Below are 57,671 nucleotides of genomic sequence, written 5' to 3' on the forward strand. Positions count from 1 at the left end.
GACAATCTTGCCCGCCGTCAGGCAGAAACTCCACTTACCGCCCTGTCCAGATTTCCGGAGCCAGCTCTGTTGACCGATCCATTCACGCGCAAGTAACCCGCCCGAGAGACGGTTCGGCCGCCGGCCTTTTTGATGACGGTGGCAATTTGCGAGCCCAGCTTGGCCTTTTGCTCGGCCCACAGCGGACGCGACTCAAGGAATTCATAGTTTCGCTTGGGAGTGTAGCCGATTAGCCGGTACACGTTCATCATACTGCCGAAGTGAGTTTGATAGGTGGAGGCGCAGGGAAGGCCTACCGTGCTGGCGATGATAGCAGAGCTCAGACGTCCTTCCTTGACCAGCGTTTTGCGTAGTCGGGCAAGCATCTCCTCTTCATTGAGGTCGACACGCCGCTCCTCAATGATGTTCTTTGCTTTTAGGAAGGTGTCGCGTTCAATGATCGGCTCGATACATCCCTCGCTGGTGATCCAAAGCTCGGGAGGATTGCAGGTGGACTTCCGCCGTAGCTTACGTGATCGACGGTTAAACGTCATGTTCCCAATGTAGTTCTCGTTTCTAAGCACCGTGTTAACAGCTGCACGCGTCCACCGACGTCTTGTGCTCGTGAGTATCTCCTTCCGGTTTAGCTCCCGCGCGATAATCGCTTCCGACTTTACTTGCAGAAATCGCTCGAAGATCCACTTCACCACGGCTACTTCGGCGGGGATGCCAGGTCGCAGTCGGACGTGATCAGTCGCGAGGTACTTCTGATCGCCGTTCTTCAGCACGCCGCGAGACTGCTGACTCTGGTCGACAAGCTCTCGCAGAAGAGCATAACCAGGGCGACCTCCGAGCTTGAAGCCAAGTCGAGCGAACCGGCATTGCGCGGCGTGAACCTTTGTCGAAAGCTCACGACTGTACTCCGCTGCCATTACGCGCTTGATGTTCTTGATGATGCTGGAGAGCAGGCTGCCATCATTATCAAATTGCTCAGCACAATACACGATATTGATGCCTGCCTGTTTGCAGACGAATTCGTAGTACGCGCTCTCGTCAACGTCCTGAAAGCGGCCCCAGCGGCTCACGTCATAAACCAGAATATGACCAAAATCGACTTCCCCTGTTTGAACGTCCTTGATGAGCTGGATAAGGCCGGCCCTGTTCTTGATGAGAAGGCCGCTCTCTCCCTCGTCGCGGTAGGTCCGTACAATCGTCAGGCTATGGGCGTGAGCGTATGCTGCAATCACAGCAGCCTGATTCTGAATCGAGTATTGCTGCCGTTGTGTCGACATGCGAACGTATTGTGCCGCTCTCTGATCGAGCTGTGATCGTGCCGGACGAGCCTTATAAATGTCGAGGGCGTTCGCCATTATTCTCGCTCCCCCAAGGTTACACAGCTGCAAATCAAACATCTCTCGGATCTTTTCAGCAAGAATTAATTCGATTCAAAACGAGGGTGCTCTGGCCGTCGATTCACTTGTGCGACCGCCTCTCTTCGTAGTGCGCGTCCCAAGGAGCGTGTTCGAAACCCTCTACAATGCCGAAGGATGGTGACCGCGCGAGGGGCAAAAGTAGCTTGCCTTCGGCGTTGCGTGCCTTGGGGTGTTTTGCGATGCTGCCGAAGCTTTGCGGAAGGGCAAGGCCATCGAAGGATCGGGGCAGTCGAAAGGCCGCTTTCGGCGTCGTGAAGAGCAGAGGATGGCAGCCTTAAACGTCATTGGCCATCACCATCCCGACTATTTGTCCGACTATTTCACCCGCGTTCGTTGCATTTCCATCAGGTTGTTTCTTGTGCAAAACTGGTTCGCTTAGAGGGAGCTGAATTGACCACGTTCTGCAAGTAGAACGCTCATGAGGACAGCGGTCGAGGGCGCGGCGCCATTTCCGAGTCGAGGATTAGTCGACCATCGAGACGCCCGTCCAGCCGCTTTACGTATTCTGAAGCTTCCTCCATATGCGCCTTCATGAGCGCGCGCACGCGCTCGCTGCTGACGCCTGCCGAAGTAGCCACAAGTTCCATGAAGTGCGCCGATTCGCCGACGACGTGACGGTGTTGCGTCGAGGCGCGTCGGCCCCGTCGCCGATTTGACTGATGACGCTCTGGCAGAAGCTATGATCGGAGAGCCCGTCAGCAAGATGGTGCAGCACGCGCCGAAATCACCGCCGAAGTCCGATATTATCCTCGCCATCAGCGACCTCCGCGTGAACGGCGACAATGGTCTTCCCTCTCGCTCGAGGTGCGGGCAGGCGAGATTGTCGGGATTGCCGGGGTATCCGGAAATGGTCAGTTGGAGTGGTCGAGGCCCTGATGGGGCAGCGGGATCGCAGCGGTAAAATGACCGTCTCCGGCTCGCCGTTCAACGGAACGCGACAGGAAATCGCCCGCCTCGGCGTCTATGGACTGCCGCAAGAGCCCCTGAAGAACGCCTGCATCGATCGCATGTCGCTGGCCGAGAACCTTGCCCTGCGCAATTTCGATCGGGTGCCGCTCTGCCGTGGTATCGCAATGAACTACGGCGCGCTCGCAGAGCAGGCCGAGAGGCTGGTCGCACAATTTCGTGTCAAGGCTCCTGGCCTGAACGCAAGCATGAGCGCGCTATCCGGTGGCAATGTTCAACGCGCCGTGCTGGCGCGAGAGCTCACCCAGGACGTTCGATTGCTGGTCGCGTCAAATCCGACGTTCGGCCTTGATTCGCAGCGTGCGAAGAAACGTACCGCCGGATCGTCGAGGCACGGAACGGCGGAGCCGCAGTGCTGCTCATCTCGGAGGATCTGGACGAGTTGCTTGGCTTGGTCGACAGGGTCCTCGTCATGAGCGCGGGTCGCATCGTCCATGAAGTGTCAGCCGAGGGCGCCGACAAGCGCGTGATCGGCAAATACATGGCGGGAATGAAAGCGGCCTGACTCGAGGTGCGCGTCGGATCAGAATCTAGAAGGAGACGTTCGTGGTCACGCAGATCAATCATTTCATCGATGGCAAGCAGGTCCCGGGTAGCACCGAACGAAGCTCGCCAGTCTTCAACCCGGCAACGGGCGAGCAGACGGGCCGTGTTGTGGCCGCCAACGCGGCCGTGGTGGCGGACGCGGTATCTGCCGCGAACAGGGCGGCACAGGGTTGGGCCGACACGACGCCTTTACGGCGTGCACGCGTCCTCAATCGCTTTCTGCGGATCCTCGAGGATCGCGCAGGTCAGCTTGCCGACGTGATCGTCGCCGAGCACGGCAAGGTTCACTCCGACGCTCTGGGCGAAGTTCAGCGCGGAATGGAGGTGGTCGAGTTTGCCACGGCCGCTCCGCAGCTCCTCAAGGGCGAACTTACGGAGAATGTAGGTACCCGCGTCGACAGCTATTCTACTCGACAGCCGCTCGGTGTCGTCGCCGGAATCACGCCCTTCAATTTCCCGGTCATGGTTCCGATGTGGATGTTCCCGGTCGCTCTCGCCTGCGGCAATGCGTTCATTTTGAAGCCATCTGAGCGCGACCCGTCGGCGTCGCTCATCATGGCGGAGTGGCTGAAGGAAGCCGATCTGCCGGACGGTGTGTTCAACGTGGTGCAAGGCGACAAGGAAGCTGTCGATGCGCTGTTGCATCACCCGGATGTTTCGGCGATCAGCTTCGTGGGCTCCACACCGATCGCGCAGTACATTTATTCGACCGCCGCGAACACCGGGAAGCGCTGCCAGGCGCGCGGTGGAGCCAAGAACCACATGATCGTGATGCCCGATGCCGACATGGATCAGGCGGTCGACGCGTTGATGGGAGATGCCTACGGCTCCGCCGGCGAACGCTGCATGGCGATCTCGGTTGCTGGTCGGGGAGGGCACCGCGGACAAGCTGATTTCCGCGCTCGAACCCAAGGTCCGAGGCCCGAAGCTGGCCGGGTACCGACCGCAAAGCGGAGATGGGGCCCCTTGTCACGAAGCAGCACCTGGAGAAGGTCCGGAGCTACATCGATGCCGGCGTCGCAGAGGGCGCAAGATTGTTGGTCGACGGACGTAAGTTCTGGATGCAGGGTTATGAGAATGGTTTCTTCGTGGGTGGAACCCTGTTCGATCATGTGAAACCGGAGATGAAGATCTACAAGGAAGAGATCTTCGGACCCGTGCTGTCAGTCGTACGAGCACCGGACTACGCGACGGCGGCGCGCCTGATCAATGAACACGAATTCGGCGATGGCGCCTCGATCTTCACACGTGATGGCGATGCCGCGCGCGAATTCGCCCATCAGATCAAAGTCGGAATGGTCGGCATCAACGTTCCAATTCCGGTGCCGATGGCCTTTCACTCGTTCGGTGGATGGAAGGCCTCGATTTTCGGCGACCACCACATGCACGGTCCGGAGGGCATTCGCTTCAATACGCGAATGAAGACGGTCACCAGCCGCTGGCCAACCGGAATACGAGCCGGTGCCGAATTCGTCATGCCGACAATGTCGTAGGAGAAATGCCATCGAGTCTTTGGATTGCCGCTTCCTCCCTGACTACGAGGGCCTCTCTGGCCCTCGCTTCTTTTCAGGCAATTAGATCCGATGCAGCCTTGGTAGCACATTCCTGCCACTAAGAGCCGGATGGATGGAGCAGGCTCTGGACTTGTTTGGGTATGGTATTGCGACAGAGCTGCGCTCACCGCGAGGAGCGAACGTCTCCACCACCGAGTTGTGCCACAACCCAATCTGCAAAAGCTCGTACCGCCGATCTTTGCCGGCCTGCGCGCGGGTAGATTAGGCGGTGGCCGACGTAGCTGATATCGTTTGCGCGCCCCGCCAATGGAGCCACCAATCGCCCGCTCGCCAACTCGCGTTCCGCTAGAAGCGTCGATTCCAGCGCTACTCCCAAACCCTCCGCGGCTGTCGCGATCGCGAGAAAGCTACGATCGAACCTCATGCCGTGGAGCGCAGGGGCTTCCAATCCGTTCGCCGTGAACCATTGGTGCCATTGAACCTGCTTGACATCCGAGCGGATGAGCGTCTGCTCCATGAGATCGGCCGGTCTTCTTATCGACTTCGCGAGAGCTGGGGAGCAGAGGGGGGTGACCGTCTCCTCCGGCAGAGGAATAATCTCGACACCTTCAGCGCGCGGCGGACCGTAGACGATGTCGATGTCAAAGTCGTCATTGCTGAAACGCGCGTAGTCCGTGTTTGCAGCCAGGCGGACTTCGAGCTTCGGATAAGCGGCAAGAAACTGTGCAAGCCGGGGTGCCAACCATTGCGCGGCAAAGCTCGGGGCTGAGTGGACGCGCACCAATTGCGGTCCGCGCGCGGCAACTTCTTCAAGGCCGCGGCGGAGCTGATCGAATGCCGCTCCCGTGTGGCGCATCAGATTCTCGCCGGCTGGCGTGAGCCGCACGGATCGCGCACTGCGCTCGAAGAGAACCGTGCGAAGCGTGCCCTCCAGCTTGCGGATGGCATGACTGACCGCACTCGGCGTCAGGTGAAGCTCATTCGCCGCATCGCGAAACGATCCAGTGCGGGCAGCAGCTTCAAAAGCGCGAATTGCCGATATCGGAACATTGGACAGCATCCTATAAGTGAACCAGATTCATCGATCCGTGACAACTGTGCGCTTGTCCGTTGCGCGTCCGCGGTTCATTCCTTGCCGTGCAAAGGAAAAACAATTCGCGGGAGGAACTGATGCTGCTCAGCGGCAAGACTGCCATCATTTCGGGCGCGGCCTCGCCGCGCGGCATCGGGCTTGCCACGGCACGGCGGTTCGCTGCCGAGGGAGCTCGGGTCGCCATTCTGGACATCGATGCGGACGCTGCTGTGGATGCTGCAGCATCGCTTGGAAGATCCCACATCGGCCTTGGGTCCGACGTCGCCGACAAGTCGTCCTGCGAGCAGGCTGTTGCCCGGGTGATCGAATCCTTCGGCAGCATCGATATTCTGATCAACAATGCTGGTATCACTCAACCGGTGAAGCTCCTGGAAATTACGGCGGCCGACTGGGATCGCATTCAGGATGTCAATCTGAAAGGTGTTCTTTTCCTCTCCCAGGCCGTGATCCCGCACATGCGTGCGCGCAAGTCCGGATCGATCGCCTGCATGTCCTCGGTTTCGGCCCAGCGCGGCGGCGGAATCTTTGGCGGCCCGCATTATTCGGCGGCCAAGGCTGGCGTGCTCGGTCTCGCAAAGGCGATGGCCCGTGAGTTCGGCCCGGACGGCATCCGCGTCAATTGCGTGACGCCGGGCCTGATCGGCACCGATATCACCGCGGGCAAGCTGACCGACGAGATGAGGGCGAAGATCCTGGAAGGCATTCCGCTCAATCGCCTCGGCACGGCAGACGACGTCGCCGGCATTTACACTTTCCTGGCCTCGGATCTCTCCGCCTACGTGACTGGTGCCGTGATCGACGTCAACGGCGGCATGCTCATCCACTGAGCGCAAGACAAGGTCCAGATCGATGGAAACGCTGACCAACACGCCCAAGCTGGCGGATCGCGCCTACAACATTCGCCGCAATGCGCTGCGCATGGGCGAGGTCCAGGGCCAGGGCTATATCGCACAGGCGCTGGACATCTCGGACGTCCTCGCCGTGGCCTATTTCCACGCCATGCGCTACCGGCCGGAAGATCCCTCCTGGGAAGACCGCGACCGCTTCCTACTCTCAAACGGGCACTACGCCATCGCCCTCTATGCGGCTTTGATCGAGGCGGGTATCGTCCCCGAGGAAGAACTCGAAACCTATGGTAGCGACGAGAGCCGCCTGCCGATGTCAGGCATGGCCTCCTACACGCCCGGAATGGAAATGTCGGGCGGCTCGCTCGGGCTTGGGCTCAGCATCGCCGTCGGCATGAGCCTGGGGCTCAAGCGCAAGAAATCCGAGGCGAGGGTTTATACGCTGTTCTCGGACGGCGAGCTGGACGAAGGCTCGGTCTGGGAAGCCATCCAGTCGGCGGGCCACTACAAGCTCGACAATCTGATCGGCATCGTCGACGTCAACAATCAGCAGGCCGACGGTCCTTCGACGCAGGTGATGGCGTTCGAGCCGCTGGTCGAGAAGCTTCAGGCCTTCGGCTGGTTCGTACAGCGCGTCGATGGCAACGATCTCGATGCCGTGGTTGCTGCGTTCGATGTCGCCAAGTCTCATCCCGCGCCCAAGCCGCGGATCATCATCGCCGACACGCTGATGGGCAAGGGCGTTCCTTTCCTGGAGCAGCGCGAGAAGAACCATTTCATCCGCGTCGAGCAGCACGAATGGCAGCTCGCGTTGGCCGCGCTGGAAGCCGGGAGGCAAGCATGAAGAGCGTCAGATCAGCACCCCAGCCGGGCAAGCCGCGCCTGACGACCTCGGCCATGATCGCCTCGATCGCGTCCGAGGGACAGAAAACGAAACCGGCGCCGTTTGGACACGCGCTCGTCGAGCTCGCGCGCAGCCGTCCCGATGTGGTCGGCATGACGGCCGATCTCGGCAAATACACCGACCTGCACATCTTCGCGAAGGAATTTCCGGACCGCTATTATCAGATGGGCATGGCCGAGCAGCTTCTGTTCGGCGCCGCTTCGGGCCTCGCCGCGGAAGGCTTCATGCCGTTCGCGACCACCTATGCCGTGTTCGCCTCACGGCGCGCCTACGACTTCATTCACCAGACGATCGCGGAGGAAGACCGCAACGTGAAGATCGTCTGCGCACTGCCCGGCCTGACTTCGGGCTATGGCCCGAGCCACCAGGCCGCGGAGGATCTCGCATTATTTCGTGCGATGCCGAACATGACAGTCATCGATCCCTGCGATGCTCATGAAATCGAGCAGCTGGTGCCCGCCATCGCGGCGCATCAGGGGCCGGTTTACATGCGCCTGCTGCGTGGTCAGGTGCCCGTCGTGCTGGACGAATATGACTACAAGTTCGAGCTCGGCAGGGCTAAGCTGATCCGTGACGGGAAGGACGTGCTGATCATCTCATCCGGCATCATGACCATGCGTGCGCTCGAGGCCGTGCAAACTCTGAAGAACGATCGCGTCGATGCTGCGGTGCTCCACGTTCCGACCATTAAGCCGCTCGACGGCGAGACTATACTGCGTGAAGCCGGCAAATCAGGCCGCCTGGTCGTCGTCGCCGAAAACCACACCACAATCGGCGGACTTGGCGAGGCGATTGCCGCACTCCTGATGCGTTCAGGCGTTCATCCGCCCTTCCGCCAGATTGCATTGCCGGACGAGTTTCTTGACGCTGGCGCATTACCGACACTGCACGACCGGTACGGCATTTCCACCGCTAAGGTCGCAAGGCAGATCAAGCTGTGGCTCTAGCGCACCGGCGCTAAGCGCCAATCAGGCCAAGCCCGAGTGAAGAGTTGCGTCCGCTGCATGATGCGGCGGGCGAGCGATGGCTCTTGCCCGAATGCGGCTGTCGAAGAGCCCGGAAAGCTGAAAACCAGCGCAGGCTGATGCAGCCGGCACAACGTCAATACAGGATCAGGAGGAAAACATGACTGTCTCGAAGTCCGGACGCATCAGCCGCCGTTCGCTGTTGCTGGCGGCCAGTACCGTACCTCTCTGCGGGATTCTGACCCGCCCGGTATCTGCCGCCGAATTCGTCTACAAGTTCGCGACCGGACAGGATCCGACCCATCCGGTGAATATCCGGGCGCAAGAGGCGATCGACCGTATCCGCGAAGCGACCAGCGGCCGGCTGGAGATCAGGCTGTTTCCGGCCAATCAGCTCGGCTCCGACACCGAGCTTCTGACCCAGGTTCGCAGCGGTGGCGTCGAGTTCTTCAATCAGTCGTCCTCGATCCTTGCCACCCTGGTACCTAGCGCGGGCATCGTGAATACCGGCTTCGCGTTTGCCGACTACGACAGCGTATGGAAGGCCATGGATGGCGATCTCGGCACCTATATCCGGGCGCAGATTGCCAAGACACCGATCATGGCGGTGTCGAAAGCCTGGGACAACGGCTTCCGCCAGGTGACCTCGTCCGGCCGCGAGGTGCGCACGCCGGATGATCTGAAGAATTTCCAGATCCGTGTTCCGCCCGCGCCGCTGCTGACCTCGCTGTTCAAGGCCCTCGGCGCCGGACCGACGCCGATCAACTTCAATGAGGTCTATTCCGCGTTGCAGACCAAGGTCGTCGACGGCCAGGAGAACCCGCTACCAATCATTGCGACCGCGCGTCTTTATGAAGTCCAGAGCACGTGCAGCCTGACGGGGCACGTCTGGGACGGCTACTGGATCCTCGGCAACAAGCGCGCCTTCGAGCGCCTGCCCAAGGACGTGCAGGGGATCGTGGCACGCGAGCTTGACCGCTCCGCCATCGATCAGCGCGCCGACATCGCAAAGCTCAGCCAGTCCCTGCGCACTGACCTCTCGGCCAAGGGTCTCAAATTCATCGACGTCGATCGCGCCGCCTTCCGTCAGGCCTTGTCTAAAACCAGCTTCTACGCCGACTGGAAAGCCAAGTTTGGCGAGGAGGCATGGTCCCAGCTCGAAAAAGCGGCGGGCCAGCTATCATGACCAGCATGAGCCATACGCCCCATGTCGATGCCGGTATGGCGGCCGGCGCGTCGCAGGCAGGCCGGCTCAGTTGGGTGATAACGGCGAACACGGCGCTTGGTCATGTCGTCGCGGTCCCGGCAGCACTGCTCGTGCTGGCGGAGATTGCGGTGCTGTCAGCCGGCATCGTGGGTCGATACGTGTTCCGCTCGCCGATCATCTGGTCCGACGAACTCGCGGGCATTCTCTTCCTCTGGCTCGCCATGTTCGGTTCCGTGATTGCGTTCCAGCGCGGCGAGCACATGCGGATGACCGCCATCGTCGGTGTTCTCGGTGTTCAGGTTCGTGCATTTCTGGACGTCGTCGCGGCTGCGGCGTCACTTGCATTTCTCGTCCTCGTCGTCTGGCCCGCCTATGAATTCGCCGCAGACGAGGCATTCGTCACCACGCCGGCGCTCGAGATCGTCAATAGCTGGCGTGCGGCCGCTTTGCCGATCGGGATCGGATTGATGCTGATCGCAGCGGTCCTCCGGCTCATCCGCATCGCGAGCCTGCGCAGCCTGCTGGCGTCCTTGGCGATCGTTGCGGGCATCATCGCGACGTTCGTTCTGCTGGCGCCGGTCTTGAATCCGCTCGGCAATCTAAATCTTCTGATTTTCTTCGTTGTCGTGGTTGGCGCCATGGTCTTCGCGGCCGTGCCGATCGCGTTCGCGTTCGGCCTGGCCACGGTCGGCTATCTCACCCTGACAACCAGCACCCCCGACGTGGTGATGATCGGACGAATGGATGAGGGCATGAGCCACCTGATCCTGCTTGCGGTGCCTCTCTTCGTCTTTCTCGGCCTTCTGATCGAGATGACGGGCATGGCGCGCGCCATGGTCAGCTTTCTGGCGAGCCTCTTAGGCCACGTACGCGGTGGATTGCACTACGTGCTGGTAGGGGCGATGTATCTGGTCTCTGGCATTTCCGGCTCCAAGGCGGCGGACATGGCTGCGGTAGCTCCGGTGTTGTTTCCCGAGATGCGGCAGCGGGGAGCCAAGCCAGGCGATCTGGTTGCGCTTCTCGCAGCAACCGGCGCGCAGACCGAGACGATTCCACCGTCACTGGTTCTAATCACGATCGGCTCGGTCACCGGCGTTTCGATCTCGGCCCTGTTCACCGGCGGCTTGCTTCCCGGCGTGGTGCTTGCCGTCATGCTCGCGGCCGTGGTGTGGTGGCGATACCGCCGCGAGGACCTGTCTCACGTCAAGCGGGCGACGGGACGGCAGATCGGCCGCGCGTTTGTCATCGCGATTCCGGCCATCGCGCTGCCATTCGTGATCCGGACCGCCGTCGTCGAAGGCGTCGCAACGGCAACGGAGGTCTCGACCATCGGCATCCTGTACTCAGCCTGTGCGGGTCTCTTCATCTATCGCCAGTTCGACTGGCGGCGCATCTATCCGATGCTGGTTGAGACGGCATCGCTGTCCGGGGCGATCCTGCTCATCATTGGCGCGGCGACGGGCATGGCCTGGGCGCTGACCCAGTCGGGATTTTCTGCCTCTCTTGCCAAGTTCATGACCAACCTTCCCGGCGGCGTGCCTGTGTTTCTCGCCGTCACAATCGTCACTTTCGTGATCCTGGGCAGCGTGCTGGAAGGGATTCCTGCCATCGTCTTGTTCGGTCCGCTTCTGTTCCCGATCGCGCGGCAGGTCGGGGTGCATGATGTTCACTACGCGATGGTCGTCGTCCTCGCCATGGGCATCGGCCTATTCGCGCCGCCGTTCGGCGTCGGCTACTACGCGGCTTGCGCAATCAGCCGCATCAATCCGGACGAGGGCATGAAGCCGATCGTGGGCTATATGATCGCGCTCCTGATCGGCACGCTGATCGTTGCCGCCTTGCCCTGGCTATCGATCGGCTTCCTTTGATAACGGGCGAGGCGCCCTCGCGGGAAACATCGCCAGGGCATCTCGTCAGGCGAATTTCGGCAGATGCAGCGGCAGGCCATCGCAGGCCATGTCAATCTCCTCGACCTGGCCCTTGCCGACCTCAGTGACGCGTAGCTTTCTGCCTTCGAGCGCAAACGCACAATTCGTCGGCTGCGGTCCGTCCAGGATCAGGCGACCGGCGACCTCACCCCGTCGGTCCAGCACCGTGACGTTCTTCTGGTTGTAGACCGTGCAATAGAGCCGGCCGTCGGTGCCGAAGGCCATCCCGTCCGGCCCTTTGAAATCGGGATTGGCGTCCGGTTGGAGGACGTTACTGAAAACCTCGCGCCTCGGCGATGACTCGCCGAGCACGTCATATCGATAGATTTCGCCGGTGAAGGACGCGTTGGCATAAAGGTGATTGTCGGGACCGAAAGCAATGCCGTTGGTAAAGCGAATCTTGCGATCGAGAACGCGCAGCACCTTCATCGCCGCCGGATCGATCTCATACACGCGGCCGTCCCAATCGAGGTCCATATAGCGAGCGACGAAGGCCTGGCCGTCGATAAAATCCTCGGCGGCCATGCCGGAATCGGTCATGTAGAGCAATCCGTTCGGGCCGAAGCAGAGGTCGTTCGGAAACAGAAAGCGCTCCGCGCCCTCGCCCTGCATGCGCCGGACCTCGTTTCCGTATTCGTCGATGCAGATCAGCGCCCGGAGGCCGGCTTCCGCGATCCAGATCCGGCCGTGGCCATCGGTCGTCAGTCCATTCGGACGGCCACCTGTCGTAAGGATCACGCGGCGATTGCCGCGGGGATCGAGCCGCGTGACGCAAAGGGTCGACGCGGACATCTCCGTGACATACATCGAACCGTCCGGCAGGCACACTGGACCCTCCGGCGCGCCAATTCCGGTTGCAAATAGTCTCGACGCCATTCATCCCTCCCGTTCTCGAATGTTACTCTCGTTAAGCGATGACCACACCGCTGACTGGATCGATCAGCACCACGCGATTGAGGTCGATGGCGAGATCGATCCGCTCGCCATGGCTGCTGACGTCATGGGCCTGCAGCTCGGCAACCGCATCCACGCCGCCGATCTTGATCGTGGTGAAGGTTCGGGTCCCTGTCGGCTGAATGAGATCGGCGACGGCCGAATAAGAAACCACCCCATTGCGGAGAGGTCCTCCGCCGACCCGACTGAAATGCTGGGGCCGAATGCCTACGAGAATCTCTCGCCCATGCGCTCCGGCCAGTGACATGGCCTTTGCGCTCGGAAGCTTCAGTTCACCGCCGGACTGAAACACCACGGCTGCGACGGGGCCGTCTGTCTTGAGGGTCGCCGGAATGAGATTGATCGAGGGAGAGCCGAGGAAGCCTGCCACGAACCCCGTACGGGGCTGCTCGAACAGCTCGAGAGGAGCCCCCTGCTGCTCGATCTTTCCGTCGCGCAGCAGCACGATGCGGTCGGCGAGCGTCATCGCCTCGATCTGGTCGTGGGTGACGTAGATCATCGTCGTCGTGATCTCGTGATGCAGGCGCTTGATCTCGGCCCGCATCTCGTCGCGCAGCTGAGCGTCGAGATTCGAGAGCGGCTCGTCGAACAGGAACAGGTCGGCCTTACGGACGATGGCGCGGCCGATGGCGACGCGCTGACGCTGTCCACCAGAGAGCTGCCGTGGATAGCGCTGGAGGAGATTGCCGATGCCGAGCATCTCGGCGGCTTCACTGACCCGCTTCCTGATTTCGATCTCTGGAGTCTTGCGGGCGCGCAGACCGAATGCGATGTTCTCGTTGACGGTCAAATAGGGATAGAGCGCATAATTTTGAAACACCATTGCGATGTTGCGCTCGCGCGGGCGCAGATCGTTGACCACTGCGCCGCCGATCGCGATCGCTCCGCTGTCGGGATCTTCAAGGCCGGCGATCGTCCGCAAGAGAGTACTCTTGCCACAGCCGGATGGCCCCACGAGCACGGCAAATTCGCCATCGGTGATGGTAAGATCCACCCCTCGAACCGCGTGCACGTTGCAGTAATATTTGTGCACGCCGGACAGCTTGACGTCAGCCACTCCAATCCCCCTAACCCTTGACAGCGCCCAGGGAGATGCCGCGCACGAGATAGCGCTGCATTATCGAGACGGCGACGAAGATCGGCAATGTGCCCAAGACCGACATCGCTGCGATCTTCGCCCAGAAATTCGATTGTCCGCCGAAATAGTGCGTCAGCATAACCGGAAACGTGATGACCTCAGTGCGTGTGAGCACGAGTGCGAACAGAAGATCGTTCCACGCAAAGACAAAGGTGAAGACCGACGTTGCCATGAGCCCCGGGCGCACCATCGGGAAGACGACTTTCCAAATCACTTCCCATCGATTGAGGCCGTCGACGAGCGCGCTTTCCTCGAGCTCCAGCGGAACGTCGACGATGTAGCCGCGCATCATCCAGATCACGTAAGGGAGATTGAATGCCGTGTAGAGCAGGATCAGCCCGAAATAGCTGTCTACAAGGCCGAAATAGACGTAGATCAGGAAGATCGGGAAGACGACCGCGATCGGTGGGATCATGCGCTGGGAGATGATCCACATCGCGAGGTTCTCGCCACCCGTGCCGAACCGGGCGAGGCTGTAGGCGCAGAGCGTCCCGAGAACGATTGCGATGCCGGAGCTGACGCCGGCGACGATCAGGCTGTTCAGGATCGCCAGGACATCGCCATCTCTAAACAGGACGTAATAGTTTGAGAACTGGATCTGCCCGGGAATCCACAAGGGCGGGACGTGATAGATCTCGTCCGGTGTCTTGAACGAAATCATGAACAACCAATAGACGGGAAACAGGAACAGCAGGGTCACGATGCCGGCGCCGAGATAGCGAAGCGCCAGGATGCGGGCTTTTCTCGCCGGAAGCTTGCTGACCCTCATCGCGCAAGCTCCATGCGCTTGAGGACGAGGGTGGTGATGACCGTGAGCAGCGCGATCACCAGGAAGGAGATCGCGGCCGTGTAGCTGGTCTCGAATTGCGAGAAACCCTGCACATAGGTGTAGAGCGAGATGGTCTCGGTCATCGACCCCGGCCCGCCTTCGGTTAGGGTCCAGATGATGTCAAAGATGCGAACAAGGTCCAGGCCTCGTATCAGGCAGGCGACGGCTATCACGGGCGCGATCGCCGGCAGAACGATCGCGCGAAGCACGCGCAGGTATGATGCGCCATCGATCTCCGCGGCCTCGAGCTGCGACGGATCTACATTCGACAGCGCAGCGAGCAGCAACAGGAACATGAACGGAGACCACTGCCAGACCTCGCAGATGATGATCGCGGGATAGACGTAGGCGGGATTGACCGTCCACAGAATCCGGACCGGTTCACCGGCGATGAAGCTCAGAATCTGACCAATCGGACCGAAGCGGACGTCGAACATCAAACGCCACGTCGCTCCCGCGACGATCGGAGATATCACCGTTGGGAGCACCAGCAGCGCGAGGAAGATCTGTCGACCGGGCATGCGGTCGATGAAAAGCTGCGCCATCAGGAAGCCGATCAACAGCTCCAAGGGGAGGGCGATCGCGGTGATGATGGCAGTATGACCAAGCGAGGCCCAGAGGCGGGTATCCCTGAACAGCTCCGCATAGTTCAAGAGCCCAACGAAGGTGGTGTCGTTCTCGGTCATCGTGATGCGCTGGAAGCTCACGATCAGCGAGCAGATCAGCGGAAACAGGCCGACCAGGAGAAGGATCAGAATGGCCGGCGCAACGATGAGATAGGGCAGGCGGTCCTCGAGCATGCGCCCGAGCCGGCTCGGGCGGCGTTGCTCGGCACCATTGAGACTTGCGGAAAGCGTCATTGTCAGTCCAGGAAAAGGTGTCGCACGGGAGGGTGATGCTTCCCGTGCTGTACCCAGGGCAGCTATCGCGGATAGGCGCCGGGCTTGGCTGCCCAGACCTTGTAGACGGCCTTTTGATTGTCGACGCCGACCTTCTCGGTGATGGCATCGAATTGCTGCGCCATGCGGTCGAGAATGGCCTTTGGGTCTTCGCCCGCCCAGAGGCTCGAGATCGCCTTGGTCATCGCCTCGTCGTACTTGTCCTGTTGCAGCAAGGAGAGATCGAGCAGGCCCTTCTCGCCCGACGTCTTGATGGTGTCGAGATAGGCTGGAGCATCGGGCCAGAGCGCACGGTATTTCTCGCTCGCGTAGTGCGAGAGGCGGAACGGATCGCGCAGCGTATAGGGCAGCTGGACGCGCTCGAGGCTGGTCTTCTTGCTGTTCAGCCACTGGATGAAGAGATAGGCAGCCTCCTTGTTCTTGCTGGTGGCCGAGACCGACAAGTCGAAGCCGACGCCAAGCTCGGGACGGCCGAGAGGGGTGAGCGCATAACCGACCTTGCCGGCGACCTGCGATTTCGGCACCCACTTCAGCGCTTCTTCGCCTGAGCCGTAGCCCGCGGCCCACCTTCCGTAAGGTGGCCAGGAGATCGTCATCGCGGTCGTGCCCTGGAGGAATGCCGCGAGATTGTCGACGAAATTCCACTGCTCGACGCCAGGCGGCATGAACTTGTTCTCCGCGAGCATCTGCTTGAACACTTTGAGACCGACCTCGCCATTTACTGTCGCCTTCATGGTGTCCGCATTGAAGAACTTGCCGCCTTCCATGCGGAAGCGCTCCTGAAACATGTAATGCGGGTAGGGCGCGGTGCGGAAGAAGCCGGCGCCGTAAACCTTCGGTGCCATCTTGTCCGTGATGAACTGGCCGATCTCGTCGAACTGTTTCCAGTCCTTTGGCGGGGCCAGCTCATAGCCGAACTTGGCCTTGAACTCGTCCTTCATCTTCGGATCGTCGAAGATATCCTTCCGGTAATAGAGCAACATCACGTCGCCATCGTCCGGGAAGCCGTAGATCTTCCCGTCATACTGCATCTGGTTGTCGCGATAGGCGGCCGCGATGTCCTGCAACTCGTCGCGATAACCGAACTTGTCGACATATTTGTCGAGCGGCTCGAGCGCTCCTGCACGCGCAAGGTCGGGCATCCAGGATGGAATGACGTTCAGCGCGTCATACGCTCCGGCGCCCGATTTAAAATCCTGCATGATCTTGGTGAACATCTGGTCGGTCGGCACCTCGACCACCTTCACCTTAATGCCGGTGAGCTTCTCCCATTGTGGGCCCGAATAGTTCAGGGGATCGAGCGACTGCAGGCCGGCCTCCCAGACGATGCTGATGGTCGTGCCCGCGTACTTCTTCGCGGCCTCGACCGCAGTGTCGGCCGCATCTTTGTCGCCAGCCGACGCCGAGGTACCAGCGAGCGCTAAGACAGCGACTGCGCCGAGAAATGTCCTAAACTTCATCCTTCCTCCTCCTCTCCTGAGCGTCCGGAGGCCGGTAACGGGCTTCGGAGCGCTTCTCACGTCATCCCAGGCCGGTCAGCCAACCGCAGGCACCAAGCGGCCGTGCCGGCCATCGGCAGGCGCCGGAAAGAAAATTCATCCATGTCAAGGATTGGCCGCCCAGGCATTGCCAGGCGAGGTTCGCCGCCTCCAGCTCGAATGAGCGTCGGTCGGCTTTGCAGCAGGTGTCCTCCCCAAAAGAGCTCAAGAGCTTTGATTTTGGGGCTAGTCTGCGTTGAGGCGGAACCGGCCGACAAATGAGAACTTTGCAATCATCGGTGAGCCGTATTCACCTGTGTGGGCAGCTTTCTCCTTTAAGGTCATTAGCCCGATCACCGACACGCGCCATGCTTGCCGACGGCCACCAGCCCAAATCTGGCCAGCCATGACAGTTTGGCGGCCGGATACAGTTGGATTTTTCGCCGTAAGCCGTTAATCTCCATGATGGAATTTTGGCCCAGTTGAAAAAGGTGTCGCGAATTTCTGGTTCAGGACACTAGCCGCTCGGAGCATCGAGCTTATTGGACTCGCCGTTGAACCGCGTGCGCCACCTAGAGAGAGCCGGTTTGCCAAGCCGCGAACGAACTTGGTCACGGCTTGCGTGCGAGTTTCGCGAATCGCGGACAGAGAGTTCGAGCCGCGAGGTACGTGCAGAATTGGCCGACGTATCGTCCGCTCCAATGGAATCCCGACGCCGCGATTTTTTGGGCAGGAGGCCCGCCAGCTTGTGCGCCTCGTATGGTGGTGACTTGGTCCTTACAGAGTGGGCTGCAGGCGGCGACGAAACTGGCTGCCTAGACGTAGCAGCGGGCGGTCCCAACCTTGCGCAGGCCCTCGCGCGTCGCCCAAAGTCGCTGCTGTCGGGGCGCGCGGCTCGAGCCAAATCCTTCGGCTAAGGCACATTGACGGGGGGCATCAACGCGGTCGGGCGAGGCACGAAACCGTCCTGGTGCCGGCTGCGTGCCGCCAACATAATTGAAAACGCCACAAGGATGATCAGAAGTCCACGCATTCCAAAAAATTACCCTAGACCTGTCGCGCAATTATGAAATGGCTCACGTCGGCTGCCTGGAGTGCCTGCGACCGATTTGCCCCGAGGGCGAGCTCCTCAGGTTTGAAATTCTCAAAAATGGATGGTCTCCCTCTTCGCCCTAAAACGGCGAACCAGCAGACGTTCACGCTGGAAAGTTGCGCTGTTTCAGCGCAACAGCAGAAATAGTGCGTCGATTTCGAATAATGGATTATCGGCTCACCGGTCGCACCGCGCAAGACCGCAACTAAGCACACCTATGCTGCACTCGAGGGCCTTCATCTAAGGCCGGCATGCAATTTATGCTTGGCGCCTCGCCGATACTGATCTCGTTGTCGGGCCTGTTTGATTTGCATGACCATTTTGATCGACTAAGGTTCAACTGGAGTGTAGGTCCTTTCAGTTGTATATGACGCACGAATAAAGCAATGGGGGTGGGTGGGCATGCTTAGAATATCTATACTGGCGGGTGGTTTGTTGACTTGGTCCATTGGTGCGGCGCAGGCGCAATACCTCGGTACTGGCTCTAACCCAAGCAGCCACAGCGTCTCGGGATATACTCGTAGCAACGGGACCTATGTGCAGCCGTACACGGCTACGAATCCGAATAGCACCCAGCGCGACAATTACGGCACCAGCGGCAACTATAATCCGAACAATGGCTCATTTGGCCATCGGTCAGCGCGCTACTGAATGAGGTCGGCCGAATGTCAAAGTCAACGCGCAACACCGGTAAGCCTTGGACGTCCGAGGACGTCAAGCAGCTCAAAGAACTGGCGAAGGGGAACACGCCGACACGCGTGATCGGGATAAAGCTCGGCCGTACGGAGGCTGCGGTCTACGGGAAAGCTTCATCTGAGGGTATTTCTCTCAGTCCCACCAACCAGAGTCCCTACAATCGCAGGAAGTAACGGGTATTTCGGCCCCGCTCCGATCGGGATGTGCGCGTGCCCCGGCAAATGAGTTAACTCAAGGAGCTGGTCGTCTGCACGACTTATTTACCGCGTGCATCCTGTAGGGGACGACGCTTTCAAACCAGGTAAGAAGATGATCGCCTCGCCTGGCAAAATGATTTGGTGTCATCTTGTCAGATTGATATGGAAATTGAGCCACGCATCCATCGGAACGGTATTTGCCAACTTGCTCCGGTGAGGTGAAGCCTATCTTTTGATGTTTGGTAAGGGATTGCGTGTCGGTGAAGTGCTTTTCGTCGTGTCATCCATCGGTGACGGACGATGACGAGGGCGACGTTAGATGATGCCCGCCGACGCTTTGAACCAGCTCTGCTCGCTCACCTTGATCGTCATCCGCCAGTTGGCGCACCGAGCGTATATGCAAGGTGCCATCGGTTCAGCCACAGAAGGAATCGACCAGGCCAAGCAACGCTGGTCTAACAGTTCTCCGAAGGTCGTCGGGGAGCGAATCGATGGTAAAAGTAGTTGGGGGAAAATATGAAGTTGGTTCGCTTGCGCCTAAGCAACTTTAGGTCGTTTAGCGCGGACTGTACCGAGCTTGAACTTGACGATCTGACGTTCTTGCTTGGGCCCAATGGCACAGGGAAGACCGCCATTCTCCAAGCCCTCGCTAGGATGTTCAGCCTCGACCCCGCGCAGCGCAAGGTGAAGAAGTCTGACTTCCATATTCCTCACGACGAGAAGCCGGAGCACAAGCCCGCACAGCGAGAGCTATGGATAGAAGCTGATTTTGAATTCCCCGAGCTCTTAGGCAAGAACGGCGGCAAAGAAGCACCCGCCGTTCCTGGCAATTTTGCCCATATGCAGTTGACCGGGGTCAAAGGGCCGGCACAGGTGCGGTTCCGACTGAAGGCCAATATCGATCAGGATGACGACATCGAAGAGAGTTTTACGTTCGTCATAAAGGTGGACGGCGATGGACATCCCGTCGAGGAGGGGCGCGTAGCAAAGCACGATCGAAATGCCATCCAAGTCCACTACCTTCCTGCCCGCCGCGATCCAGCGGACCACATCTCCTATTCAGCCAATGCGCTGCTTGGACGGGCATTGCGTTCGGCGAACTGGGCTGCGCAGCGGGAAAAAGTCTCAGATCTCACGGTACAGATCAACTCGACGTTGGCGGGAAACGGAGCCATCGAGGGCATAACAAGTGTTTTGTCGGCCAAGTGGACCAACTTGCACAAGGGCAACTACTTCGTAGACCCGTCGATTTCGTTCGCTCGTAGCGAGCTGGAAAACCTTTTGCGCCATCTGAGCATTGGTTTCGCGCCCGGCCACGGAGAGGAATTGGTCGACTTCTCAAGGCTCAGCGATGGGCAACAATCGATTTTATATCTGTCGATCGTCCTTGGCATGCATGACATCGGCACCAAGGCGCTCAGGGGAGAGCTGACCGATGCATTCGACATCGATAAGCTGCGACCGGCCATCTTCACTCTAATCGCGATAGAAGAGCCCGAGAATAGCCTGTCGCCGCACTATTTAGGACGCGTGGTCAGGGCGTTGCGGGAGTTCGCCCAAGATCAAGATGCACAGGCATTACTTGCTACGCACTCCCCTTCGCTGATGCGACGCGTTCCTCCGGAAAATATTAGGTACATGCGGCTGAGCTCGCAGCGTACAACGGTCGTTAAGCGAATCGACCTGCCTGACGACGAAGAGGCCCTCAAGTTTGTCCGCGAGGGCGTTCAAGCGTTTCCAGAGCTCTATTTCTCGCGTTTCGTCGTTTTGGGAGAAGGTGACAGCGAGGAGGTGGTCCTGCCTCGTCTCTTGGCTGCAAAAGGAATTCTCGCGGACGACGCATCCATCTCGGTCGTTCCGCTGGGAGGGCGACACGTCAATCACTTCTGGCGCCTGCTGCACGGGCTCGGGATACCCCATGTCACGTTATTGGACCTGGATCTCGCGCGGCATCAGGGTGGGTGGGGGCGCATGAAATATGCGGCGAAGCAACTGCTCGCGTACAGCGACGTCGCCAAGATCGACTTGAAAGAGGCGCAGGTGAAATCCATTCCGAAATGGGACGACGATCAGGGCCTGATGGTGAAAGATGATGGATGGTTTGCTCGTCTTGAGGAGCACGGCGTATTCTATTCCTCACCGCTCGATCTCGATTTTCTCATGATGACTGCCTACCCAAAGGCATATCGCGTTGCTGATGATGAGCTGGAGGAGCCAGACGAGGATGCTCTCAAAGCGGTGCTCGGCAAAAAACACGATGTGGTAGGAAACCAATACACCGATGAGCAACTGAAGTACTTCGATGCGTATAATTCGCGCTTTAAGCTTGGCAGCAAGCCGGCATGGCACATTCGCGCCATGGCGAATCTAGCAGATCAAGAACTGTTGGATGCGATGCCCAAGGTGCTCGAACGCTTGTTCAAGCGCATCCGTAAGGACCTAAAGGCCTTGCCCGAATGATCAGAGCTGACCGATGGGCGCCGACTGACAATCTCAAGCTCGAACCAAACGCTCTTGCTGCCGCGACCGAGATTGAACGAAGCCTGGCGCTGACCGCTGGACCGGGGGCCGGTAAGACGGAAATGCTCGCTCAGCGGGCCGACTTCCTTCTGCGCACTGGGACCTGTCGCTACCCCAAACGCATTCTGGCCATTTCCTTCAAGGTCGATGCGAGCCATAACCTGAAGGCGCGGGTGCGGAAACGCTGCGGCTCCGAATTGGCCGCGAGGTTTGACAGCCACACGTTCCATGCTTTCGCAAAGCGCATTATTGATCGCTTTCGGTTGGCGCTGACTGGCCGTGACGCTCTCGATCCCGATTACAGCATCGGTCCAGCCCGCATCCGCGGGCAGTCAATTACGTTTGGCGACATGGTTCCGTTAGCACTAACGATCCTTGGATCGAGTGAAATCGCGAGAAATGCCATTCGGCAGACATACAGCCATGTCTTCCTCGATGAGTTCCAGGACTGTACAAAAGACCAGTATAAACTGATTACGGCCTGCTTCCTGGGCACGGGTGCCAAGCTCGTTGCTGTCGGAGACACCAAGCAAAAGATTATGGGCTGGGCCGGCGCGCTCGAAGGTATCTTCAAAACCTACGCGGCGGATTTCAATGCAAAGCCGCTGAACCTCTACCAGAATTTCAGGTCGACGCCGCGACTTCGTCGAATGCAGAATGCGATGGTCCGTGTCATGGACCCCGCTGCCGCGCTCGACGAAAAGGAATTGCAGGGCGATGACGGTGAGATCGAAATTCTTCGATTCAAAGATGCGGTCGAGGAAGCTTCATATCTGGCGGATGCGATCGGCGGATGGATAGAGAGCAAGGCCATTGAGCCCTCGGAGATCGCGGTACTCGTCAGCAAACAGCAGAACCTCTATTGCCAAAGCCTCCGGGCGGCGCTGGGAGCGCGGAGAGTTCCCTTTCGCGAGGAAGATCAGACCCAGGATATCGCCTCCGAGCCAATTGCCCGCTTGATAACCGATTTCCTTTCCGTGCTCTGCGGCAGTGCCAAGCCCGAGGTTCATCGCCGGCTCCTGGAAACTGTCGTTTACAATGAAGCCCTCGACGACGAACAGGAACACCGTGCCCGCTCCCGATGGGATAGATTCATCGCCGATGTTCGTCGCCGAAATACGACAAACCAACTGAAGACTAGCGACCGTGACACCTTAGCGGGGCTTGTGGACGAACTCATCGGAGTGGTCGGTCGGGACGGTATCGTGATCCTTTCAGCCGATTATGCCCAAGGCAACAGGCTAGACCAGCTGATTGAAAACACGATCGATCGAATCTCAGATTTGGTGAAAGATGGAACAGAGTTGTCTGCAGCGCTGGCCGCTTTCTCAGCTGATCGGGCCGTCAGGATCATGTCCATCCACAAGAGTAAGGGGCTGGAGTTCGATAGCGTAATCATAATGGGCATCGAGAACGAGACGTTCTGGGGAAAGGTGGACGAGGAGCGCTCGACATACTTCGTCGGGATATCCCGCGCGAAGAAAAGGTTATTGCTCACCCTCTGCGACTATCGCGACAAGCCCCAGGGGGCCACGCGATGGTCTTCAGACCGTACAGCTCACGCGGAGTTTCTTGGATACGCGGAGAGCTACGCCTAGTCTTTGTCTCCTCAGTCGCAGGGCGATTGGTCGCGTACGGCTTCTCTGTGCAAGCTAGCCATTGCTGCCGACATGACGGTGTACCCATCGTACCTCGCCAGAGGTCATATAAACGACCGCACCCTTCTCGATACCAATCAGCTCGAGATACTCGAGCAATTGGCTCGCGTAGGCCTCATGAGCATCCGTAGTGGGAGCGACGTCGCTCTTCCAGTCGAAAGCAGCGATCCGGACGGCTTTTTCGAACGCGATAGCATCGGCACGCGCGGCCACCAGGACAGTGTCGGATCGCGCTCCAAAAATGGGTATCTCCGGAATAAGTTTTTCGATGTAGGGCTTGAGCTCTCTATGCGAGAAAGTACGCAGTGTAGTAGCCGCCAGTTCAGCTGGATCAGGTGCTGTCGCCCCGGGCACGACCGCTTCTTGTGTGAGAGTGGATGCCCGAGCATTCAGATCCGCTAGCTCTGGCCGCAACAGCCCCGTCAGCAGTTCCTCCATCAGCTTGTGGAGGATTATGCCCCGGAGCGCGCCGGCACCGACAACGACGGCCTTGTCGTCAGAATCTGCATCGTCTGCGCCAAAATCGATCGTTGCGCGGTCGAGCAGTTCCCGATCGATGTCCGCCAAACTCGGCCGACGCCACTGAATCCTCGGATTGCGCTGCTCAATGGCTTCCTGCTCATCTGTAAACATGGCGGCGGTCTGATGGTTCGCCGGCGAGAGAGAAGTTGGCGTGGACGGCTGAGGCGGCGGATGTCTGATTTCTTCAAGTGCCGATTGACCCAGATCGAAGAATTTCGCCCACCCGCCCTCGGGAGTCCAGCTAGGCGCTGGAAGAACGAGGAGGTCAAGAGCACGTGTGCAGGCGACATAAAGTAGCCGCTCCCGTTCGTCCGCGGCCTCAGCCCGGTCGGCCGCGACTGCCGCTTCAAGGGTGCTCGAGATGACGTCACCGAGGGTCCAGTGCACGCTGTTGTCGATCGAGCGAAAGAAGAAGTCCTCGCCATTCTCCGGCATGGTCACAAAGTTGATGGGGATAACGATGGGCCATTCGAGGCCCTTCGCCTTGTGAACTGTAACGATCTCGATGCTGTTGCCTTGATAGTCGGCCGGAGCTTCATCGGCTGCCAGCTCGACTTCCCATTCGGAGCTGAGATCGATCGCCAGTTGTTTGAGCCCGCGGACGTTATAGCTACGTGCTCGCTCGAGGAGGATGCTGACATTGCCAAGAGAGCGAGCTTGTTGATCTGAGTTCCGGCCGGCCATACTCGGGATGACGCGGAGCAGCTCGATAGCCTCGGACAGGAGGGCATAGGGCGTCGTTCCACGCCGCTTCCGCCACAGCTCCTGTAGGCCGAACATCACATGGTGCGCTACAGGGTGGTCCACGCGCGAGAGATCGGTATTCAGGTTTAAAAAAGCGCCTTCATCCTGCTCCCGCAGACGTGCAGTAATATCGAGGAGCTCTCGTTCGGCGAGACCAACAAGCGGCCCGCGAAGGACCGCCCCGAGAGCCAGGGTGTCGCGGCTGTCCGCCAGAGCGCGGACGAGGGCCACGAGGTCTTGGGATTCTTGTCGCCGATAGAGATTTTTGCCTGCCTGTGAAGACACAGCCAGTCCCTTGTCCTCCAGTGCGCGTTCATATCGCCAGAGTTGCGTCCGCCGCGGAGCCAACAGAGCGATGTCGCCCGGCTCGGCGCGCGCAATCTCCCCATTTGAGCGCCGGATCCACACGTTGCCGATAAGGCTCGCGCAAAGGTCAGCAACCGCCTTTGCTTCGAGGTCTCGGATCGGGTTAACGTAGGTGTCGGGTGGAACGTGGTAGCCCAGCTTTGCGATGCTTTGGATCCGGCTTGGATCTTCGGCAATGGTCGATTTTAAGGCAGCATAGCCCCCCTGTTGCTTTGCCAATCGTTCCGCGAAGATCCGATCGACATGTCCAAGAATGCTTTTTCCGGAACGGAAATTTGCCGAGATCTGAACAACGTTCCCCGGAAACTGCGCCTCGATCGCCGAGCGCGCACGAAGATACGATTTCAGATCGGCACGACGGAAGCGATAGATCGCCTGCTTGGGATCGCCGACCATAAACAGCGCTCCGTTGCGAAGTTTACGCCGGTCCCAGGACTCCGAGGTCCCTGGTTCGCTTGAGATCAAAAACAGGATCTCTGACTGGAGAGGGTCAGTGTCCTGGTATTCATCGATTAGAATGCGCTGAAAGCGCGCCATGACCGCTTCGCGCACCCTTTCGTCGGAGCGCAATAGATTGCGTGTGCGAATGAGGATATCGTCGAAATCGAGCAGGGCAGCATTGCGTTTGAACTCATCGAATGCGCCAACGAGTTCGTCGGTTTCGCCGAAGAAGCGGACCAGAAGCGCATCGGCTATTGCGCCCATTGAATCAGCAAAGAGCTTGGCGCACCGTTCATAGTGCTCCTTACCGGCTGCAGAGAGCTGTGGCCCATCAATTTTGCCAGCCGAACGGGACCAGAGGTTGATTCGGCCCTTATACCGGGACAAAGCATGTCCTCCGCGAGGGAGCAGCGCGTCGCTCTTCGGATGAACGAGGAGCCACAATTGCGAAAAATCGAGAGCGCCAGAAACCGCAGGCGCAAGCGCGTTAGCGAGTGCTTCAAGCGCCACGACGTCCTCTACGACTTCCTTGGGAGCCGCAATGCGATCGATCCAGCGCCGAAAGGTAGCTACAGCGTCAATCAGGTCATGAACGCTATCGGCATAACGCGGCGGCGGGAGCGGTCGTGCTTCGGGGTAAGAACGACGAAACGTGGCTAACGACTTCAGTGTCTTCACCGCGAGATCAGGGGCGTATGCCGCCATGACAACGATTGGATCATCCGGGCGTGCAGCGTGACCGAGCCGCTTGTTGAGCCAGGAATCGAAGATCGCCTGGAAGGCGAGGTCGCTCTGCTCCGAATCCATGACGACAGCGCCAGGATCTATTCGAGCTTCGACCGCATAGCTTTGCAGAATAGTGAGGCAAAAGCTGTGGATCGTGGAGGTCGTGAGTTCGCCCAGGCGGCTTCGTGCGTTGGAGAGCGCTTCGGCTTGATCATCGCTCAAAGGTCGCTCGCGGAACGCAGGCTCCAGGTCTTTGGGAATAGTGCGGTCGAGGAGCATGCCGGCGAACTTGTCCACACGTGCGCGAAGCTTGGCGGCCGCGCGTTCCGTGAATGTGATCGCAGCGATGCTCGAAGGAGCGCGTCCTGAAGCGAGCAGCATCGCAACGCGTCCGGCAAGAAGTGACGTCTTTCCCGTGCCCGCCGACGCTTCGACCAGAAGCGTGGAATTCAGATCGGTGAGTGCGCGCTCCCGTTCTTTGTCGTCAGGCCTCAGGCTCACTTCGTTCCCCAATAGGCTGCGAGCTCTCGGCCCGCTGCTTCACGAATGGCGCTGCTCTTGCGCTCGATGTAACTGACCGCGGCGGGTAGAGCGATCCTGCCGAAGCGCTCTGGCATGTTGGCTATACCTGGATAGACAAAGCCAGCCTCAAGGACGCTCCGTGCAAGCTTTACCCAAGCCGCGACCACATCAATAAAACCGTCAGGGTTCTTGAGCGGACACACTTTCACTGGCGGACGGAGATAGATCAGGCGAGCAATCAGCGGCTGCGTGTCGGGCAGCAACTGGCGGCATGCCAGGGAATAGAGCACGCGCTGAAGTTCCGCACCGCCGTCGACGCTCATTTGATCGGGAGCCTTCGGCCTCTGCCCGGTTTTGTAGTCGGTCACCCGCACCGCGGCTGCTGAAGCGCGAAGATCGAGCCGGTCGATGCTCCCGCGAATGCGAATATCTGTGCCCGGCAGGATCACCGGCTGGGCCGGATCCCATGGCAGAGAAGCGGGAGGATCGCCTTCGCGGACCTCGCCACCGAATGGCACCTCCGTCCAGGAACGTGTTCCGGCTTCCGTAAATGTCTCAAACGTGAGGCCGGCCAGGCTCATTTCAGCCGCCTGCCTGACGGTGTTGGCCCAGAGCACCGGAGGCGGCACATTGGTGACTAAAGGCCAGCTGTCGATCACATGAGCCGCGGCCATGGCAAGGGCTTCCTGGATCTCGTGCCGGGCGGCCACTATGAACCCAGGTTTCGGCTCGAGCTGATCGACTGTGCGACGCAGAAGTTCGTGGACGAGGCGGCCCATATCATCGGCCGGGAGAACGAGCTCACGTTCCTTGTGAACCAGGTCGCGCCAACCCAAGCCGTAGTACCAGACGTAGGCGAGAGGGTCTCGGAGAAGCAGGGACAGCGAAGTGGGCGACTGGGGTTTAGGAAGAAGTTCCGAAAGCCGGGGATGACCGTTTTCCACGAGTCCGTCGTGAGGCGTAAGCTTTCGCGAGCTCCAATCGTGCCAAGCTGCCATCGCCGACGTGACGATCGGATCTACGCCTCTGTCCTGTGGCCGGGCAAACAGACGATCGGCTTCAGTCAGCGCGTGACCGGCGGCCCTGTCACGTGAAAGAACGTCGATTTTCTCGCTCACGCGGATCAGAGCACTTAGTCCGACGCGTTTGCCTTCGCAGCTTAGTCTTCCCGCGGAGACGACTGTCTCTTCAGTGGAGGCGAGAACGATGTCGAAGCAACGGCGATCAGCTGCTTCTATCGGGTCTGGGTCCGTCAATTCGGATGGGACGATGTAACTGGGAAGGAGCGGGTCGAGCCCGCCGCTACGAGGCCATCCGCTGGTTGTAAGGCCCATCAGCCAGACAAACGGACGCGGTGCTGCGGCAAGTTGATCGGCGGAACACCACGCCACAGAATCGGCCGGATCTCGGTCCTCGGCAACGCGCAGGGACTCGAGCGAAAACATAAGTGCCGATGCAGGCGCCGATCGCAGCGCCTCATCCCAAAGCCTGCGGGAGCGTCCCCGGAGAAGCAATTTGGCCGCCTCTTCGGCAGCGTCCGTGCCCGATTCGATAAGCTTGAGCACGGGCATCAGGATCGATGCTGTTTCGGGATAAGGGGCGAGGGCCCGTTCCCAATCCGCGGCAGCGGATAAGGCTGCTTCGCTGGGTACTGGCAAGCCTGCAGGCAGGGCGTCCAGGACTGTGCCTTGGTCGGCAGCGAGGGAGAGAAGGCGGCGTACTCGTGCCTGGCTCAGTCCGCCACGCAGCGCATCTGCGAGGGCCGCGCAACGCTGACCGTCCCTTGTGGCAAGGGCCGGTCGGCCGTGGACGAAACATAGCGGAAGATTAGATGCCGAGACGAGGGCCAGCATGTAATCATCCCACGCGACAGGAGCCGTTGTAGCGATGGCGATCTCCGAAGCGCGAGCGCGGCCGAAAGCGAGCAATTCTCGGGCCCATCGCATGGCTTCGAGCGCCTCGTGATGCGGATCGGCGCAACTTGCGGCGCGCCTCTTACCAAACGTTCTCGGGGCGGCCCGGTTGAGCGTACCTTCAAACCAGCTGGCGTCACAAAAAGCGGGCGCGTCCCATTCAACTGGGATCACCTTGCACAGTTCGTTGATAAGCGGCCGCCAGATGGGATCGATTGTGTGGAGCTCTTGTAAGCGAAGCGGTCCCAGCACGCGCGGGGCGAGTGACACAGCCGCGCGAGCCAGATCGCATAGGTCGGGTAGGAGGCGTTCGCCGGGCTGCAGGTGAAGGCGCACCGTATCTTCGATCCGCGCAAGGTCTTGGATACGCGGCTGGCCGGCATACGGTCCGGTCCGAAGGTCAAAACCAGACCGCCAGATACTTCGGAGTGTACGAAATATGGCGCGGGTCGCTCCGGGCAGATCGCTTATCGGGGCAATGTCTTTCAAGAGGCCGGGGGCGCCCAAAGCTTTGCGAATGCCGATCTCGACACTCTCGCGAGATGCGGGATGCAGCAGTCCACCGGCCAGGCGTGCCGCCAGCTGCGGAGGCGTCAGAATCTGGATTCCGAGCTCACGGTCGCGCGCAGCCGCCGCACGACGCATTGCAAAGGCGAGGCGCCCCTGAACGAGCACACTATGAAGTATGGAGGCGGTGGTCATGCTTGCCGTAGGTAACAGACTCGATGGCTCTCGTCTGCTTTGATGCTGTGGACAGCTTCTCGATAGGCACGGGACTGCCAAGAATCAGTATTGGCTGCTGGTGTCAACCGGTTGAGGATCCTTGAGAATTCTCCCCAATGTTCCTGAATGATATGGTTCAGCCTCATAGATTCGGTTTGACTGTCATCCTCAGATAGATGCCTTCATCGTTCCCATACAGCGCCGGTCCTCGGCTTGCAGGTGAGCCGCGCGGAGACCCTGCTGCACAGGCAATCGCCTCACTGCGAGGCTACGCATATCAGCTCTACGCGAGTGCGCTGGCATGGCTCGATCTAGCGCCGGGACAAGAACTTCACCTCGAAGTCGCCAAAGATTACGCGACCGTTGCCGAAGACGCCCTCAACGCCGTGGAAGTGAAGGACACACGGGCCACCATCACGATCAATTTACAGGACGTCCGAGATACGATCGATTCGTTCGTTGACCTGGTCGAGCGCAATCCTGACCGCAACGTCAACCTGCAATTTCTGTCAACCTCCTCGATCGGGCAGGAGCGCAGCAGTTCCCATCGCATCGGTTCTGAGGGGGCGTTGATCTATTGGCGGCGCGCCGCGGCGGGTGCGGACGTGGCTCCGTTGCGCCAAGTATTGTCACAACTAGACCTCACGCCACGCGCACGTGCCTACATCGACACCCGCGATGATCCAGCCTTAAGAAAGGATTTGCTCCAGCGCGTCCATTGGCATTGTGGCCGCCCGGATCTGGATGCTCTTAAAAGCGAATTCGAATCGGCGCTCGTCACCTATGGATCGGAACGACTGCGGCTGCCGCCGGCTGAATGCGAGCGCTTGAGTGCGATCGTTCTACAGCACATATTGGCAACGGTCGTAAAGCCGCTCCCGCGTCGTTTGATCGCAAGCGATTTGCTTTCGCTGCTCGATGAGGCGACTCGGGTGTCATTGCCGCGCGGGGCGGTGGACGATCTAATCCGCGGGCTCACGAATCAACTCGCGGAACATGCCGGCGCGGTGGAAACATCGGTACCCGGCAAATTGCACGTTCTCGATCCCGAGCGCGAGATTCCATTTCCGGCATCGTTCGCCGAACGAGCTGGCCTCGTTGACGATATCCTGGGGCGCGCGACCCGTAGCGGCATCGCATTTGTGACGGGGGCTACCGGAGTCGGGAAGACCATGCTGGCTCGCCTATCCGCCCGTTTGCAGGGCGGCAGCTGGTATCTGGTCGACTTCCGGGATGGTTCCGCAGTCGAAGCAATCGAACGCATCCAGCACGCCATCGCCGATTTGAGCTCGCTAGGTCCGAACGGAGTCATTCTCGATGATCTTAATGAGCTGGAAGATCCTCGGGTTCGGCGGAGCTTGAACCGCTTCATCCTAGCGATGAGACGGCGCGACGGCTTATGTCTCGTCACCGCCTACCGGCAACCCTCCAGACGAGCTCTTTCGGAATTGGGCTTTGACTCCTCAACGCTTGTGCCTGTGCCCGACATGACGATCGCCGAGGTGGGTGAACTCGTGACTGCGGCCGGCGGCGATGCGGCTATCTGGGCCCGGTGGATTCATCTCGGTGCCGCATTTGGCCACCCACAGCTTGTGCAGGCGATGATCGCCGGCCTGCGCTCGCGCGCGTGGCCAAAAGAGGAGCTGCGGCGTCTGAAGGACCTCAATCCGGCTGAAGAGGTTGAGTTCGAGCAGCGCTTGGCACGACAACGCCTCGTGGCGGCGCTTCCGGACAATGCAAGGTCGCTGCTCTACCGGATGAGCCTCCTTATCGGTCGCTTCAACCGATCACTCATTCTGGAGGTCGCGGGTTTGCCTCCTTCCGTCAGGAATCCCGGCGAGCAACTTGACTCGCTGGTCGGACCCTGGGTCGATCAGGCCGCACAAGACGAATTGCGGATATCGCCGTTGCTCGCCAATGCAGGGACCGAAGTGCTCAGTCCTGACGAGCAGCGCGCGGTGCACCACGCTGTGGCAAATGTCATCTTGGAGCCGCGCGAACTCGACATCACCAAGGCCAATGCAGCCTTCCTTCATGGCCTCCTGGGCAAGTCCGAATTCGCTCTCACCAAGTTCGGCAACAGCATTCTCGTCGCAAAGCCGAGCGTGCGTCGCATGCTGCCCGACTGGATGACCGGCCTCCGCTTGCACCGCACGGATCGACCCATCTATCCGGACAAGCCGTCGCTGTCCTGCTTGCTGAGACTTGGACAGCTCCTCCTCCTTCTTGAAAAGAAGGATCTGCAGAGGATCGGGAAATGCTGGTCGGCTCTAAAGGAGGAGATCCAGCAGGAGCCCAATGCAAGAGCGAAAGAACGGTTTGAGCTCATCGTTCTTTCAAAGGTCCTGATTCACTCGACACTCTCTCGTGCGGTGCCTGATTGGATTGAGGCGATCTTGCGGTTCGAAGAACTCTGCGATCGCCGCCCCGAAGGCCGCCAGCTCTTGGCGAGCATCAATGAGCGGGTCAATGGAAAAGCCTCGCCAAAGCCGGTTGGAATGTTTTTCATCACCCAAGTTCTGGGTCTCGCAACGGTTGCCGAGCTGGGCGCCGCTTTCGATAGGCTTGACCAAGCGACGCCAGAGCAGCGAGAAAAACTGTTTGCCGACGTCCCTACGATGCCGAGCGATTTTTCTTTGTTGGTGAATCACGCCTGGCTGGAGGAGCACAGGCAGGGAAATATTGACTGGCTCAATTGTGCGCAACGGTACACACGGATGGCCGAACAGGCGCGCTCATGGGGCTATCGCGAGCTAGCGTTACGATGTCACGTCGCGTGCGGCGTCATGTTCGACGAATACGGTAGCGAAGATGACCGGGCATTGGACGCTCTTGAAGAGGCCGCTCGATTGCTTGGTCCTGATCCGATCTTGTCTCGGGCGCGTGCGAAAATCCTCTATCGGCGCAAGGATCATGCCGGTGCGTTGAAGCTGCTTACAGAAACAGCCGACAAGACGGCGCTCAATGATCCAATTGAAAGAGCCCACATGCAGCGTGAAGCCGGTATAAGCGCGGCTGAGCTGGGCGCCTGGGGCGAGGCCCACAAATGGTTCGCGGCAGCGCGCGAAAGCGCTGGCGAGGTCGGAGGCGAAGAGATGCGGCCCATGGCTATTGGATTGCGCGCCGACGAGGCGATTGCTGCATTCCGTGACAATAATCCCAGCATCGCGCTGCTCGGCATGGATCAAGTGCTCGAGGAGCTCGATGCAATCGATGCCGACCAGTCCATTAAGGCTGTCTATTGTCGACGTGTCGTTGGACACACCGTGCTCTGGCTCTACGGCCAGGCCACAGGACAGCGGGTCAGTATCGATGGTGAGCCCTTTGGTATGGTTCCCGGAATGTGCAGCAATTCCGAGCCGCCAGATCTCCGTGATCTCCCGCTCACGTCTCGCGATTACCTGAGGTATTTGCTTGCTGAAACCGAAGTTGCCGCCAATGCTGCCTCCGGACTTGTGCTGGGACTGCGGACGCGTCTTCGTGGCCGCGCTATTCCGGCAATGGAAATCCCATTGCGAAACGCGCAATTGGCTCGCGCAATTGCACATAGCGATCCGAGTTCCTTCATTTCGCATATGAGATCGTGGATTGAAGCGGATTTGTATCTGAAGGCCAACAACAAAGCCCTTGTGCCAGGAGGACCAAGAGTCCTGCCTACGGGGAAATCGAGCGTGTGACATCCGAACGCCTGCAATCGGCTGAAGCCCTTCTAACCGCGGAGGACGCACTTCTGGCATTTGGGATGTTTGCCGCCTGGACGGGCAATCAAACGGCTATCGCGACGCTCTGCGACCAGAGGTCGGGAGTATTTCCCTCCGGGTTTCCGGGCGAACGCCTTCTCAAACCCATGGTTTACGAAGAAACAGGCGGTGACCGTGTCGAGGATCGTATTGCCGCTCAGATCGGCAAGGTGTCGCGACGGACGGACCTTGACCCGGATGATATCTTTGTCGCCGGTGTGCGCTTCATCCAAGGAATTAACCGCTCCAACTTCAAACGGCACCTGGAAGTGCCATTCTCTGTTTGGATGCGGGAACGTTGGCAGTGGGCACTCGATCATCAGCGCTTCCTTTTTCGAGCTCCTTCGCAGAGCGGCGCGTCGATTGAAGCGGCGCTGGCTTCATATGGAACCGATCTCGCTGGTGGAGGAAGATTATTGCTGGCTGCGGAAGGCGCCGTGCGTACGAAGCTGGATCAGACTTTTCGTGACTTTCTCAGTTCGCTGTGACTTTCACTTCAGGATGCCAAGCTCCGATGCTTCATAAGTGGTACACGCCCCGGCAACCGTTGTCTTCGACTAACGCCGAGGATCAACGGCGATGCGCCACCCGCGGTGAATGTAGCCCTTGCTTTCGCCGTGACGTCGCCGCACCACAGAGGGAGTTTCGAAGTCGATGACGAGATCTTCTCCCTCTTGGTAAAATCGCGTCCCGAACATCTTGGCAGTCAGTCGGGCCAGAAGTTTATCTTCGGTTTGAAGGGGAATTCTGTGCCGGATCGCGGTCCCCAAAATGAGCGCATCGCATACCGTGTTGCGAAAGTGACCCTTCGGGGCGTAATCGCTGAGGAACCTGTCCAGGATATCTAGGCCGTAACCGACTGCATTCTCTTCAAGCGCTTCGCAGCGAATCCCGTTCTCTATGAGAAAGCGAAAGCGTTTCTCGAGATTGCGCTGTTCAGCCTTTCGCAAAACCATGACACCGGCCTTGAACAGGTCAGATCGAGCGGAGTTGATGGCACTTGCGATGGCATTGCTGCCAAACTCGACCAGACTCGGATGCTCTTGGTTGAAATCTATAAGCAGACGATCGGTGCCGATCCGGCGAAATGGGTGACCGGCGGGCATCTGAAGTACTGCAGGCGGGCCCATCAGACTGTGTCGACCAAGTCTCAGAGGCACGTAGTACCTGTCCCTGTCAGGTTTATTGCCGTACATGATCAGGAATTCTTTCGCCGAGACGGACGCAATAGTGGCATGGGCCGGCATCACGCGTCGGCCGGCCTGCATATGGACCAGTATTTGCGTATCGACCATTCGCATGGATTGCATGGTTGACGTTGTGAGCCGTGGTCTACTGCAGGAAAACGACTCTTTGTTTGGTTATGCCTCCAACACGATCAGCATCGAATATCAGTCACCTGCCGCGATACATACGCCAGCCTCGGATGATCGTGTATGTCAGATACGCAGAACCCAGGACGCATGCCAGCAAAAGCCAACTTTCGATTGGCGGGTAGATCCAGGGTGCGCCCTTTTTCAGATCGCCGATACAATATACCGACGGCGTCCCTCCGATAAAGGCGACGTCGGTCAGTTGGCGCCACCAATTCCAGTTTGGGCATCCCGGGCTTTCCGGGACAAGCTTCACCAGGAATTGAAATGCCAGAAATGCTGCGCAGCCGGCAGGCACGAGCATGAGCACATAGAGCCACGGGCTCGTTCTGAAAGCGTGTCTCGATCTGCCTGCTTCGTCCAGCACCGCCTCACGTGCGATGATAAGGCTATCAGCCTCGAGCTTCAGAGATGCGGTGACGAGGAAGGCCAGGACTGGCCCGACGCCGCGATGACGGCTGGATTGATATCGACGGATACACCGATGATCGAAGCCTTGGCTACGCTTTCGCCGGTTCGTGTGAAAGCGCACAGGAGTAGCAGGAGCAGGCTGCGGTTGCCGTATGACCGGATAAAGCTGCTTTCTGCCGTAAGGTAGGAAAGCACACGAGCCTCCTTGGTTGCGCTGTATAACGCTCATGCAAGAGCCTTCAGTGGAATGCGATCTAAAGAGAGTCCGGCGGAGCCAGCCAACTCGCGCCGCGGCGAGAGGGTAGGGTACCTCCCAGCCGGCAAAGTGTCGTTAATCTTGAGCCATCACTGCGGCCTAGCAAAATCCGCATAGAATCTGCTTCCCGAGATCAATGACCGCTCCTCCGGGATTTGTAACTGCCTTGGTTACGGACTTCGCGACTTCACCTGCAGCACGCCCGATATCATTATTCCTCGGGAAGGCATTTTTTGCTGCCTCGCCCACCTCTCCAGCCAGCTTCCTCGTCGCATCATCATAGTCTTTCGCCGCCCCATTTATTCTGTCCAGCAGCTTCACCACTTCGTTGTCTTTCCCTGGTCCCTTCGTGATATCGTTCCAGGCATTCCTTATGAATTTTATGATCTCGTTGTTGGATCCAAACTCGAGATCGCCCACGAGCACCCGTAGCGCAGGCTTTTCGGGGCAGTTCGGCTTCTGTGTCTTGCGCCAAAAGTCTTTGGCGGCGGCCGTCAGGCGCTGGATGCGTTCATCCACCGCTTTTGGATCCGGCGCTTGGTTGCTTGCCTTCAGGACGAAATCGCTGCCCACCACATATCCGGTACTTGCCGCATCCACGGTCAGCCTTGTGGCTTCGGCGGTCAAATAGAGTCCCTCTCTGATGACCATCTGATCAGGTGGAGCTACCGAGCCTTTCGCATCAGTCTTTGCCAGAACCGGGACCACGACGGGTATTCCTGAGAGGATTGTAGGATCCGATGGATCGGCTCCAATCAGCTCGCTCGTAATAACGCCGATCGAGGGGACCTTGGTCCAGCCATAGTCAGTCTTGAACGTTCCGTCCGTTTCGACTTTCAAATCAACGGATGTACAGCTCAAGACGGGAGACAGAAGCGCGACATCCTTTCCCTCAAACGTAAAGCTTGAAAACGCTATTCGTGCGCTGACAGTCGGATTTGTCGATCCCTTAAGGCCGGCCGTCGTTCCTATGCCGCCGCCAATGAGTGGATCGACATGAACGTGAATGGCAGCGTCCACGCTGATCGAAAGGCCCAAGCTTCCTTCCAGGCCCTTGCCAGGCACGTAGTTGAAATTCGCCGCCGGTACACTGATGGAGCCATGGATGCGGTCACCCCCTGCCGCTTCGACGTAGAAGCCGCCATCGCCCAAAATCTTGTCTGACCAATGCTTGTCAACGAAGCGACCCGACACTTCCGTGCTTGCCAATGATAGCGATAGCTTCCGAAGTGCGCCGAAAATTCCATCGGTGAGGGTGGCAATTGCACCTGTGTTGATACTGATCGTCAGCTGCTTGCCTGAGTAGTATTTATTGGCGAGCGCTATGCGTCCGGTCAGTTGTTGCTCAAGGCTGCTGATTTGCGTTGTCGGAATGGTATCATACTTCGACGGGTTCACGTCAAACGGCTGGGCAACTGTTTCGTCCAATGTCGCGGCGAGCAGAACTCCGCGATCGGAGAAGATCGGTGCAATGACGTGGGCCCAACGCTCAACCGAGATCGGCTCGTGCGTCACCCGGTACTTCAAGGTCCCCGTGTTGCCATCCCCGAATTTTTGCTCGAATGACTTATTCTCGTCGAGGGTGTATCGCAGCTGGGGTTGGTACGGAGCCGAAAGGGTCAATCTTTCGGAAAGTCCATTCACGACGTTGCCAGTGATAATGTCGCTGACAAAACCCCTGCCGACCAGATTGAGAAAGCCGAATGAAATTACCGGCTCGATGGAGACAGGGAGCAACCTGAAATTTGCAGCGAAGACAGCCGGTCGGTCGGTTGTCGCTGGCAAAATCTGGCTCACACCGGAAAAATACAGCGCAAACTCAACATCCAGGCCAACTGACAGAAACCTCTTGTCGCTCTTTACACTAAGTCCCAGGTTTCCGGCCAATCGGCCCATTTGCGGCGCGAACGTCAGGCGATCGACTGCTACGGTCAAGGTCTCACCCGGCAGAGAGGGGTGACTCAGCATAACCTTCTGTCCGACGAGTTGGTCGCCGATGTTTCGAAAGAGAGTGGCGTCTAGCGCAACGGCAACTGCTTTTTGATCTCCTTGCTCCAAGGCATCTAGTCCGCTCGCAGTTTGCTGCAGCGATACGATCCGCGCGCGATTGTGCTCATCTATCAGATAACGAGATTGGAACGTTGCATAGAGGCCAATTCCTATTGCAACAATGAGACCCAGAATTACCATCAATCCTTTGCGACGCATGGAAACCCCCATCGCTACCAATGGTTGAACGGTATTCCAGTTTTTGCCCGGAGTCTCGCGCTCGTCGATGTTTTCAAGAATTTTGAGTACGATGCTTCTGATCGGGCCTTATCCCTGTTCGCATGCCCTCGCGGCAATCATGACAAAGGCGGGTATTGTTTTCAGGTAAGCCTGAAAACAATCGGTCACTTGCGCGATCTACCCACTTGTCCGGCCGGCAACGATGTAGGTTGGGGCGATGCCCTTCTCGAAGCCAAACACGACCAACTTAAAAGGTCTGCAATAGACGCCGCCCCTGTGGCTGCATTGGCGGGGGCGATGTGATCTGCTGCTGGCAAACAGATACTCTAATACTTTCTCAGATCGCTTAGCTTTCGCATGTAATGGCCGTGCTTCTGAACAATCGACTTGATTTCATCACTGACGCTGATCACCCGTGCCTTCCTTTTTCGCCATTTCCTGAACGCACCGATGACGGGTAGTTGAGAGCCCTGCGGGACCACCAGCAAGTCATGTTTGTCGTTGACGTATACGTCGAACATGTTCGCCCCTCGATAACCTCGCCCATCTCGCAGGCTGGTCAAATTACCCCTCAACGGCGAACTGCGCAAAGTCGCCAACCAACGACCTTAGCGCCCCCTCCATCAACCGATGATATTATTCTTTTGAGTGCGTTCGCATTGTGCTTTTTTTGCGTTCCCATGCAGCATTCCTGCGTCGTCTCGATGATCGGGGAAGTGGCAACAGCCTCCGGCAGTTCCAGCGTGTCGAGATCGGCAATCCGATACGTAATGGCAGCGTCCGCCGTGTCCGCTTTTGCTCGCGCGATCATGTTTTGCGACAAATCGAGACCAGGACAGAGGCCGCCGCGCATCCAGCGGGAGAACTCCCGAAACCACACCCAGATCGACCACATGCTTTCGAGAAAGTCCGGCAGCATAGCCCGAAAGTCTGGCCATTCAGCAGCGCCGTCAAGCCCATGCACCTGCAGGGGCAATCGCTTAGCCAGCGAAGAAATTTGGAGCGTCGTAGATTTTCTGGGACAGGTGCTGATGATGGTGTGGTGAGAGGGGGAGACAACAACAACAACGACAATTCTGGTGGGCCCGCCTGGATTCGAACCAGGAACCAGACCGTTATGAGCGGCCGGCTCTAACCATTGAGCTACAGGCCCCGATCCTGGCGCCCCCCCCGAAAAAAAACGCCAGCAACGTTGCGGGACTCGTTTATCGGGTGGCTGGCATCCTTGCAATGCCAACCAGAAGAAGTGCGAGCTTAAGTCTCGCCCTAGCTCACCGCTGAACGGTACAGGCCCGTCGATCAGGCGAGCGTCTCGCCTGGCTACAGCAGCCGGCATAGTCGCCGAGATACGGCGACGACGGCCACTCATCGCGTCCTTAACCCACCGTAGAAGGTCGACGTCCACGGCAGTCGCATCCGCGGGGGCGAGCGAGCTGCGCCTCGGCAATGCAGAAGCTGCCGGAACGCCAGTGTTTAGCTACCGTATTGTCGGGCGGCGCGGACACCTACGCTCCATGCGTATGGCAGAGCTTCATCATTCAATTCATAGCCGCCGATTGCGCGGAGCTTGAAGTTCACTGGATTATGGGAAGCGATCGTACGCGCATTGCGCCAGTGCCTATCAATCGCGAGCTTCTCTGACGTAAGAGACGCTCCGCCCACCTCGAAGAGCTCGGCGGTGGCGTCAAGAACAAGCTTGACGACCACTGCCTGCGCCTGCGCTGCCGCGCGCTCGGACGCATCAAGCTGTTGCGGGTCTTGATGTCGACCTCCGAGTGTTCTTGCGAGCTCGTCGACGGCGGCGAGGACTGCTGCTCGCGCACCGAAAGCCGCGCTCGACAGCCTGCCGATAACCTGTTGCACGAGCGGATCGTTCCGTGGCAGATCGGCAACGGCATGTGTAAAGGTGCGGGCTCGTGACCTGATCCAGTCCGCGGTCTCAGTAGCCGCGCATCTCGCAATTCCAGCGAGGGTCGCAAGCAGGACCAGCTGGACAAAGGCCGTTCCAAACACCCGTCCTTCCGTTCCATATCCGGGACCAAGAATTCGATCTTCAGGTACCGCTACATTCCTGAAATGAGCTGTACCGCTTGCCGTCAATCTCTGGCCAAAGCCATCCCAATCGTCCTGGACGCTGACGCCGGGCTGGCTGGTATCGACAATGACAGCGATCCGCTTGCCGTTCTGGTCAGCCGCCACAATCAAGTTACAGCGTGTCGGTTGTGTAGTATTTCGTGCCATCGAGCTGTAGTCCGGCTCCGTTCGACGTGACCGCTGTCCGGTAGCGATCGACAGCTCCGACGCCTAGCTCGGTTGTCGCGACCCCGATCAGAGCGCCGTTCGCGATGGCTCTGAGCCACCGCGCCTTGGCCGCCTCATCCTTGGTCAGGCGCAGATCTTCGACCAGGTTGAAGTGTGCCCTCAGCGCCTGTGGCAGATTGGAGTCCGCGGCCGCAAGTGCGATGAGCAGATCGAAGGTCTGACGAAGTGATGCGCCGAGGCCGCCGAACTCCACCGGAACCCGCAAGGCTCCAAAGCCGACCTCTTTGAGCAGTGTTATCGCTTCGAACGGGAGGGTGCGGTTTCGCTCGCGCTCACCGCACCCACGGCGATTTTCTCAAAGACCGGAACGAATCGCTTTTCCAGTTCTTCGTCGCTGATGGTTGGGCTCGCGAGGTGAATGGTCATCGTCCTGCTTGTCTCCGCTCAACTCAGTAGATCGAAAATCATCGCTCACGAAGAATAGTGCCCTATTGTCGGAGAGCCAGACTGTATTTCGGCGGGATCCAAGACGATCGTTCGGAGCGTCGTACCGATGAAAGAAAAAATCTGCTGAGCGACACGGTCACCGCAGATTCGCGGCAACGCGTAGACCCGGATGCGATCAGGGGGCGACTTGCGGTAAATCTGAGTGCATTCAATTCGACCAAGACATTTCTCGCGCAGGGCCGCGCAACAGTTTGAGGTACCCGCAAGTGTGACCTCTGACCGTGGGGCGATAGGTCCTCGGCAACACGCGGTCGGAGCGAATGCAATGGTCCTAGATTTGTCCGCAATATAAGTGCTCTGCCGCGCGGAGGCGCCAAGTCGCGCTTGAAAAAGCGTTCCGCCGCGGAATGCCGCCGGAAGTCTGCTTCGAAATTCGAGCGAGTTTGCACCGAGGACGGTGGCGCGTGCTCCGCTCCGACCCCAACGTCTCACTGAAGTTTCGTGCTCGCCGTCACGGGTGAACCTTCTTTCTGGCGATAGACCGACTGGACCGGTTATTTGCCATTGATTAAGATCAAACGGTTCAATTCAGATCCTCTATCCTTCAGCGAACTTAACGGAGGCAAGAGATCTCATGCGGTACCTTCTCGTTATCGGAGTGCTAGCACTTCCCATTTTCGTCGGCTTTGGATCGCGTTCGAGCGCTGCTTCGCGGGTTCATCCTTATATCCCACCGGCTCGCCAGGACGTTTATTGCCTGCAGGGCCGTACTTGGGGATATCCGGGCAACTGCCAGTTCTCTACCTATAGCCAGTGCATGGCTACTGCATCCGGCACATACGCCTATTGCGGTATCAATCCGATCTACGCTTTCGAGCGACAAGGAAGACAGTTGCGCTGATGTGAATGAGAATTGCTAGATCAGCCAACGGCGGCGTAGGACGCAAGCGCGGACAGTCGAGGCTCTTATCGCCATTCGGCCGACCTCACCCTGATTCTGCGCTGAATTCCGCTGCTTAGGCCGTTTCGTTTGATTGCGCCTAATGCCAGGCGTGCTGTGCATGTCGGACAGCGGTCCGTTCATGCGAGTTCGATCTTGCCAATCACTTGAGAGTGCAAGTGACCTGAGAAGCCGGCGAATGCGATAAGAATATTCCAGCCAGTCGGCGAATTCGAATATCGAGTGGAGATGCTGATGGCGCCGATCGTCCGCAGCAATTGAACGAGCTTCTGCTGGCGAAGGAATGATTAGCTTGCACCGGCAAAGCAACAAACGATGCGTTCGCTGCGAAACAAAAGAAAGCTGTTTATCTCCGCGCAGCGAAAAATAGTGGGTCTTGGACTCGTAGGGTCGGACAATCTCTGAGAGGATTGGTCATCAGGCGATGGTGCCATTCAGGAGCGCTGATGATGCGCAACAACATGTTCGACAAGGTGAGGCATTCGGTTATGCGCGAGCTTGTCGATCAGTTGTGTTCGTGTCGTTTCTGAGTGGCGTCTCAATTCGCAGGAGCGATCTAGCCTGAGATCGCTCTAGCTCCTCGAAATCAATAACGTAGGCAGTGTCGGCACTCGCTCGTCCCGAGCGGCGTGGTCGCATGGTGCTGCCTCGCTGAAGCCGTCGCTCTTTCACCGCAAGCGTCATTCTCAAGGGACAAGCAAGATGTCTTTGAACAACAAACCGATCAAATTCGCCTACTGGGTGCCGAACGTATCCGGTGGCCTCGTGATTTCTTCGATCGAGCAGCGTACTAGCTGGGACATCGACTACAACCGGAAGCTTGCGCAAATCGCCGAGAAGGCAGGCTTCGACTACGCACTCAGTCAGATCCGGTTCACGGCCGGCTACGGAGCCGACAAGCAGCATGAGCCGGTCAGCTTCTCGCACGCCCTGCTGGCGGCGACCGAAAGGCTCAAGGTGATCGCTGCCCTCCTTCCCGGGCCATGGAATCCGGCGGTAGCGGCAAAGCAGATTGCGACGATCAGCCAGCTCACCAATGGGCGCGTTGCCGTCAATATCGTGTCAGGCTGGTTCCGCGGCGAATTCCATGCGATCGGCGAACCCTGGCTCGACCACGACGAACGCTACCGGCGCTCGGAGGAGTTCATCAAGGCTCTACGCGGGATCTGGACGGAGGAGAGCTTTACGCTCAAGGGAGATTTCTATCGGTTCAACGAGTACTCGCTCAAGCCGAAGCCGCTCGATCCGCTGCCCGAGATATTCCAGGGCGGCTCCTCGCGGGCCGCCCGCGATATGGCCGCTCGCGTGTCCGATTGGTATTTCACCAACGGAAATACGCCAGAGGGGCTGAAAGCGCAGGTCGAGGACATCAGGTCCAAGGAGAAGACCTTCGGCAAGGGGTGGCAGACCAAAATCGGCATCAATGCATTCGGCATCGTGCGGCAGACTGAAAAGGAGGCCAAGGAGGTGCTGCAGGAGATCCTCGACAAGGCGATCCCCGATGCGGTTCGCGGCTTCCACCATGAGGTCCAGAATGCGGGCAACGCCAGCCCCGAGCGCGAAGGCAACTGGGCCAAATCCACTTTTCAGGATCTCGTTCAATACAACGACGGCTTCCGCTCGAACCTGATCGGCACGCCCCAGCAAGTTGCTGAACGGATCATCGAGCTCAAGCACGCCGGCGCCGACCTGATCCTGCTCGGGTTTCTGCATTTCCAGGAAGAGGTCGAATATTTCGGCAAGCACGTGATCCCGCTGGTTCGCGAGCTTGAGGCAAGGACGCCTGTGCGCGTTCAGGCTGCCGAATAGGGGCAAAACGAGAGGCAGCCACGTGACGGCGATTGCGACAGGGGCGGGCGCGTTTCGGCTGGAGGAGATCCCTCCACGCCGATACGCGGATACATCCGCCGGAAGGCGCCAGGGGGCGCTGGAGGGGGACGCGGAGCGGACTGTGAGACCCGTACGGCCGGCGCTCGGGCTTTCGAATATTTCGCTGACATTTGGCGGCGTCGCAGCGCTACGTGAGGTCGATCTGGAGGTCGCCCAGGGAGAGATCCTGGCGGTGATCGGACCGAACGGCGCCGGCAAGAGCTCGCTCCTCAACATCGTCACCGGGCTTTACCGGCCGGACCGCGGGGAGGTGTGGTTTGGCGAGCACTCCTTTCGCGAAGTGCCGACGTCGAAGCTTGCAGCCCTAGGCGTGGCGCGGACCTTTCAAAATCTTGCGCTTTTCAAGGGACTTTCCGTTTTCGACAATGTCCTGATGGGACTGGCGCACCGCGTTAGGACCGGGTTATTGCGGCAGATCGTCGGCTCGCCACTGGCGAGACGGATCGAGGCCGAGAATCGCGCGGCCGCCGAAGACGTGATCGGCTTCCTGCATCTCACTGAGGTTCGTGACCGTCTTGCTGGAACGCTTCCCTACGGAGTGCAGAAGCGGGTCGAGCTGGCGCGGGCGCTGGTTGCTCGGCCAAAACTCCTGCTACTGGACGAGCCGTTCGCAGGCGTGACCCTTACCGAAAAGAGGGAGCTGTCGCAGCACGTGCGTAACGCTCGCGACAGCTTCGGCGCAACAATCGTCCTGATCGAGCACGACATCGGCATCGTGATGGGGCTGTCGGATCGCGTGGCCGTGCTCGACTACGGACGAAAGATCGCCGACGGCACGCCAGACCAGGTCAGCGCCGATCCGGCGGTGATCGATGCCTATCTCGGCGTCACACACGAGGACGAGACGGAGCTCGCGATCTGATGTTTGACTATCAGTTTTTCCTCGAAGTGCTGATCGGTGGCCTGCTTTCGGGAGTGATGTACTCCCTGGTCGCGATCGGGTTCGTGCTGATCTACAAGACGTCGGGTGTGCTCAACTTCGCACAGGGCGCGATGCTGTTGTTCGCGGCCCTGACCTTCGTCAGTCTCGTCGAGCGCGGCGCGCCATTCGTTGCGGCGCTAGCAGCGACGCTGGTCATCATGATCGCGCTGGGCATCGCCACCGAGCGGTTGGTGCTGCGGCCGCTGGTCAACCAGCCGCCGATCACCCTGTTCATGGCGACCCTCGGGCTTTCCTACGTCATCGAAGGGGCAGCCCAGCTTCTATGGGGCACGCAGGTTCATGGCCTCGACATCGGCATCAGCGACACGCCGTTCGAGGCGTCTGGCGTGCTGATCAGCCGGTTCGACCTGTTTGCCGCGGCGGTCGCCGGAAGCCTGGTCGCGCTGTTTGCGCTCTTCTTTCGCTACACCCGCACCGGACTGTCGTTTCGCGCCGTGGCTGATGACCAATTTGCAGCGCTTGCGGTCGGCCTGCGGCTGCCACGCGTCTGGGCCGCTGTGTGGACAGTGGCGGGGATCGTCGCCCTGGTCGGTGGGCTCCTATGGGGTGCACGGCTCGGCGTGCAGTTCTCGCTGTCGCTCGTCGTCTTGAAGGCGCTCCCGGTTTTGGTCCTCGGCGGGTTCGATTCGATCACAGGGGCGATCATTGGCGGTCTTTTGGTAGGTGCAATCGAAAAACTGGCGGAGGTTTATGTCGGACCGTCCTTTGGCGGCGGCATCGAGGCCTGGGCTGCCTATGTCGCGGCACTGGCGCTCCTCTTGATCCGGCCATCGGGCCTGTTCGGGCAGAAGCTGGTGGAGAGGGTGTAGGTCGTGCCAGTCCTCACTCCTGCCAAATCGAGCTGGTTCTCCGGCGAGACGCTGTGGATCGTCCTCGTGATCGTGGCCGCCTACGGCATCGTTCCGCTTGCAGGGTCGGATTATCTGCTCGACGCCGTACTCACTCCATTTCTGGCGCTGTCACTTGCTGCCGTCGGGCTCAACGTCCTGACCGGCTATGCCGGTCAGGTCTCGCTCGGCTCGGCCGCCTTCCTCGCTGTCGGCGCCTACGCCGCGTACAATCTTCATCTTCGTGTCCCCGCATTGCCGCTGCTCATCGATCTGGTGCTGGCCGGGGGCGTCGCGGCGGCTATCGGCATCGTATTCGGGCTGCCGAGCCTACGGTTGCGCGGGTTCTATCTCGCCGTGTCGACGCTCGCCGCGCAGTTTTTCGTACAGTGGGCGCTGACCAAGTTCAGCTGGTTCTCCAACGACAATCCATCCGGGGTAATAGATGCGCCGGTTCTCAGTATCGCCGGCAGCGCGTTCACCAGCGCCGCCGAACGTTACGTCTTCTCGCTGACGATCGTGGTCGTTCTGACCCTGCTGACGCTGCGATTGCTGCGTTCCCAATCCGGTCGGAACTTCATCGCGGTTCGCGACCATGAGATCGCGGCCAAGGTGATCGGCGTGCCGCTCTTGCGCACCAAGCTGCTCGCCTTCGCCATCTCGTCCTTCCTTATTGGCGTCGCCGGCGTGCTCTGGGCTTTTGCGTATTTGCGCACTGTCGAGCCAGCTGGCTTCAATCTCGATCGCTCGTTCCAGATCTTGTTCATCATTATCATTGGCGGCCTCGCCTCGTTGCGCGGTTCCTTTATCGGCGCGGCTTTCATCGTGGTGTTTCCGCTCTTGCTGTCGCGCGTCGGCGCGGCCTTGCTCGGCAGCGTGTTCGATTCCGGCGTCCTGGAGATGAGCCAGCGCATCGTCATCGGTGCGCTCATCATTGTCTTTCTCATCGCAGAACCGCGCGGGCTGATCGCCCTCTGGGACCGCGCCTTCGCCGCCGTCCGGCCGGCCAAGCGCCCGGCGTAACCGACCTGAAACCTGATTAACCCAAAGGAGCTTGCAATGAACATGATGAGACGTCTGAAGGTCACAATGGCTGCGGCGCTCGCCGTAGGCCTTGCCAATACGTTCACGGCCCATGCCGACGAACAGTTCTTTCCGCTGCAGAGTTATCGCGTTGGCCCCTATGCTGCCGGCGGTACCGGGTTCTTTGGTGGCTTCATCGACTATCTCAATCTGATCAACATTCGCGATGGTGGCGTTAACGGCGTCAAGCTGACCTGGGATGAAGGTGAGACCCAGTACGAAGTGGAACGCGGCGTCGAGGTCTATGAGCGGCTAAAGAGCCGTCCTGGAATCGCGGCCTGGAACCCGCTGTCGGTCGGCATCGCTTATGCCATGATCGACCGCATCACCAAGGACAAGGTGCCGCTGATTACCATCAACCATGGTCGTACCGATTCGACCGACGGCCGCGTGTTCCCTTATGTCTTTCCGCTGCTGCTCAATCCCTACAGCGAGACTTCCGGCATCGTGAACTACATTGCCTCCAAAGAAGGAGGTGCGGACAAGCTGAAGGGCAAGAAGATCGTCGTGCTTTATCATGGCTCGCCGTATGGCAAGGAGACGATCCCGATCTACAAGCGCCTGGCGGATAAATACGGCTTTGAGGTGGAACAGATCGAGGTCCCGCACCCAGGCAATGAGCAGCAATCGCAATGGCTCTCCATCCGCCGGGCGAAACCGGACTACGTGGTGTTGCGGGGCTGGGGTGTGATGAATCCGGTGGCGCTGAAGACCGCGCAGAAGGTCGGTTTCCCCGCCGACCACATCATCGGCAACGTCTGGTCCAACTCCGAGGAGGATGTCATTCCCGCCGGTGACGCCGCGAAGGGCTACATCGCGATCACGACCCAGGCCTCCGGCGCCGATTATTCCGTGCTTCAGGAGGTCATCAAGACCGTCTATGGCGCGAACAAGGGCAATCTCGATGACAAGAAGCGGATCGGCAGCGTCTATCACAACCTCGGGATCGTGAACGGCATCCTCAATGTCGAAGCTGTCCGGATTGCGCAGGCAAAGTTTGGCAAGCGCACCTTGACCGGTGACGAGGTCCGCTGGGGCTTCGAGCACCTGCAACTCGATCCGGCGCGGGTGGAGGCGCTGGGCGCGAAGGGTCTGTTCCATTCGATTAACGTCACCTGGGACAATCACGAGGGAGATGGCCGCGTCACATTCCAGCAATGGGATGGCAGCAAATGGAAGGTCGTCTCGGATTGGATTGCGCCGGATTGGGCGTCCCTGCGGCCCATCATCGAGAAGTCGTCGGCCGCCTATGCGAAGGAGCACAACATCAAGATCCGGACCTCCGGCGATGAACCGGTGAGCCAGTAGCGCAAGGCAACGCTTGGGTTACTGCGGGAGCCTCGGCTCCCGCAGTTTCAGACGGGGTGAATCCGGGCATGAGTGACGTTCTGCTTTCGGTTGAAGGGTTGGCGGCAACCTACAACCACGCCATCCGCGCGGTGAGTGACGTATCATTTGCGGTTCGGCGTGGCGAAATCGTCGCCGTACTCGGCGCAAACGGCGCCGGCAAATCGACGACGCTCCAGGCGATCTCGGCGCTGCTGCCGGCTCGGCGCGGCCAAGTGGCCGCCGGGCGCATCATCTTCGACGGCCGCGAAATCGTGTCCGCATCGCCCGCGAAGCTGGTCCGTGCCGGGATCGTTCCGGTGCTCGAAGACCGGCATTGCTTCCCCTCGTTGACCGTGGAGGAGAACCTCATCACCGGCGCCATTGGCCGCGGCGCAAAGTCTAGGGCAATCCGCGCCGATCTGGACGAGGTCTATGAGCTTTTCCCACGACTGAAGCGTCATCGCAGGTCGGTTTCGGGCCTCACCTCGGGCGGCGAGCAGCAGATGACCGCGATCGGCCGTGCGCTGATGTCACATCCGCGCCTCTTGGTGCTGGACGAACCTTCCATGGGGCTTGCGCCGCTCGTCGTTGAAGGCATTTTCCGCGCGCTGAAGCAGCTCAACAGCGAGCGGGGGCTTTCGATCCTGGTCGCGGAACAGAATTCAACGGTTGCGCTGCGCTTTGCCGACCATGCTGTCGTGCTTGAGAGCGGCCGCAGCGCGCTGTCCGGTGCATCAACCGAATTGCGCAGTCGCGACGACATCAAAACCCTTTACCTCGGCGGTTCGCCGCAAATCGATGTCGCCGAGAAGCCGCTGATCCATGCCGTTGTCACGGTTTGACGAACACAGGGGAGAATGACCAATGGCAAATAACAATCTGGCGCGCAAGACCGATTCTGACATCTATTCTCGGCTGGACGCCGCGATCGATGCGACCGTAAAGGTCAACGCCGATCGCAATGATCTGGAAAGTCGCTTTCCAAAAGAAAATCTGAGGGCATTGGCGGAGGCCGGCTGGACCGGCGTGTTGAACGAAACGCGCTTTGGGGGCCTCGGTCTTAGCCATGTTGATTTTGCCGAAGCCGCTTACCGCATCGGGCAGGCCGATGCGTCGACCGGCCTCGTCTACGTCATGCATGTCGGCGCGGCTCAGACGATCAGTCTGTTTGGTAACGACGACCAGAAGGAGCGCTGGCTCAAGGCGAACAATGGCGGCCTGCTTGGCACATATTCGACCAGCGAACGCGCCACCGGTGGGCACTGGTGGTATAACCTCTCCGAGGCTTCGCGCGACGGCGACAATTATCTTCTCAACGCAGAAAAGTCGTTCACAACGAGCTCCGGCCAGGCTGATTTCTATGTCGTGCAGACGCGCAGCCCGGGCGCCAAGGACCAGACCGACATCGTCTTCTTCATCGTTGACGGCAAGTCTGAGGGTATCGAATCCAAGCCTTGGGACGCGCTCGGTGTCCGCGGCAATCACTCAGGTCCGATCCGCTACAAGAACGTACGGGTGCCGCAGCGTGACCGACTCGGCGCTGAGGGACAGGGCAAGGAGATCATCTATGATGGCGTGTCCCCTGTCTATCTGATCGGGCTCGGTGCCGTCTGGGAAGGCGTCGCCCGCGGCGCATTGAACGCAGCGGTCAAACACGCCACGAGTTTCGTTCACAAGGATCGAAACAAGAGCCTGTCGGACTATCAGGCCATCCGGCAGGAGCTCGGGGCGGCCAAGGTGTTGGTCGAAACGTTGCGGCCGTGGCGCCTGGAGCTTGCGGCAAGGCTTGATGAGCTCTGGCGAGCCGGTAAGCCGCAGAGCGAGATCCTGATTCCTCTGACAGAGTTCAAGGTCCATGCCGCCGAGGTTGCGAACAAGGTCGCGGCAGCGGCACTCACGGTCACGGGAGGTTACGGCTATCACCGCGGACCCATCGAGCGCGCCTTCCGGGACGCGCGGGCGGCCATCGCCATGGGACCGTCGAATGTGATCGCTCGGGACTGGATCGGCAAGGCGCTGGTCGGGCTGCCGCTCGAGCTGTTCTACGACGGCGGAGAATAGACCCAAATTCGCCGAGCCGGCGGGGCGCTGGGCCCCGCTCGCTCCGGCCTCAGCGGCACGCGCCGCTTCGAAAGGGCGACTTCGTACCGTTCTGGAATCCTGCGCCACACGTGTGGGCTGCGCTATTGGAGGTGCATTTGGACGCCGGAGCCCACTGAGCAGCGAGAGTTCTCTTTCTCTGAAGAGTCGAAATCATCTGGATGAGCGTGTCTGCGAAGACTTTGCCGCAGCTGTCTATCTTGCCCTCTGCAAGCCCGCTCTCCATCGACCGCTTTACGCGATCGCTCGCTATACCGCCGAGCTTCCGCACGGCGACCGCGGCGGCAACGCCGAGATGCTCGTCCCTGCGTCAGCTGCGCCCACGCAGCGAGGACGTGCTGAAAGCTCTGGCGTGTCATGTTTCAGCACGCAAATCGGTGGAGCAATCTACGTCGGCCAGACATTGTCGCCAGTCTACGAACCGTGTCCGAATCGATCCGACCGATAATGTTGGTGCGGACGTAGATGGCAACATCCCCTTCGCTGAGAAGGTGCCGGGCAGCGCCTTCGATGAGACGCAGTCCCTTCTCCAGCTCAGGATCTGAGCCTGAAGATTGGCAGTGGCCCTCTGTAACCGTTGTAGCGCTGCATCCCGCCACTGCGTCGTGCGGAATAGGTTTTTCGTAGGGAATGTGACCTAGGCTTGGCGAATTTGCTCTGCGAAGCGAGCCAATCGGCGGCGTGCTTCCTGCGAAGGCAAGCGACATCGCGGATGGGAGAAGAGAGTATTCAAACCATCATGCAGCGTGCTGAAAGCCACGTGATTGCCGTCGGCGAACTGGTCGAATAGCCATAAGACCCCATGGATATCGATCCGTTCGGCGACGGCGAGCTCTCGCAATATCCCATCGCCGGTAAGCAAGGTCCATTGGCGGGACTCGGCGATCGCAAAGGCGAAGGTATCCGGAACAGAGAGACGTGCATTGCCCCGCCGAACTGTCGTGGCGCGGCTTAACTCGTCAGGCGTCAGGACCTCCACGCGAAGTCCCAACCCCACCAGCTCCTCGCCGAGTGCGCCGGTCAGCTCCCGATCAAAAAGTAGGTCGGGCACGGCAAACTCGAAAGGCAACGGAACAAATCCTTTAGGAGCTGCGCTCGCTCAAGGTCAATCAGGACCGATGTGTCGGAGACGAGAACTGGGACTTATCAAGCCGCCACCTGATCCAATCTGGCATCAAGTTCTCGAACCGATATCCCCAGTAGTTCAGCAGCCCGCGACTCCCCGATCATGCCTTCGGCCAGGGCTCGATAGCACAGCCGCTCAAAGCGCTTGGGTTCTTCCAGCTCCGGCTCCATCGTCTCCGGCTCCTGAAACGGCGCCGTCCTCCAACCTCGCTCTGCGAATATCTTGAACAGCCGGGCAAAGGCCGCCTGGCTGATAATTCCGAGATCCTTGCAACGATAGACGAGCGCCTGAATGCTCACGCCGAAGCGCTTCTTCAGAGCCACAAGCTCTCCGATGCTGATCGACGAACGATGGGCACCGATTTCGGCTCGCAGCACGTCGGCCGGCACCAAAAAGGCGCCGGCAAAGCGATGTGCCGCCTTTTCTTCGTCAATCCCTCCTGACGGCGCGATGACCATATGGCCGAGTTCGTGCGCGAGATTAAACCGCTTTCGCTCCGACCACGTGCTGCGCTTGATGACGATGACGCGCGCGGCCGCACGATCTTTGCGCCTGACCTTGGCAGCAAGGCCGTCGATATCGTCGAGATCGAACGAAAAGATCTTGATGCCACGCTCCTCGAGCAGTTCAGCAAGCTGGGGAATGGGGTCATTGCCGAGCCCCCAATCCTCGCGCACAGAGCGGGCCGCATCTTCTGCGTCGCGCAAGTCGGCAACGGGATGGGGCGCGCTGCGCGGCTGTTCCCAGTCGATACTGCGCATCTGAAGGAGATCCTCGACCGCGAGATAACGCTCGAGCATGTGAATGGCACGCGCCTCTAGGACGGCCTCCTCCTTGGACGAGGCTCCAACTTTCTTCCTGAAATCCACTCCCTCCAGGGCGATCTCATCTTCGTTAAGGAGATATTCTTCCGTCACACCGAGAGCCTTTGCCAGCGCAATGAGGACACGTGAGCTCGGCATGTCCTCATTTCTTTCATATTTTCCAATGGCTTGCGCTGAGACGATCCCGTCTATGGCGTCCGAGAGACCCCGCAGCGACAAGCCCGACGCCGATCGGGCGACTTTCAGCTTGTTTCCGATCATGGCGACCTCCTCTCGCTTTTGTTGGTTTCCAAGTCTACGATATATGTACAATTTTGTAAACTGGAAAGCCTTGAAATCGGGTAAACCAGCCCGCATATGAGGAACGATGTTGGCCCCTGTTGCCGGTTTTGTAAACCAGCCGACAACGGCGGCTCGCGGCATGATCGCGCCAGATTAGGGCGCCCGCCGGCTGTAGCCGAGCGGGAAGGAAGGGGTGAAATGGCGTTAAGCAATACCGAACTGCGTTACTACGACAGTAACGTCCTGCGCCTACCAGACGACAAGCGGAAGGAATATCACGAGCAGGTGGATCGCCTGATCGCCGAACTGTGCAAGGGCGTGCGCGACAAGACCGAGATCAAGATCACCAAGGTTGTGAAGGCGGGCTCGTTCGCCAAGTACACGATCCTGCGGAAGACCAGCGTCGATCCCGTTGATGTGGATGTCGTGTTCTACATTTCGGGGCGCGACGCCGACAAGGAGACGCTCGATAATCTGAACAACACTATCTACGACCTGCTGATCAAGCAGTACCCCAACAAGTCGGTTGAAGATTTCGAGATTCAGCGCAAGGCCGCGACTGTGACATTCGTCGGCACGGGGCTGAGCGTGGATATCGTCCCCGTCATCGAGGATGAAAAGCGGCCCGGTTACGGCTGGCAGTTCGATATCCATGATGGATCGAAAATCCAGACCTGCGCTCCCTGCCAGATCAAGTTCGTCCGCGACCGGAAGGATAAGGACACTGACTTCCGCACGCTAGTGCGCCTGGCGAAGAAGTGGCGCAATCATGCGGAGATCAAGCCGCTCAAGTCGTTCGCGATCGAGTTGATCATGGCCCATGTGCTGGAGACGCAGGGCAATTCCGGAGGCATCGAGCAGCGCTTCCGCAACTTCCTCCTCTATATCGCCCAATCGGGTCTAAAGGAGCAGATCAGCTTTCCCGAGAACAACCCGCCGTTCGGCACCTTTAATGATCCGGTGGTCATCCTCGATCCGGTTTACAGCCTGAACAACGTGACCAGCCGGATTTCCGAGGCCGAGCGCAAGGAGATCGTCGCGGCTGCGGACGCGGCATGGGAAACTGCCAATTTCGCATCCGCTGAAAATGACAATGAGGTCTGGAAAGAAATCTTCGGTCCTCGCTTCAAGACGGAGGACTGAGATGAGTCAGACCAGAACTGCGAGTGCCAGCGCTACCTATACATATGTCGACGTCGAAAATGTAGTGCGCCGCGTCAAGGCGGATCTCATCATGATCGCCGACAGTACCGGCGCCTGGACTGCCACTGAGGCAACGAATTACGCCCATGACATCGAGGTTTTGGCCAAAGCAGGCTATCTCAAATGGGTCGATGTCACGCTGTTCAGCCATGGCGTCGAAGTCAAAGCTGTCAGGTTCGAGGTCGATACCGATGCCGGGTCTCTGACGACGAGCCGGCCAGGCGGCGTCCGATGGCCGAAGGTCGAGGGGGCGCATCTTCGCATCGTTCTTAGTCATACCGATGCGTACACAAGCACAGCGCGCGAGGCCACGAAAGACAAGCTCAAGATGGGATGGGGACCGTCTTACGACGATACCAGTCATTCGTCGCTGACTTCTTCAGGCGGCCGCAATTACGTAAGCAACGCCTATGGCGTGCAAAGAAAGGATTGGGCGGAGTGAGTCAGCCGAGCATTTTTGATAGCGAAACCCCACTCCCAAGTGAGGCGCTCTCCAGGCGGGAAAACACGCTGTTGGGGTTTGCTGCACGCTATGCTCGCGTCCATGATCAGCTTCGGCTCTTGCTGAACGTGGGCGGTCTGGGCGAATGGAACCGCAAGCACCATGGCGGCAAACTGGCGATCTGTGATCTCGTCGCCGAGCAGTATCCGCTCGTGATCTTTCACGGCGATGTCGGAACCGGCAAGACGGCGATGGCCGAGTGCATTGCGAACAAGCTCGTGGCCGAGGCGCGAAGCGAAGATTCCATTCTCTTCAAGCTGTCCAACCGCGTCCGCGGCAGCGGGATGGTCGGCGAGATGGGAACACTCATCGCTGAGGCGTTTCGCAAGGTGATCCAGTCGGCCGGCAAGACTCGCCGGGCCATCCTGATCATCGATGAGGGCGATAGTCTCGGCGCCTCTCGGGCCCAGGATCATAGCCATCACGAGGACAAGGTGGCGGTGAACACCTTGATCCAGGGCGTCGACGATCTCCGGCAATATGGCGGCCGCATCGTTGTCATCCTTTGCACAAACCGGCTCTCGGTGCTCGACGCCGCACTCCGCCGACGCGCCGCAATCATCGAGGAGTTCAGGCGCCCGACGGATGAAGAGCGTCGGCAGCTCTTTCAGATGGATCTTTCTGGGCTGCGTCTCCCCCCGACCCAGATCTCGGAACTGGTGGCAGCAACGGGTGCGCGCGGCAGTTATCCAGCGTGGACCTATTCGGACATCCGCACGCGACTGTATCCCGCGGCGCTGGCCAAAGCCTTCCCACAGGAGCCGCTGCGGTTCGAACACCTGAAGTCAGTGGCTGCAGTGCTTCATGCCTCGCCTGTGATGGAGGACAAGTGATGGCTCGGTCTCCGCTGCTCGGTCGGCGCATCCATATCTCCGGCAGCATCGTTGAGGATGCGGCCGTAGCTACCGCTAGCGATGTCAACGCCGCGCGCGACCTGGTAGCCGCTTTGGTCAAGGAGCTCGTGAAGCGCGGCGCGAATTTCGTAATTCCAGTCGATGCTGAACCGGTGCGGAAATGCGATAGCCTGCCGATCTGCTTTGACTGGCTGATCTGGACGACGATCAAGAGTAATCTGACGCTGCGGCCTGCAAACGTACCGGGCCCGCTCGCAGTCGCAGTGCAGCATCACAAGTCAGAAGATCAAATTCCTGAGGAGTATGGCGCTCTCTGGGACGAGCTGCGCGCCTCGCCGCTGGTCAAGATCGAGAACGCTGCCCACTGGAACATGGCCAGCAAGCGCATGGAAGCGCAGGCGCGCTTCGGTGACATCTTGGTCGCGCTGGGTGGCTCCGAGGGGGTCCTCTTCCTGGCCAATCTTTATCATGATGCGGGCAAGCCCGTTGTTCCGCTCAACCTGGCTATCTGCCCCGAAACGACAGGCGCGAGACGCCTCTACAATTTCGGGCTGACCAGCAGCCAGAGCCGGCGGCTGTTTCAGATCGTCGAGGACGGAGACGTGCATGACTGGATCAACAAGATCCGCTTTCCGCCACGACAATCCATTTCCGATCGCGTTTCCGTGCTAATAGATCTCCTTGAGTCACTTGAGCGTCCCAAGGCCTTTGCCGTCCGGCTATTGAATCCTGATCTACCCGACTATGCTGACGTTCAGAATTACTTCGACACCGTGGTTCAGCCAGTGATCGAAGGCGAGCTGGGCTATCGCCTCGTCGTTATCGACGGCCGTCAGGCATATGAGCATTCCCGAATCGATCAGGAGATATTCGCGAAGCTCTATCGCAGTAGTGTGGTCCTCGCGGACATCACGGGGGCGCGGCCGAACTGCTTTCTTGAGCTTGGATATGCTCTCGGCCGCGGCCTGCCGACCATGCTAATGGTGCGAGAAGGCGCGAGTCTGCCTTTCGACATTACGACCTTCTCGGGACTGCATTGGAAGACAGCGGGCACTGTGGATGACAGGCGGCGAGCTTTCCGCGAACACTGGCAAGCCATCCGCAACCGACCCTCACTGGTTCAAGCGAAGCCTTTGATTTCATGAACAACAAGCGCGAGGTCTTCGTCTCGGTCGATGTGGAAGCCGCCGGTCCAATTCCCGGCGAGTTCAGTCTGTTGTCGATCGGCGCCTGCTCCGTCTACCAGCCAGAAAAGACATTCGCCTGCGAGCTGAAACCAACCAGCCAGAACTTCGATCCTAAAGCCCTGGAGGTGAGCGGGTTGTCTCTGGACGAACTCGCGCGAGGAGGGCTTGCGCCTGCCGATGGCATGCAAGCCTTTGCTGACTGGCTCTCGACGATCACCGGTCGAAATGAAACGCCGGTATTCGTCGGGTTCAACGCGCCGTTCGATTGGTCTTTCGTAAACTACTATTTCCATCGGTTTTGTGGAAGAAATCCCTTTGGCTTCACGGCGCTTGACATCAAGGCACTGTATATGGGGGCGACCGGCTGTCGTTGGGTCGATACCCGCTCGAGCAAGATTGCCGAAAGGCTGAAACCAGTCTTGACTGGGACGCATGATGCCCTTCGCGATGCATTGTATCAGGCCGAGATCTTTCGGCTAATTCGGTCTGAGCTCGTCGGCAGAAACTGATACGAGGTCTCAGCCCTGGCTGCTGTCGCGCATCTCGAAGCCGTCGTATTCAGAAGCTGCGATGACTGCGGTCGCGCCCCTATGCCGAGTATGCATAGCAAGACAGGCTAAGAACACAGCAAGATCGCCATGCACCTCTTAAGAACATCTTGGTCGGACTTTCGGTCAGCCGAACGACAAATCTCCGGAAAACGCGATACACCACTTTCGCCGATCAGGCCTTTTGACGCAATAAGGCAACAACCTGTTGCACAAATTCGGTCCATGCATCAGCGAACGTGCGCATATGCTTGAGGTTCGGGGCGGATAGCCCGGTCATCTCGGCGAACGCGCCGAAGGTCTTCGCCTAGGCGTCGATGACCTTCGCGCCCACTTCCCATATCGCGTCCGATGATCAGTAAGCGAGATCCAGTCACCGCGCGCCGGAACGTAGCTGTATGCGCATTCGGCTCCCCCTTCAGTCCGATATCGCCGAGGTTCTGCAGGCGAAACGCAGGCCGCGCATGCTATGTCCAATCGATGGTGATCTCCGGCTCGGTTCGGAGTGAGCTGTGGCCGCGCTAGCGGGTCGTCGCGAGAGGGGGATGAGGGGCGGACGCTTATGCGGCTTCTTGCAGCACGGTCTTCCGTCTCTTCTTGGCCAGCAATTCGCGGACGAACTTGTCCCACCTGATCATGGCCACACGCTTCTCCGGCATATAATTCCAACGGTCGTAGCTCTTGGAGCTAACATCCTGGAGGGTGTGGTTTTGCAATCGGTCTCGGATCTCTTTCGACAGGCCGGCCTTGCCGGCGAGTGTCTTCCATGTCCGTCGAAGGTCGCGGTTCGTCACCACAGGAATGACTTCGCGGTCCCGTTGGCGCCACATGAATGAATAGAGCGTACCGTGGCTGACTGGCTTGTTCGGATCGGTCGCCGACGGGAAGAACCACCCATGCTCATTCGGTTTGATCGCCTCTATGAGCTCGGCCGCAATTTTTGGCACGGGAATGGCGTGAGGTTTGCCATTTTTCGTCTTTGACCAGTCGATTATTCGCTCCGCTGCATCCCATTGGTCGACATGCAATCGAGCGATCTCTTCGACGCGCTGACCGGTCAGCATGAGAATTCTGACAGCGCGTGTGTAAGGCGGGTGAACCGGCGCATCGGGGCATTCGAGCCAACGATAGAGACGCACGAATTCTTCTTCGTTGAGCCAGCGCGTGCCCACGTTTTTGGGTTCTGTTGGAATGCCTGCAGCCGGATTGTAAGCGAGACGAAAGCGGCGGGGTGACGTGGTGCGGTAGTCGTGTTCGGACTTCAAGCCCCAGCTGTAAGCCGATCGGATGTAGCTGCGAACGTGATCAGCCATTGAACGTTTGCCGCGTTCATAGATCGGGCGGATGACCTCTCTGATTTCGTCAGGCTCGATGTCGCGGGCGGGGCGGTTACGGCCGAGAATATCGGCGATCTTGTTCAATCCTTTTTCCGCTTCCTTCCAGGAAGGCTTTCCTTCAGCCTTGAGCGAACCGACGTAGGCTTCGAATAGATCGGCAACGGTACCGGGCCGCGTGTCGCCCGCGATCTTAATGCTCCGGCCCTTTTGGATCATGTCGGCGTAGTCGCGCTTGAATACTTCGCGCGCCTGGCTCAGGCTCATCGAGGGATAGGAGCCAAGCTTTTTCTTGAGGCGCTTCTGGTCTCGCCACTGCTGCGCCATCCAATCCGCCGTGACGCGGGTTGGCATCGGCTTCATCACAAGGATGAGGCGACCCGTCCCGTGACCGTCGCCATCCACAAGGCTCAGCTGCTTTCCGGCCTCTTCGACCTGCTTAAGAGCGCGGCGTATTTGGCCATCTGTGAGGCTCGGCACTGGGGTCTCCCTTGGGCTTTGGAGTGGGGTCAGCAGATGGGTTGCAGGGGTCTGCAACTGGGGTCAAAAAGCGCTTCGATCCCCCTTAAAACCGACCCCAATATGCCATAGTGTGCGACTCTGCGACAAGCCGAAAAATCGTTGTTATTCAAAGTGCTGAGGCGTGATCAGGCGTGATCGAAAAGGGCCGAGTGGGATGGTTGCCCGTAAGCCTTCGTGGCGGGGCTAAGCTGAACCATCGCCATGCTGGCTGCCCGATGATGCGCCTGGCACGGCTGCTGCCAATTCGTGCATCATTTGTCGGCGGTCAGCGGCCGCCAATGCGCAAAGCCCAGATGCGTTTGCCTGACTCGCCATCGAGAGTGATGGCGCACTCGACACGATTCGAACGTATCGGAGGGCGCTCTATCCAGCTGAGCTAAGGGTGCATTCCACTTGTCGTCTACGCCGGTCGACCAGCGATGGTCAACTGCGTCGGCTCGCCTCCGATCTCCTTCGCGGCCCAAAAGAACTTGACACCTGCCTTCGAAGAGCAAAGCCAATCCGTCCAAGCACCGAGCAACTATCAAACCTCAGAGGTGACGGACTGAAACAGCAGGCGTATCGAGGCAAGGTGATGATCGTCCGGAACGGGATTGTTTGGGCGCCATGAACGAGCCAAAAAAATGCCGCTTCGTCAAC

The 57,671-nt window shown here is 59.2% G+C and carries 43 protein-coding genes, 1 tRNA gene and 1 pseudogene; 25 read left to right on the top strand and 20 right to left on the bottom strand.

The genetic code is table 11. The features are described 5' to 3' along the window. Positions 1-17 precede the first annotated feature (17 nt). Positions 18-1,349, bottom strand: a complete 1,332-nt coding sequence (locus ACM42_RS11445; RefSeq protein ID WP_271528034.1) for a recombinase family protein — start codon at positions 1,347-1,349, stop codon at positions 18-20. A 923-nt stretch (positions 1,350-2,272) separates the two neighbouring features. Here ACM42_RS11445 and ACM42_RS11450 point away from each other — a divergent pair. Together ACM42_RS11450 and ACM42_RS11455 are read left to right on the top strand one after the other, a co-directional pair. Further along, complete coding sequence (locus ACM42_RS11450) at positions 2,273-2,794, top strand: ATP-binding cassette domain-containing protein (protein WP_271528035.1); 522 nt, start codon at positions 2,273-2,275, stop codon at positions 2,792-2,794. Positions 2,795-2,924: 130 nt separating this feature from the next. Then, positions 2,925-4,417: pseudogene (locus ACM42_RS11455) on the top strand (CoA-acylating methylmalonate-semialdehyde dehydrogenase). 184 nt (positions 4,418-4,601) lie between these two features. Here ACM42_RS11455 and ACM42_RS11460 read toward each other — a convergent pair. Continuing rightward, entirely contained in the window at positions 4,602-5,498 is an 897-nt protein-coding gene (locus ACM42_RS11460; RefSeq protein ID WP_271528036.1) for a LysR substrate-binding domain-containing protein, read from the bottom strand. A 110-nt stretch (positions 5,499-5,608) separates the two neighbouring features. On the opposite strand from ACM42_RS11460, the gene ACM42_RS11465 reads away from it, so the two are divergent. From ACM42_RS11465 to ACM42_RS11485, 5 genes are all read left to right on the top strand, one after another. Continuing rightward, the gene (locus ACM42_RS11465; protein WP_128948180.1) at positions 5,609-6,358 is read left to right on the top strand and encodes an SDR family NAD(P)-dependent oxidoreductase; all 750 of its coding nucleotides are present in this window, start codon (positions 5,609-5,611) and stop codon (positions 6,356-6,358) included. Between the two features lie 22 nt (positions 6,359-6,380). Further along, on the top strand, positions 6,381-7,220 hold the full coding sequence (locus ACM42_RS11470; RefSeq protein ID WP_271528037.1) for a transketolase: 840 nt from the start codon (positions 6,381-6,383) through the stop codon (positions 7,218-7,220). Continuing rightward, positions 7,217-8,227 (top strand): transketolase family protein, encoded by a 1,011-nt coding sequence (locus ACM42_RS11475; RefSeq protein ID WP_271528038.1) that lies wholly within the window; start codon positions 7,217-7,219, stop codon positions 8,225-8,227. The genes ACM42_RS11470 and ACM42_RS11475 overlap by 4 nt, the downstream gene beginning before the upstream one ends. A 178-nt stretch (positions 8,228-8,405) precedes the next feature. Next, the gene (locus ACM42_RS11480; protein ID WP_271528039.1) at positions 8,406-9,431 is read left to right on the top strand and encodes a TRAP transporter substrate-binding protein; all 1,026 of its coding nucleotides are present in this window, start codon (positions 8,406-8,408) and stop codon (positions 9,429-9,431) included. 35 nt (positions 9,432-9,466) lie between these two features. Continuing rightward, positions 9,467-11,320, top strand: a complete 1,854-nt coding sequence (locus ACM42_RS11485; protein ID WP_271528128.1) for a TRAP transporter large permease — start codon at positions 9,467-9,469, stop codon at positions 11,318-11,320. A 45-nt stretch (positions 11,321-11,365) separates the two neighbouring features. On the opposite strand, the gene ACM42_RS11490 is transcribed toward ACM42_RS11485, so the two are convergent. The 5 genes from ACM42_RS11490 to ACM42_RS11510 form a co-directional block, all read right to left on the bottom strand. Then, positions 11,366-12,256, bottom strand: a complete 891-nt coding sequence (locus ACM42_RS11490; protein WP_271528040.1) for an SMP-30/gluconolactonase/LRE family protein — start codon at positions 12,254-12,256, stop codon at positions 11,366-11,368. 31 nt (positions 12,257-12,287) lie between these two features. After that, entirely contained in the window at positions 12,288-13,391 is a 1,104-nt protein-coding gene (locus ACM42_RS11495) for an ABC transporter ATP-binding protein (RefSeq protein WP_271528041.1), read from the bottom strand. Positions 13,392-13,401: 10 nt separating this feature from the next. Next, entirely contained in the window at positions 13,402-14,241 is an 840-nt protein-coding gene (locus ACM42_RS11500; protein WP_271528042.1) for a carbohydrate ABC transporter permease, read from the bottom strand. Next, positions 14,238-15,161, bottom strand: a complete 924-nt coding sequence (locus ACM42_RS11505) for a carbohydrate ABC transporter permease (RefSeq protein ID WP_271528043.1) — start codon at positions 15,159-15,161, stop codon at positions 14,238-14,240. The genes ACM42_RS11500 and ACM42_RS11505 overlap by 4 nt, the downstream gene beginning before the upstream one ends. A 62-nt stretch (positions 15,162-15,223) precedes the next feature. Then, positions 15,224-16,660: an ABC transporter substrate-binding protein gene (locus ACM42_RS11510; protein ID WP_128948171.1), complete on the bottom strand. Its 1,437-nt coding sequence runs from the start codon at positions 16,658-16,660 to the stop codon at positions 15,224-15,226. Between the two features lie 2,323 nt (positions 16,661-18,983). Here ACM42_RS11510 and ACM42_RS11515 point away from each other — a divergent pair. Genes ACM42_RS11515 through ACM42_RS11525 form a run of 3 tightly spaced genes read left to right on the top strand, consistent with a single transcriptional unit; the run spans position 18,984 to position 22,782 of the window. Continuing rightward, on the top strand, positions 18,984-19,184 hold the full coding sequence (locus ACM42_RS11515; RefSeq protein WP_128948168.1) for a hypothetical protein: 201 nt from the start codon (positions 18,984-18,986) through the stop codon (positions 19,182-19,184). Beyond that, positions 19,181-21,124 carry an ATP-dependent nuclease gene (locus ACM42_RS11520; protein ID WP_271528044.1) on the top strand — a complete coding sequence of 648 codons (1,944 nt, stop codon included), beginning with the start codon at positions 19,181-19,183 and terminating at the stop codon, positions 21,122-21,124. The genes ACM42_RS11515 and ACM42_RS11520 overlap by 4 nt, the downstream gene beginning before the upstream one ends. After that, positions 21,121-22,782 carry an ATP-dependent helicase gene (locus ACM42_RS11525; protein WP_271528045.1) on the top strand — a complete coding sequence of 554 codons (1,662 nt, stop codon included), beginning with the start codon at positions 21,121-21,123 and terminating at the stop codon, positions 22,780-22,782. The genes ACM42_RS11520 and ACM42_RS11525 overlap by 4 nt, the downstream gene beginning before the upstream one ends. Before the next feature lie 54 nt (positions 22,783-22,836). Here ACM42_RS11525 and ACM42_RS11530 read toward each other — a convergent pair whose 3' ends face one another. Beyond that, positions 22,837-26,142: a UvrD-helicase domain-containing protein gene (locus tag ACM42_RS11530; RefSeq protein ID WP_271528046.1), complete on the bottom strand. Its 3,306-nt coding sequence runs from the start codon at positions 26,140-26,142 to the stop codon at positions 22,837-22,839. Further along, on the bottom strand, positions 26,139-28,778 hold the full coding sequence (locus ACM42_RS11535) for a PD-(D/E)XK nuclease family protein (protein ID WP_271528047.1): 2,640 nt from the start codon (positions 28,776-28,778) through the stop codon (positions 26,139-26,141). The genes ACM42_RS11530 and ACM42_RS11535 overlap by 4 nt, the downstream gene beginning before the upstream one ends. 197 nt (positions 28,779-28,975) lie before the next feature. On the opposite strand from ACM42_RS11535, the gene ACM42_RS11540 reads away from it, so the two are divergent. Further along, positions 28,976-32,476 carry a hypothetical protein gene (locus ACM42_RS11540; RefSeq protein WP_271528048.1) on the top strand — a complete coding sequence of 1,167 codons (3,501 nt, stop codon included), beginning with the start codon at positions 28,976-28,978 and terminating at the stop codon, positions 32,474-32,476. Then, positions 32,473-33,027, top strand: a complete 555-nt coding sequence (locus ACM42_RS11545) for a hypothetical protein (protein ID WP_271528049.1) — start codon at positions 32,473-32,475, stop codon at positions 33,025-33,027. Before ACM42_RS11540 ends, ACM42_RS11545 begins: the two co-directional genes overlap by 4 nt. A gap of 69 nt (positions 33,028-33,096) precedes the next feature. Here the strand turns inward: ACM42_RS11545 and ACM42_RS11550 are convergent, their stop codons facing one another. From ACM42_RS11550 to ACM42_RS11585, 8 genes are all read right to left on the bottom strand, one after another. Further along, positions 33,097-33,834: a hypothetical protein gene (locus ACM42_RS11550; RefSeq protein WP_271528050.1), complete on the bottom strand. Its 738-nt coding sequence runs from the start codon at positions 33,832-33,834 to the stop codon at positions 33,097-33,099. 844 nt (positions 33,835-34,678) lie between these two features. Beyond that, positions 34,679-36,787, bottom strand: a complete 2,109-nt coding sequence (locus tag ACM42_RS11555; protein ID WP_128948160.1) for a hypothetical protein — start codon at positions 36,785-36,787, stop codon at positions 34,679-34,681. Positions 36,788-37,134: 347 nt separating this feature from the next. Beyond that, positions 37,135-37,329, bottom strand: coding sequence for a hypothetical protein (locus tag ACM42_RS11560; protein ID WP_271528051.1), 195 nt, complete (start codon positions 37,327-37,329; stop codon positions 37,135-37,137). A 50-nt stretch (positions 37,330-37,379) separates the two neighbouring features. Beyond that, on the bottom strand, positions 37,380-37,784 hold the full coding sequence (locus ACM42_RS11565; protein ID WP_271528052.1) for a class I SAM-dependent methyltransferase: 405 nt from the start codon (positions 37,782-37,784) through the stop codon (positions 37,380-37,382). 101 nt (positions 37,785-37,885) lie between these two features. Further along, positions 37,886-37,961 (bottom strand) — tRNA-Ile (locus tag ACM42_RS11570). Positions 37,962-38,281: 320 nt separating this feature from the next. Beyond that, on the bottom strand, positions 38,282-39,049 hold the full coding sequence (locus ACM42_RS11575) for an acyl-CoA dehydrogenase family protein (protein ID WP_271528053.1): 768 nt from the start codon (positions 39,047-39,049) through the stop codon (positions 38,282-38,284). Next, positions 39,015-39,368, bottom strand: a complete 354-nt coding sequence (locus ACM42_RS11580; protein ID WP_333921684.1) for an acyl-CoA dehydrogenase family protein — start codon at positions 39,366-39,368, stop codon at positions 39,015-39,017. The genes ACM42_RS11575 and ACM42_RS11580 overlap by 35 nt, the downstream gene beginning before the upstream one ends. Continuing rightward, positions 39,365-39,496 (bottom strand): hypothetical protein, encoded by a 132-nt coding sequence (locus ACM42_RS11585; RefSeq protein WP_271528054.1) that lies wholly within the window; start codon positions 39,494-39,496, stop codon positions 39,365-39,367. Before ACM42_RS11585 ends, ACM42_RS11580 begins: the two co-directional genes overlap by 4 nt. A 655-nt stretch (positions 39,497-40,151) precedes the next feature. On the opposite strand from ACM42_RS11585, the gene ACM42_RS11590 reads away from it, so the two are divergent. From ACM42_RS11590 to ACM42_RS11625, 8 genes are all read left to right on the top strand, one after another. Then, positions 40,152-40,418 carry a DUF3551 domain-containing protein gene (locus ACM42_RS11590; RefSeq protein ID WP_271528055.1) on the top strand — a complete coding sequence of 89 codons (267 nt, stop codon included), beginning with the start codon at positions 40,152-40,154 and terminating at the stop codon, positions 40,416-40,418. 762 nt (positions 40,419-41,180) lie between these two features. Next, positions 41,181-42,287 (top strand): dimethylsulfone monooxygenase SfnG, encoded by a 1,107-nt coding sequence (sfnG, locus tag ACM42_RS11595; RefSeq protein ID WP_271528056.1) that lies wholly within the window; start codon positions 41,181-41,183, stop codon positions 42,285-42,287. 118 nt (positions 42,288-42,405) lie between these two features. Further along, complete coding sequence (locus tag ACM42_RS11600) at positions 42,406-43,230, top strand: ABC transporter ATP-binding protein (RefSeq protein WP_442868923.1); 825 nt, start codon at positions 42,406-42,408, stop codon at positions 43,228-43,230. Next, positions 43,230-44,120, top strand: a complete 891-nt coding sequence (locus ACM42_RS11605; protein WP_128948154.1) for a branched-chain amino acid ABC transporter permease — start codon at positions 43,230-43,232, stop codon at positions 44,118-44,120. Before ACM42_RS11600 ends, ACM42_RS11605 begins: the two co-directional genes overlap by 1 nt. Positions 44,121-44,171: 51 nt before the next feature. Further along, the gene (locus ACM42_RS11610) at positions 44,172-45,161 is read left to right on the top strand and encodes a branched-chain amino acid ABC transporter permease (RefSeq protein WP_430641885.1); all 990 of its coding nucleotides are present in this window, start codon (positions 44,172-44,174) and stop codon (positions 45,159-45,161) included. 45 nt (positions 45,162-45,206) lie between these two features. Beyond that, positions 45,207-46,529 (top strand): ABC transporter substrate-binding protein, encoded by a 1,323-nt coding sequence (locus tag ACM42_RS11615; RefSeq protein ID WP_430641884.1) that lies wholly within the window; start codon positions 45,207-45,209, stop codon positions 46,527-46,529. Between the two features lie 68 nt (positions 46,530-46,597). Further along, the gene (locus ACM42_RS11620) at positions 46,598-47,392 is read left to right on the top strand and encodes an ABC transporter ATP-binding protein (protein WP_271528130.1); all 795 of its coding nucleotides are present in this window, start codon (positions 46,598-46,600) and stop codon (positions 47,390-47,392) included. 22 nt (positions 47,393-47,414) lie between these two features. Next, on the top strand, positions 47,415-48,611 hold the full coding sequence (locus ACM42_RS11625; RefSeq protein ID WP_271528058.1) for an acyl-CoA dehydrogenase family protein: 1,197 nt from the start codon (positions 47,415-47,417) through the stop codon (positions 48,609-48,611). A 676-nt stretch (positions 48,612-49,287) separates the two neighbouring features. Here ACM42_RS11625 and ACM42_RS11630 read toward each other — a convergent pair. Both ACM42_RS11630 and ACM42_RS11635 read right to left on the bottom strand, forming a co-directional pair. After that, a complete protein-coding gene (locus ACM42_RS11630; RefSeq protein WP_271528059.1) occupies positions 49,288-49,719 on the bottom strand; it encodes a hypothetical protein in 432 nt (143 codons plus the stop codon). A gap of 77 nt (positions 49,720-49,796) precedes the next feature. After that, positions 49,797-50,861, bottom strand: coding sequence for a helix-turn-helix domain-containing protein (locus ACM42_RS11635; protein ID WP_128948148.1), 1,065 nt, complete (start codon positions 50,859-50,861; stop codon positions 49,797-49,799). A gap of 96 nt (positions 50,862-50,957) precedes the next feature. Here ACM42_RS11635 and ACM42_RS11640 point away from each other — a divergent pair, with 96 nt between their 5' ends. Genes ACM42_RS11640 through ACM42_RS11660 form a run of 5 tightly spaced genes read left to right on the top strand, consistent with a single transcriptional unit; the run spans position 50,958 to position 55,137 of the window. Further along, on the top strand, positions 50,958-52,025 hold the full coding sequence (locus ACM42_RS11640) for a CBASS oligonucleotide cyclase (RefSeq protein ID WP_271528060.1): 1,068 nt from the start codon (positions 50,958-50,960) through the stop codon (positions 52,023-52,025). A 1-nt stretch (position 52,026) separates the two neighbouring features. Continuing rightward, complete coding sequence (locus tag ACM42_RS11645; protein WP_128948147.1) at positions 52,027-52,527, top strand: HORMA-1 domain-containing protein; 501 nt, start codon at positions 52,027-52,029, stop codon at positions 52,525-52,527. Continuing rightward, positions 52,524-53,420, top strand: a complete 897-nt coding sequence (locus ACM42_RS11650) for an AAA family ATPase (protein ID WP_128948146.1) — start codon at positions 52,524-52,526, stop codon at positions 53,418-53,420. Before ACM42_RS11645 ends, ACM42_RS11650 begins: the two co-directional genes overlap by 4 nt. Then, complete coding sequence (locus tag ACM42_RS11655) at positions 53,420-54,586, top strand: hypothetical protein (RefSeq protein WP_128948145.1); 1,167 nt, start codon at positions 53,420-53,422, stop codon at positions 54,584-54,586. The genes ACM42_RS11650 and ACM42_RS11655 overlap by 1 nt, the downstream gene beginning before the upstream one ends. Next, a complete protein-coding gene (locus tag ACM42_RS11660) occupies positions 54,583-55,137 on the top strand; it encodes a 3'-5' exonuclease (RefSeq protein ID WP_128948144.1) in 555 nt (184 codons plus the stop codon). Before ACM42_RS11655 ends, ACM42_RS11660 begins: the two co-directional genes overlap by 4 nt. A gap of 599 nt (positions 55,138-55,736) precedes the next feature. Here the strand turns inward: ACM42_RS11660 and ACM42_RS11665 are convergent. Continuing rightward, positions 55,737-56,990, bottom strand: a complete 1,254-nt coding sequence (locus tag ACM42_RS11665) for a tyrosine-type recombinase/integrase (RefSeq protein ID WP_128948143.1) — start codon at positions 56,988-56,990, stop codon at positions 55,737-55,739. Positions 56,991-57,671: the final 681 nt, after the last annotated feature.

Source organism: Bradyrhizobium sp. CCBAU 25338, from assembly GCF_028128965.1.
Taxonomy (GTDB): Bacteria; Pseudomonadota; Alphaproteobacteria; order Rhizobiales; family Xanthobacteraceae; genus Bradyrhizobium; species Bradyrhizobium liaoningense.

Excerpts from the sequence above, each read along its gene's own strand:
- ACM42_RS11445 (WP_271528034.1), bottom strand. The coding sequence starts at position 1,349 with ATGGCGAACGCCCTCGACATTTATAAGGCTCGTCCGGCACGATCACAG.
- ACM42_RS11460 (WP_271528036.1), bottom strand. The coding sequence starts at position 5,498 with ATGCTGTCCAATGTTCCGATATCGGCAATTCGCGCTTTTGAAGCTGCT.
- ACM42_RS11465 (WP_128948180.1), top strand. The coding sequence starts at position 5,609 with ATGCTGCTCAGCGGCAAGACTGCCATCATTTCGGGCGCGGCCTCGCCG.
- ACM42_RS11470 (WP_271528037.1), top strand. The coding sequence starts at position 6,381 with ATGGAAACGCTGACCAACACGCCCAAGCTGGCGGATCGCGCCTACAAC.
- ACM42_RS11475 (WP_271528038.1), top strand. The coding sequence starts at position 7,217 with ATGAAGAGCGTCAGATCAGCACCCCAGCCGGGCAAGCCGCGCCTGACG.
- ACM42_RS11480 (WP_271528039.1), top strand. The coding sequence starts at position 8,406 with ATGACTGTCTCGAAGTCCGGACGCATCAGCCGCCGTTCGCTGTTGCTG.
- ACM42_RS11485 (WP_271528128.1), top strand. The coding sequence starts at position 9,467 with ATGGCGGCCGGCGCGTCGCAGGCAGGCCGGCTCAGTTGGGTGATAACG.
- ACM42_RS11490 (WP_271528040.1), bottom strand. The coding sequence starts at position 12,256 with ATGGCGTCGAGACTATTTGCAACCGGAATTGGCGCGCCGGAGGGTCCA.
- ACM42_RS11500 (WP_271528042.1), bottom strand. The coding sequence starts at position 14,241 with ATGAGGGTCAGCAAGCTTCCGGCGAGAAAAGCCCGCATCCTGGCGCTT.
- ACM42_RS11505 (WP_271528043.1), bottom strand. The coding sequence starts at position 15,161 with ATGACGCTTTCCGCAAGTCTCAATGGTGCCGAGCAACGCCGCCCGAGC.
- ACM42_RS11510 (WP_128948171.1), bottom strand. The coding sequence starts at position 16,660 with ATGAAGTTTAGGACATTTCTCGGCGCAGTCGCTGTCTTAGCGCTCGCT.
- ACM42_RS11515 (WP_128948168.1), top strand. The coding sequence starts at position 18,984 with ATGATGCCCGCCGACGCTTTGAACCAGCTCTGCTCGCTCACCTTGATC.
- ACM42_RS11520 (WP_271528044.1), top strand. The coding sequence starts at position 19,181 with ATGAAGTTGGTTCGCTTGCGCCTAAGCAACTTTAGGTCGTTTAGCGCG.
- ACM42_RS11525 (WP_271528045.1), top strand. The coding sequence starts at position 21,121 with ATGATCAGAGCTGACCGATGGGCGCCGACTGACAATCTCAAGCTCGAA.
- ACM42_RS11535 (WP_271528047.1), bottom strand. The coding sequence starts at position 28,778 with ATGACCACCGCCTCCATACTTCATAGTGTGCTCGTTCAGGGGCGCCTC.
- ACM42_RS11540 (WP_271528048.1), top strand. The coding sequence starts at position 28,976 with ATGCCTTCATCGTTCCCATACAGCGCCGGTCCTCGGCTTGCAGGTGAG.
- ACM42_RS11550 (WP_271528050.1), bottom strand. The coding sequence starts at position 33,834 with ATGGTCGATACGCAAATACTGGTCCATATGCAGGCCGGCCGACGCGTG.
- ACM42_RS11555 (WP_128948160.1), bottom strand. The coding sequence starts at position 36,787 with ATGCGTCGCAAAGGATTGATGGTAATTCTGGGTCTCATTGTTGCAATA.
- ACM42_RS11560 (WP_271528051.1), bottom strand. The coding sequence starts at position 37,329 with ATGTTCGACGTATACGTCAACGACAAACATGACTTGCTGGTGGTCCCG.
- ACM42_RS11575 (WP_271528053.1), bottom strand. The coding sequence starts at position 39,049 with ATGGCACGAAATACTACACAACCGACACGCTGTAACTTGATTGTGGCG.
- ACM42_RS11585 (WP_271528054.1), bottom strand. The coding sequence starts at position 39,496 with ATGACCATTCACCTCGCGAGCCCAACCATCAGCGACGAAGAACTGGAA.
- ACM42_RS11590 (WP_271528055.1), top strand. The coding sequence starts at position 40,152 with ATGCGGTACCTTCTCGTTATCGGAGTGCTAGCACTTCCCATTTTCGTC.
- sfnG (WP_271528056.1), top strand. The coding sequence starts at position 41,181 with ATGTCTTTGAACAACAAACCGATCAAATTCGCCTACTGGGTGCCGAAC.
- ACM42_RS11605 (WP_128948154.1), top strand. The coding sequence starts at position 43,230 with ATGTTTGACTATCAGTTTTTCCTCGAAGTGCTGATCGGTGGCCTGCTT.
- ACM42_RS11615 (WP_430641884.1), top strand. The coding sequence starts at position 45,207 with ATGAGACGTCTGAAGGTCACAATGGCTGCGGCGCTCGCCGTAGGCCTT.
- ACM42_RS11620 (WP_271528130.1), top strand. The coding sequence starts at position 46,598 with ATGAGTGACGTTCTGCTTTCGGTTGAAGGGTTGGCGGCAACCTACAAC.
- ACM42_RS11625 (WP_271528058.1), top strand. The coding sequence starts at position 47,415 with ATGGCAAATAACAATCTGGCGCGCAAGACCGATTCTGACATCTATTCT.
- ACM42_RS11635 (WP_128948148.1), bottom strand. The coding sequence starts at position 50,861 with ATGATCGGAAACAAGCTGAAAGTCGCCCGATCGGCGTCGGGCTTGTCG.
- ACM42_RS11640 (WP_271528060.1), top strand. The coding sequence starts at position 50,958 with ATGAGGAACGATGTTGGCCCCTGTTGCCGGTTTTGTAAACCAGCCGAC.
- ACM42_RS11645 (WP_128948147.1), top strand. The coding sequence starts at position 52,027 with ATGAGTCAGACCAGAACTGCGAGTGCCAGCGCTACCTATACATATGTC.
- ACM42_RS11655 (WP_128948145.1), top strand. The coding sequence starts at position 53,420 with ATGGCTCGGTCTCCGCTGCTCGGTCGGCGCATCCATATCTCCGGCAGC.
- ACM42_RS11660 (WP_128948144.1), top strand. The coding sequence starts at position 54,583 with ATGAACAACAAGCGCGAGGTCTTCGTCTCGGTCGATGTGGAAGCCGCC.